The following is a 54,452-nucleotide window of genomic DNA, read 5'->3' on the forward strand; positions in this document are numbered from 1 at the left end:
CAAAAGAAAATTGGTTAAACACAAAAACAAGTATAATTGAAGCTATCAATACCCAAATTAGCAGTTTTAATGAAGCCGCTGTTCCTTTTTCGGATACAGTTAATAAGCTAAAAGATAAAATTGAAAGTAATGCAACTGTAATGCAGTTTAAGTCTTAAAAGTGACCACTTTGAGATACCAGATAGTGCGTCTGGCGACGCCTCTAGATCTGGAACTACTTTTCTCGAACAGGCGGTTACTGTTGAGAGTAGCAATACTGATATAAATTTAATTTGCTATTTAATCAAAGTATGTAGTTTTTAGATGGCCAATAACTTCTTTTTGCAACGATTCTATGGATTATATTGGATATTGAAGGAGTAGTGATTCTGATCTTTCAAGGTCAAGTGGGATTTTGTTACATACCAACTTAAAGGTGTTTGATGAGGAATCACTCATCAAACACCTTAGAGAATTTTATAGGAATATTTTTTTCGTTGATATATTTTCACAAAATGTTTTGTCATGTTCAACATACAAAAGCGTGGGCTTAAATTCAAGTATTAATCTTTCTAATTGTATGCGGGACAACACGTCAACGAAGTTAAGCGGTTCATCCCAAATATGAATATGTGCTTTTTCGCAAAGGCTTTTCGCAATTAAAACCTTCTTTTTTTGACCTGCACTGAAAACAGAAATATCTTTTTCAAACTGTATGTGTGAAAAATCCAATTTTCGCAAAATTGATTTAAACAAGCTTTCATCAATACTACATTGTTTTGCATATTCGGATAAATTACCGCGAAGCATAGAGGTATCTTGTGAAATATATGAGATTTTAAGTTCAGGTGCAATATATATCGCTCCTGTATGGGAGATATTTTCTCTGCATATTAATTTTAGAATTGTTGATTTGCCTGAACCGTTTTTACCACATACAGAAATAATATCACCTGCATTAATGGAAAAAGAAATATGTTCAAATACTGTATTTTCCTCATAATAGGCCGAAACATTATCAAATGAAATCAACTTATTGTTGTGATGTTCCAATTGCTCTATTTTTAAATTTTCTGCGGTTTCAATGTTTTTTAATAGTTTTTGTTTTTCATTAATGTTATTTTTCATACGCTTTTGAATGGATTTGGCTCGTTTCATGGATTTGGCTGCTTTGTGTCCAATGTATCCTCTGTCACAGGGGCCATCTCCAAATTTACTAGCTTCTGTTTTATCAGCCCATAACCGTTTTTCCTTTGCGGCTTTATTTAATCTTGTTATTTCAATTTTTAAGTTCTCATTTTGTGCGATTTCATATGAATCTTGCAACTGTTTGTTTTGGTACCAAGAAGAAAAGTTTCCTTTTTGTATTTCAATATTATTTTTGTTGATTGAAAGGATGTGATCTATGCAAACGTCTAAAAAATCTCTATCATGGGAAACTAGGATAAATCCTTTCTTGTGGCTGAGATACTTGCTTACAATTTGCCTGCCTTCAACATCCAGATGATTTGTAGGTTCATCAATCAGCAAAAATGTATTCTCTTTTAAAAATAAAACAGCAAGCAGAATTTTGGTTTGTTCCCCACTGGACAGAGTATTAAATGGACGATATAATACCTTGTCAGAAATATTTAGATAGTTTAACTCTCTTAATAATTCCCATAGTAAATAATTTGGGTAAATATTTTCCACGACATCTATTGTAAATTGAGTCATATTCACAACTGGGTACGGAAAATATGCCATATCTATAGATTTTGAAATTGTACCTCGATATTCATATTTTCCAAGTAATAGGTTTAAAAACGTAGTTTTTCCTCTACCATTTCTTCCTGTAAAACCAAGTTTCCAATCAGTATCTATTTGAAAACTGACATTTTCAAAAACGGGATCGTAACTTCCATCATATGAAAAAGTTAAGTTTGAAATATTTATTTGTGACATTTATTGTCCTCCTTAAAAAATATAGACTGCAAGAAAGTTAATTCTTACAGCCTAAATAAAACAAGACAATATTATAAAATATGTCAGTCCATATAAGAGCCTTAAAAAATCATATAACTTTCTTGCAATTTAGCACAACAAAACAATGGTAAACCATTATAAATGTTATAATGCCTAAATTATTAGCAAGAAAAGTTAATCATTTTTTCAACTCCAATCTTTAAATTTTCTTATATTTTACTACTATTTCAATAAAATTACAAGACGAAATTTTTTATATTTAAGTTTATAAATTTTGCACGGCAGTTTTTATGTTGTTTGCCATGAAGTAATGTTTATTTATTATGAATATAGAAAAGGAGTTCAGCCAATGAACCATCTAGTGCAAACTGAAAGTCTGATGAACCTGTTGTCAGTATAACTGGACTGTCAGAAACTCCATGAAGAAATCCAAACGATATACTATGAAAGCAAAAAACGTTATGGAGCACCTAAAATTCAAAAGGTGCTGATTTCTAATGGACGCTTTGTCAGTTTAAAACGTGTACAAAGACACATGTCAGTTCTTGGCCTGCATTCTATTGTAATAAAGAAATACCGTCATTATCCTAGCAATCAGCAGGTTATTGAACGGAAAAATATATTAAAACAAGACTTTACAACCACTGGTATCAATCAAAAGTGGTGTACGGATATCACATATATCCATACATTAAAGGATGATTGGACTTCTTTGGCCTCAGTCATGGATTTCTATAGTAAAAAAATAATCGGTTGGGCATATGGAACTTCTATGACTGCTGAGCTGGCATTGAGAGCAGTTGAGAATGCCTGCCTGAATGCATCAAATCCAACAGGAATTATTCATCACAGTGATCTTGGTACTCAATATACAAGTGATCTGTTTGAAAAGTATCTTCTCAAGCATGGAATCCGGCATTCGTTTAGCCGGAAGGGGTGTCCCTACGACAATGCTTGTATAGAATCATTTCATGCATCACTTAAGAAAGAAGAAGTCCATCAAAAAACATATATTGATTCAAAAGATGCATTTACTGCAATCTTTGAATATATAGAATCCTGGTACAATCGTAAAATGATGTAGTTGATGTATCACTAAAGCAACTGTTCCCATAAAATGTTCTCTAAAATAGAGGTTGTTATTTACAAAGCGGCAATTGCTAATACGTAACTTACAACTGTAAAAGTACTCCCTTTTCTGATTATAGTTTGGAAAAACCACAGACGGTTGAAGTGAGTTTTTATTGGCCCATTCGCAATCTGTAAATACGAAAACAAACCCGAATTTTGTTTGAAACATTGAATGCAAATAAGTTAATTAGAAGTTAAAGGCAGGCAAATTTAAAAATAATAAAAATTATATTGTACAAATTACAAACGTATAAAGCTATTGTCTAGCCTTAGTGTAAAACATATATTTTGATATTTGCAAAGAACGTCGCCGCTTTTTTAAGAAGGTATTTTCTTTTCTGTTTCTGAAAGCTCTTTTCGTAGGTGTTTTACTTTCATTATAAGAAGCGTTTTTAAATGGATTGTGGAATTTGTTTGGCATCGTTGTGATGCTGTTGTGTAACCAATATGTAATTGTACCTTGCCTGAGATGATATTCTTCGGTAAGGCTTTTTTTCGTCCAAATTTTTTCTAGATAGAGGGGGAGACTTTTTTCTTTGAGTTCGGGTGCATAGTGATTGTTTGATACTAGTAGCATCTCTTTGTTTTAGTGATATTTTACTAAACTATACCTAAAGACTTACATACAAATTCAAAAAGTAAAAATTCGTTGGATTTTTTTACAATATCACCCAAATGGGTGAAGACAAAAGAAGAATTATAGGTTATTTTAGGGTAAAAGGGCTCTTTTTTAGTAGGTTATAGGATATATTAGATTTTAAAATTTAATTTATTTTTGATCTACATTTAAATTAAGTAGACACAAAAGTGAGTAGCTGCAAAAAGGAGGTGTCAACTCTTCTCTACAGGTAAAACCTGAAACCTGGTATTACGAGGACATTGACCATGGCTTTGTTCACCTTATTGGCATACTGCTGATGATTGACGCATCCGTTAACCCCGCTCATAGCATGGCTAGTAGTTTTGCTAGTGGTGAAGAGTTGTATCAGACATCTGTTTAGTTGTAGGTATTATGCTTGGATATGGTGTTGGACAAATCTAGCTTTGTAAAACAGCGGTGTAGCACGAACAAAAAAAGGGAATAATAATAATTGAAATAGGGGGTAGAGAAATGAAATCATTGAAACGAAAATTAGCACAAATATTAGCTTTGGTTCTTGTTTTTTCCATGGGAGCTGTTCCTATTATAGCTAATGCGGCCACGACCATTTCAGAAGACTTCGAAGGAAGTTCCAATTTATTGACAGAGATATCTTATGGCACTTATGGTGAAGCAGGCAATTTGACGGAAACTGAATATTATGACTCAACATATGAGAATGTCTGGAAAATGTATTTGGATGGGAACACCAGCGACACTTACAATAGGGTAACATGCGCAACAGGAGAGACCACAGAGTATGTATTCGACAGCGACAAGGTGGAGTTGTCGGCAGATATATTTGTCAGCGGAAGTGACGGCGGAACAGCCAGCAGCGATTCAAGATATGCTGGGCTTGTAGCCATTATCAGCGGCGAAAAAATACGACTAGAATTTAACTATGATGATGGAAAAATATATTTTGGTAAAGCATCCTCGCCGGGGTTGGACGAACTATGTGCATTTTCGGTTGATACATGGTATAACGTACGAATGGTTTTGGACACAACGGAAGAAACATGTGATGTATACATAGATGGTACCCTAGAAGGAGATGATCTCGATAAATTAATAAGTAACAGTAATACTACTCCGTTGCTTACTCTTTCATTAAATGACAACACAGACAATAGCAGTGATTTAAAATCGACATGTTATGTGGATAATATCCAAATTACTGATGCAATCTATACAGTTGACTTCGATTCCCAGAACGGTAGTAGCGTAGATGATATTACAGATGTGGAATACAATACAACGATTACCCAGCCAGACGAACCGACTTATAGTGGACATATCTTTGATGGTTGGTATAAAGACGCAGCGTGCACAACCGAATGGGATTTTGATAACGATACAGTAACAGAGAGCACTACACTCTATGCCAAGTGGACGTCATCGGATTTTTGGATAGACTGTCGTATGGACAGTTTCAGCGATGAGGATACAACAGAGAAAACCATTATAATTACTAGCGCAGAGGAATTAGCACTCCTTGCTTATAATGTTAATGATGGAATGGATTATAGTGGTTACACCATTACACTTGCAGAAGATATTGATCTTTCTGGTTATTATTGGACGCCGATTGGGGAAATTAATCATCCCTTCTCTGGTACCTTCAACGGTGCGGGGTATTCCATATCTGGTATAACGGTTGAAACTACAGACCAGATGGTTGCAGGGCTATTCGGATATGTTAATACCGGAACGATCACAGATGTTACTGTGGAAGGCGCTGTTACGGCAGTGATGGACGAAGCAGCAACTCCGCTGTATGTAGGCGGTCTTGCTGGGTACACAGTAGATACAAATATATCCGGCTGTGAATCTTCCATTAATATGACGGCAACACAGAATGGTAATGCGAACTTAAAGGTTGGAAGCCTTGTGGGTTGGTTTGTTGCCGAAAATAACGTCAGCCTAGAAGATTCCTGCGCAACGGGAGATGTTAATGCTTACCAGAAAAATGGCAATGCCTCTGGTTCCATCGATGCAGGCGGTCTGGTGGGTACGTTTAGAGGCAGGAATGGAGGTTTTGCGACTCTTATAAATGCTTACTCAACGGGTTCTGTTAACGCTGAAAATCTATCTTCTACGACGAATGATAAATACCCTATTAATATTGGCGGCTTAATAGGAAAGCTTTATTCTGCAGAAGCAGATAATTGTTATACAACAGGTGATGTTACAAGCTGGTGCGAGGCAAACGTGCAACGCTGTGGGGGATTAGTCGGATATATTCTGGATAATTCTTCTGTATCAAATGCCTATGCCTCGGGTGCAATCATGCCGCTTAGTGCAATGAGTAATAACGAAGCCACATATGCTGGTGATTTTACCGGATATTTAGAGAGCAGCAATATCACTAATGGATATTTTCTTTATAGTTCGTCTTATGGCTCTATTGGAGATAAAGATGCTGCAGCCGCTGTTGCAAGTCTTACCGGATTAACAGCAGAGCAGCTCGCAAACGATCAAGTGGTAACCTCAACATATACCACTGGAACCAGCAATTATACTGATATAGATGTACTGATTTTGGACGCTCTCAACACTGAGGCATCCGCTAATGGTTGGGAAGCATGGATAGACAGCGGAAATAATCCCGTGTTTGGAGTATTTACGGTTATGTTCGATTCTCAGGGGGGTAGTTCTGTAGCCAAAATTACGGATGTAACCTATGGCTCAACGATTACTGCACCCAATAATCCCACACGTTCTGGTTATAGCTTCGCAGGGTGGTATACTGATACGAACTATACCACTGAGTGGGACTTTACCGCCAATGCTGTAACAAGTGCTATGACGCTTTTTGCCAAATGGAGTAGGAATTCCAGCGGTGGCAGTAGCGGTGGTAGTAGCACCTATTCCGTTACATTAACTAAGGTAGATAAAGATTCAAGCACTACCTATTTGGAGGGTGCGACATTTAAGCTCTATAAGGGTAGTGGAACAGCTATTGGTACCTATACCACCGATGATGATGGCAAAATTAAAGTTAATCGCCTTTCTAATGGAAACTATTATTTTGTGGAGACGGAGGCGCCTTCCGGTTACAAGCTGGACACTAGGAAGCATTCATTTACAATCAGCAATGCTAGTGAATCATTGACGGTTACCAACAGTAAAAATGGTAGCAATACGGGTGCTGAAGATGAAGAGGCTAGTGCCGATACGCCCTCTGTGCTTAATAGCACAGATCACTTTAAATATGTGGCTGGCTATCCAGATGGTACGGTGCGCCCCAATGGTAACGTAACTCGTGCTGAAGTCACCGCAATGTTCTACAGGCTACTGACAGCTTCTCGTAGAGATGAAATTTTTACCAGCAGTAATAGTTTTAGTGATGTAACTCAGGATTTGTGGTATAACAAGGCTGTGTCCTCCATGGCTTCAGGAGGATATATCAGCGGCTATCCAGAAGGTTCCTTTGGCGGCAACAAAGTCATTACCCGTGCTGAATTTGTTGCCATTGCTGCCAGATTTATGGGAGCACAGTCGCAAACGGTCAGCTTCACTGATGTTGCTACAACACACTGGGCATATCAGCATATATCGACTGCTTCGTACTACGGTTGGATTAGTGGCTATTCCGACGGAACATTTCGTCCGAATCAGCCAATTACAAGGGCGGAAGCCATGACGATTATCAACCGTATGCTCTATCGTGGAGTAGAGGCAGATGGTGTTATGCCAGGTTTTAAGGAATGGTCGGACAATGACAGCTCAGAATGGTATTACTATGAAGTAATCGAGGCTACGAACGACCATGAGTACACGGGAACCCGGCCATCGGAGCAGTGGTTAAGCCTAACTTCTGATTATTTCTACGATAGTGCAAAATACGAAAGACCATAAAAATAATCAAGTACAGATTTATACAATATTGCAGGAGGGCGGCAACAGAAATGCCGCTCTCCTTGCATAGATAGCATGTGGAGAAGGTAGAGACAAAGCATGATGAACATTGATTTATAGGCGTGGACAAAATCCACGTTTTTGTTATGCGTTCTATGAAGATAGCCTTAATAGATTAATCGAGGAGTTGAGCAAGCGCTGTTTCAATTAAGGCTTTTGTCAGTGGCATTTTTGTATCGAACTCTACTGAGTCCATATAACAATATTCCATAAACGCTTCGGCAAAAAATTCTTTGTTTGATTTCGCACAGTAATCTCTGCCTGTGATGTTCTTTAAAATGTATGTTTCTTTGTTTACACAGTTATCCATAGCTAGGGTATTTGAAATGCCAGTTTTGAAGTCTAAGTAATGACCGAATTCATGGTTTATTGGATTGTATCCTTGAAGATTTATATAACGAGAACACATTCCAATAGTGTGATCATTGTAAATTGTTAATCCAATGGCATATGAATATGAACTACCTGCCACTTTATCCATATTCCCTTTGACAAGCACAAGTTTCCAATTATCTTTAATAAATGATTCCAAAACTGATTCTGGCAACGATTTTAATTGATATACTGCGGGGGAACTATATAGTTGGGTGTTATTGTCTAAGTAAATTAAATCAATATCCTGCAACACCTGAGGAATGGGAAATATTGGATCTGAGTTTACAACTAAAATTTGATACAACATCTTACAAAAGTCAGCTCTTGTTATTGGTCCGTTGGGATAAATGTTTTCTGTTGAGGAAGGTGTAATATAGCCGGCTGAAATGGAAGCAAATAATTTATCCTGATATTTGGTGTCAATATTATTCCAATCTGTGTAAGAAATATCATAACAGTTGCTTGAATAGGGTAGTGTCCATTGCTTAATGCTGCCTAAAATATTTGCAACTGCAAATAACTGAATAGGCGAATATATTGAGTCTGTGTTATAAGTCCGCTCCTTCATAAAGCCTTGATTGTTAATATAGTTCAGACATTTTTCTTGTGAAAACCCATCTTTAAAGTCTTCCTTAAAAAAAGCCTTACAAACCATAACGGAAAATTCTCCGTTTGTCAATGGTTCGTTTGGATTAAGTATTCCATCATCACAGCTGCTAATTATATTATTATCAACCAAATACATAATTGCTTGGTAATCAGGAAGTACAATATTTGAAGTTTCCTGAGAGAAAGCAACACTATTGTTGACCTCCAATAAAATAAGTAATATTGCCATGCATTTAATAAATATTGTTTTCATAATAATTCCTTTCTTTTTGAATGTGTAATTTTGAATGTTACCAAGTTATGGGTAGATAATTAATGGTGTTTCGTTCGTTGGGATATTTATCCACTCGTTAATTCGGCAAAATTCGACAAAAAATAAAGTTTTTTACAAAAAAATAAGTAGATTTTCTTATTTTTTCTTGATTTTTTCGTGTTTTTATTAAAAAAAGTGGTTTTTCTATAATGTATACAAAAGGTTGGATACAAATGCTCAGTAATAAGTGAAAATAAAATTATGATTTAGTGAGAAGTTAGAAATCTTACGATGAAGAAGGTGCGCTGAAATGCAACTAGGTTGCGTTGTAGGAGAATTTTAATCAAAATGTGGCTGCGTTAATTTTTTACAGACTTAATAAAATGCAAGGAAACTTATAAAGATTGTAATAAAAGATACGGTGATTTCTTTTGCCCTTTAGCCTCACCAAAACGGGTTAGATTGAGTTCTTAAGTTAATAAAATAGTTTTAAACCACTTGGGCATAATTGCTGGAGATAAGTTTTTCTCACCCGTTTGGGTGATGTGAAATTTATATTTAGGACAATTATTGTAGTAAATTAAAAAAAATGAAAAATCACCCAAATGGGCGAAGACAAAAATTAGAAATTGAGATACTTTAGTATTAAATAATTTTTGTCGGAATTTAAATAGTATTAGCGAATTTAAGAAGGGGGTAAAGAAATGGTAAGTATAATTGACATCTATAAATATTTTCGTGATTTTGACATTAAACGATCTAATAATGGGTTTAAGTTTCTAATGTCAGCAGTTCAATTGGGGGTCGAAGATGTTGATAGCTATAGTAGACTGTCCGATTTGTATAAGGATGTTGCTAAGCTACATTCAACTGAAGCATGTAACGTGGAACGGGCAATAAGATATGCTGTTTCAGAACAAAATATGCCAGTAAAAGAGTTTATTATGAAAGCAATCTATGACTTGCTGATTATGGACAAAGAACGTTCATGGGATAAGCTTATAGAGAAAAATTATATAATAGAAGAAAATGAAGAAAAAAATATAGAAAGTAAAGCAGAGTCAGGTAATGAAAAAAATGAAAATTTAATTCGTTTGACGCACGTATGGTCTGAAATAAGATAAGTAGAAAAGTTAAGTTCTATATATAAGGAGGAAAAAATGATTGAACTATTCCCAATGATAATACCAATTATAAGAAGTATTGTATTTGCAGTTGTAGTTTTTGTTGTTGGAATGCTTATTATTGGTTGGATCAATAAAGTAGTTAGCAAATTTGTAGAGAAAAAAGGTTTAGATGCAACTTTAAAACCTTTTGTTAAAACGTTAATTAGGGTTTTACTTAAAATTATATTAGCTATTTCAATTATAAGTATCTTAGGAATAGATACAGCTTCATTTGTTGCAATTTTTGCTGCTGCAGGTTTTGCGATTGGATTGGCTTTTCAGGGTTCTTTATCAAATTTTGCAGGTGGTGTTCTTTTAATTGCTATAAGACCATTTAAAGTAGGAGATTTTATAGAGGTCAGTGGTTACATTGGTAATGTAGAAGCGATTCAGATTCTTTATACCAATATTGTAACCTTAGACAATAAGGTGATACGCATTCCTAACGGTAGTCTCTCGGATGCCTGTATTACGAACTATTCTGAAAAAGATACACGTCGTGTGGATTTTCAGTTTAGTGCAAGTTATGAGGCGGATTTTGAAAAGGTTATCCGCTCTTTATCTGATGTCGTGGATAAACATCCGTTGGCACTCAAAGCGCCAACTCCATTTGTTAGGTTGTCGGAGCATGGTGAAAGTGCCATGATTTATACAGTAAGAGTATGGGTTAAAGCAAAAGACTATTGGACTGTATATTTTGACATAATAGAAACTGTAAAAAAACGTTTTGATGAAGAGAATCTTTCGATTCCATATCACCAAATGGATATACATATTCATAACAAAGTAGTTACCTAATGAAAATGCTTATTGAGGAATGATTGTAAAGAATCACTTATCCGTTATTAATTACGCAAGATTATTATCTTGATTTCAAAAAAAGTTATAAAGAGATTTGACTATGTAATCTTATAAGAGCGGAAGCGTGGCAGCAACAGTATAGATTGCTGAGAGGAATATTCATTTGATAAAAGCAACTGGGATTTTAATAATTGATATAAAAATATAAGGATTTTTTCCGTCAATCATTTTTTTGATTGGCGGTTTTTTATTGCATTTGGTTTTTAATATTATAAATGTTATTGAATAATTTTGATAGAAAAAAATAATTATTGCAATATTTTGTAAATTATTGTATAATTTAGCAATAATATGGTAATTATCCCTATATTTATTTAGCTTGTTGAATTTGTATAAATAATGTTGGTTAAAATAAATGTGAATATTAGTTATTTTTTAGTGAATAAACACATAAAGGCCAAAGGTCGAATAAGTGTTAATTTTAATTGTTTATTAGTAAATTTTAATATAAAAAGCTATGAGGAGGAGAAAAGCAGATGTGATTTCGAAAGGAGAGTGGATTTTATAATGAAAAAAAGTAATGACAGTTTATTTGGTCGAGAAGAAGAAATAAAATTATTAAAAGAAATGATTATTAAGAGTACTAAAGGCAAACCCTGTTTGGCTTTTGTAAGTGGTTTATCGGGTAGTGGAAAAACTGCTTTAGTAAAATACGCTGTAAATACCATGAAAAAGGAAAAAGATATTTTTATTTATAGTAAATTTAATGAGCACAGCGCAAATATACCGTATGATCCTTTTATTCAGTTAGCAAGAGGATTAATTCAATATATGCTTTCAGTTCCAAAGATTGAAAAAGAAATAAATAAAAAAAAATTGGTAAAGATTATAGGACAAAATTCTCAGGCTTTGTTTTCTTTGATACCTGAGTTGGAATATATTTTTGATAATAAGGTTAAGGCAGGTAATATTGACGCCCAAAGATATAAAGGATATTTTGAATCAGTTTTTCAGAAAATTGTGAAAGAAATGGCGTTGAAAAATCATCCTATTATAATGTTTATTGATGATTTACAATGGGCGGATGAATCATCATTGAAATTAATTGAATATATTTGTGAGAATTTGAACAAGGAATGCTTTTTTTTGATATGTGCTTTCAGAGAATGTGATAAAATAAAAATACTCTCTGATAAGATAAGAAAAAATAATTCTAATTATTGCTTTGAGCAGATTTCTGTTACAAATTTTACATATTTGCAGACATATGAATATATTTCAAATTATTATGCAAAAATTGCAGATATCAATGATATTACCAATATTCTTTTCAAAAACACATTAGGCAATCCTTTTTATTTAAACCAGATAAAGTTGTATATAGAAAATAACCACATAATGTATAGTAATTATGAGGAGTTTCTAATTTCTAAGGATGTCATCGACATTATTATTGAAAAAATAATTGATTTACCTGATGAAACTAAAAAATGCTTAAATTATGCTGCAGTAATTGGAAATACTTTTTCTTTAGAATTATTGGCACAAGTTATGAATATTTCAAATCAAAATATTTTGCTATTGTTGGATAAGGCTTTTTTGGCTGGGATTATTATCCCAACAAAATCTTATAATGTTTTTGAATTTACCCATGATAAATTTAGAGAAACTCTTTTGCAAATGAGTGATGAGGTGAAACAATTATATTTAATAATAGGACGCAAGTCATTCCTTTATTATAAAGATAAATTAAATGATAGCATATTAATAAACATTTTGTATTATTTTGTCCAAGCGTTAGAATTAATTGAATGTGATGAAGAAAAAATTGAATTGAGCAGATATTTTTCTTTAGGTGCGAATATGCTCTTGAAAGCTTCAGCCTATATGGATGCATTATATTATTTTAAAATTGCAATAGAGTTAATTGAGGATAAAAGTTCAAATAACTGTTATTTGATATTGTTCGACGCTTATTTGGGATATGCAAATGCATTGTTTTTAGATGAGCAATATCAACAGGCAGAGGTAGCTTTTGAAACGGCATTGTCATATGCACAAAACAAAATTGACTGTGTGAAAGTATTAAAGAGTAAGGTGATGCTTTATTATTCTATTGGTGAAAACGAAAAAGCAATTAGGGTTGGAATAGAGGCTTTGGCCAAATTAGAAGTACGTATTCCTATAGAGCCATCTAAGAATAGAATCTTATTGGAAGTAATGAAATCTAAATTGTTTTTTAAAGATTTTCTTATAGAAAAAGATATAAATGAAATTTCTATTGAAAAAGAAATTCTCCTTGATTTATTAGTTGCATTAGTTGTTTCATCTACAATAGTAAACCCAAGGCTTTATTACATTTTGATAGCACGCATTACAGTTTTATCCATTAGATATGGTGACTTTGAATATGCTTCACTTGGCTTAAATGGATATGCCCTTATTTCCGGTGTTTTTTTAAATGACTATGAACAAGTTAAAAAGTTGAAACAAAAATCACAAGAAATACTTACCAAAATTGGTAGAAATAAGTTTGATTATTTAATCAATTTTATAAATGCAGGTTTTATAAATTATTGGGTAGATGATTGGCAAAATAATTTAGTTTGCTTTGATCGTGCGTATAATGCAGGAATGGAAATTGGTGAAAATTTATTTGCCGCTAATATTTTACCATTAAAGATTATTTTTTTATTCAATACGGGTTTGAATTTTGACAAACTAATCACAGAATCAAACAAAGCATACGAGCAGGCTATGAATATAAAAGCTATTAAAAATGCATACTTTATTTCATGTATGACAAAAGTTTTTCGTGCAATTAAGATACAACAAATTGAATATTTGGAAGAAGAAGAACTTGTTAGGCATTTTCAAAAAGAATATATAATGATGTATTTTCTTGCAAAAATGCAAATTTATTTTTTAAATGAAAAATATGACGAAGCACTGGAATTGGTTTTGGAAACGAACAAAAGAGAAGATGTGGTATTAATATTTTCTCATCATGTTGAATATTTATTCTATCAATCCCTTTTAATTACTTTATCGGATAATTGTAACGGGATGAAATATAAAGTGATTTTACATAATAATCTGAAAAAACTACAAAAATTATTTGAGAGTTGCCCTTTCAATTTTGCACACAAATTTTATTTAGTATCAGCAGAGATAATGCGCATAAAGGAAAAGTATGAGGAAGCTACTGATTTATATAAAAAAGCAATTAGTTCAGCTGCAGAGAGCGGTTTTATCCAGAATGAAGCAATTGCTTCGGAACTTGCAGGGAAATATTTTTATTCAGTTGGAGATTGGAAGCTGGCAGAAACATGCATAAATAACGCTTACTTGAAATATATGCAATGGGGCGCTGATGGAAAATTAAAAGCCTTAGAACAAAAATATCCGTATTTGGCTATGCAAAAAAGAAGTATGAATGTTTATAAATTAGAAATAAAAAAGAATAATTTGTACGATAGGGCTGCCGAAGCATTTAGAATTATAGTTGCAGAAAATGATTTCTACACTCTTTTCAATCGTCTTATGGATATTATATTTGATATTGCATCTGTGTGCAGAAGCTGTTTGCTTTTAGAGAAAAATGATGAATTACATGTTTTTTTAATGAAAAACAATAGGGATTCTTCTGCGGATTTTAACAAGTCTATACTTTATGAGCATAAGAATCTCCCAAAAAAAATGATTTATTATACTTTCAATACAAATGAAACTGTTAAAATTAAGTATTATCAAGAAAAAGGGATTTTTGTAAATGATTCATATATAAATGATAATCCAATGAAATCATTTTTTTGTTTTCCTCTGAGTATTCAAGATGTTTTGCTAGGCGTACTCTATCTTGAAAAAAACTCGGACTCAGAGGAGTGTTCTACTGAATGTATTGAAACAATCAAAACTTTATTATGTCATACACTATTGCTTGAGAAACTACATCATTCTATAAAATCCGTTGAGAACAAAAAAGTTGCTAATTACGTGGCAGTCGAGGAATTGACTGCAAGGGAAAAAGAGATACTTAGTTTTATAGCTTTAGGAAAGGCAAATAAAGAAATTGCTAATGAACTTGACTTATCAGTAAATACAATAAAAACCCATGTTTTAAGTATTTATGGCAAGTTAAATGTAAACAGAAGATCTCAAGCAGCTTTAATTGCCAAGGATTTAAATATAATCTAGGGAAAAGCTAATCAAAGTAAAATCGAGATTTGAAACAAAAGGGAATATTAGTTGTGAAATAAAATTCATAAAAACCTCAAAGAGAAATTATTGGAGAATATGGAAAAATGCTGTAACTGTATAATTTGCCAGTAGGGGATGGAATGGCTTAGGGCATGATACGACAGAACGATTATCTGAAATCAAGGCGGAGACGTTGGTATTTAATGGAATGTATGATGGTTCCATGCCTGTCAGCGTACAGGAAATTATGGTAAAAAACATTCCGAATTGTCGTGCTGAAGTGGTGGAACATGGACACGGTTCTTGGTTCTTTGATTCAAAGTTATGGGATATTGTAATTGAGTTTTTGAAAAAAGAATAAAGACAAAGCTTACCCCAATTACTTCTCTACCTCGATTTACCGATGATTTTTGGTAACAAAATGGAAACATCATTGGTAAACCGATGCATTGCAGGCTGAAAGACTTAGATTTTGACAGCGATAAGGATAAAGTTGATACCTATATGTATGATTCGGTAGAAAAGTGCACTTGTGTGAAGATAAATCATGAAATACCTCGTGCATGTATTAAAGAAAATTTTTTGTCCGTTGTAGATTTTATACTGTTAATATACAGAAATGGTAAAATATGAAAAGTGTGTACATGGAGATTCTAATAAAATTCTCGAGCAGTTAGATAAAGATATTTAAAAAGTGAGTTGAGCATAGAATTGCTTGATAAAAGTAATTACGAGTATGAAAATGTTAAAATGGACGTTAGCGTATATGATAAATATTTTACGATAAGTAGCAGTTGAGCAAGTTTAAACGTTACCGTTATTGACAGTGGAAGGCAAGTTTTTATATCTGCCATCAACATGATAATTACAATGAAGTTTATAGAGAGTTTTTCGTTAAAAAACTTTAGGAGGAATAGGGTTGCATAAATCAAGTAATAAAGAGGAAGCAAAGGTTTTCCTTGAAAATAAAAAGAAGATTCTTATTGATTTGGGCGTTTTTATTATGATTGTGGTAGCTATTTTCTTTATTTTTTTGGATGCGAAGAAGAATACATTTGAAAGGGACAAGCAAATAATTTTAGAAAGACATTTGAGTGAAAAGGATTATTTGGTTTACGGGGCAAATATCTGCTCCCCTCCATTAAGATTTCTTGATGAAGACGGGGTATATAAGGGTGTGGTTGTTGATTATATTTCCCTACTTTCCTTAGAATTGGGAGTAGAGATAAAAACGGAACCCTATGAATGGGAAGAAGCATTATGGAAGCTAAAAGAGGGAGAAACTGATTTTTGCGATATGTTTGTAAATGAGGAGCGAGCAAAAGATTATGTTTTTACAGAACCGATATATAATTTAAGAACGGTTTTGGCTGTAAAGGAAAAATCAAAATTCTCTTTTAAAGATATCAATGAAATGAAAATTGCAACTGAAAAAGGGGATTATGCAAATTACTATATCGAAAAAAACTTTCCAGAAGCGGATTTGATTTTTGTAGATAATGTTGGCGCTGGGATGGATTTACTTTTGCAAGGGCAGGTAGATGCAGTGATAGGAGATGAGCCTATCGTTTCTTACTATATTGGGAAAAAGAGTGCACAAATTAGGATGATAAACACTGCGCTGTATGAAGAACCTGTTGTATTGGGTATGCCTAGAGAAAATGCAGATTTATTACCAATTGTAAATCATGCCATTAAAGAGGTAAATAAGAAAGGGCAGTTAGAAAAGATACAGCAAAAGTGGTTTGGCATTTCAACCCCCTTAAAAGATGCAAACGGTGCAAAGAAATATATTCGATTGGGAATCATCAGCGTCGGTGCATTGCTAATATTGGTGGGTACGATTGCTGCAAATAACCATTCGTTGAAAAAACAAGTTCGTATTCGCACCAGGGAACTGGAGGCAAGTAGAAATGAACTGCAGTTGATTTTTGACAGTATCCCCGAATATATTTTTATGGTTGACCAGTTTGGGAACATTGTAAATGCAAACAAAGGCATATTAGAATATATCGGTTTAGACCGAGGCCTTTGTTTTGGGCAATATTGTGATATCATTTTGCATAAGTTTTCATTGGGATATGTTGATATAGTTTCTGAAGAGGAAGTTGCGCGGCATGAAAAAATACTTGTTAAAACAGGGAAAAGAATCTATGAGGTAAAAACCTATTCACTTACAGAGTTTGAAAGGGGAACTTTGATTACCCTGAGGGATATAACATTGGATGAGGTGAATAAGAAGCAATTGCTTCAGTCATCAAAAATGTTAGCTATTGGGCAGTTAGCCGCTGGGATGGCACATCAAATTAGGAATCCCCTTTCGATTATTCGAATGCATACATATATGCTTAGAGAAAATCAGAATATGGGTGAAACGGGTAAAAAATCTTTGAAATATATCGATGAAAATGTGCAAAAGGCAGGATGTATCATTGATAATGTTATGAATTTCTGGCGTGTGTCTGGAAATCAAATTGAAACCATTAACCTGTCAAAAAATTTGGGTGATATTATTTCTTTGCATGAAAACTTGCTAAAGAAAAAAGAGATTGAAGTAGAGATAGATTGTAATAGTGAGCTTTGGTTCCGTTGTAACGAGGAGGCGTTAAAACATATTTTAGTTAACTTAGTTTCAAATGCCATAGATGCCATGGAGCATCTTGGTAGGTTAACACTATTGGGTGAGAAGGTAGAAGATGGCGTGTTAATTCAATGTATAGATTCTGGATGTGGCATTGCAGAAGAGAATATGGAAAATTTATTTAATCCATTTTTTACGACAAAAGAGTTGGGTAAGGGTACCGGGCTCGGGCTATTTGTTGTGTATTCTGAGGTGGAAAAACTGTCGGGAAGTATTAAGGTTGAGAGCAAGATAGGGGAAGGTACTTGTTTTACCATCAAACTTCCGCTGGGAGAGGAGAATTTTGATGTCTGATTTATTTAAAATATTGGTGGTGGATGATGAGGCGGATGCAAGAGAGAGCATGCAAATGCTGTTGAACAGCGTTGGATACCAAGTTAAAACAGCGCAGAGTGTTGCACAAGCCTTAAATATTTTAGAGATGGAATATTACCCCCTTGTAATTACGGATATTATGATGCCTGGACTGAATGGCATTGAGCTTCTAAATAAAATAAAGGAATCCTACAAAGAAAACATAGAAGTCATTATGGTTACAGGGTATGGAAGTATTGAAACGGCGGTGCAAACTATAAAGTTGGGGGCCTTTAGCTATTTAATGAAGGGCTCAAAACCTGAAGAACTTTTGTTGGATATTAAAAAGGCTAAAAGCTTGATCGAGCTGAAAGCTGAACAATATCAAAATATAAAACAAAGAAATAAGAAATTTCATCTAACCAGCAAAAACTCAAAAATGCAAGAAGTTTGGGAGCTGGTTAACCGTGTTGCAGATTCTAATGCAAATGTATTAATTACGGGGGAAACGGGTGTTGGCAAGGAGATTGTTGCCGAAGAAATTCATCTGAGAAGCAGGCGCTCCAACAAGCTGTTCATTCCTCTAAATTGCCAAAACTACCCAGACAAATTGATTGAGTCTGAGTTGTTTGGGCATGAGAAGGGTGCGTTTACTGGCGCTGTAACAAAAAGAGTTGGGAAAATTGAGGCAGGCAATGGCGGTACAATTTTTCTTGATGAAATTGGAGAAATGAGTTTAGCCACCCAGGTAACCTTATTGCGGGTTTTGGAGGCAAAGCAGATTGAAAGGATTGGATCAAACAGATTGATTGATGTTGATTTTCGTCTTGTGAGTGCAACCAATAGAAATTTGCATCAAAGGGTTAAAGAAGGACTTTTTCGGGAGGACTTCCTGTATCGTATTAATACCATAGAGATTAAAATTCCGCCATTACGAGAAAGAAAAGAGGATATTCCAAGTCTAATAGATTTTTTTATACGAAAATATGTGGGTGATACAGGAAAGCATATCCAAAGAATAGACAAGGATACAGAAAAGTTTTTGATGGAATACGACTACTATGGCAATATTCGTGAAATGAAAAACATGATAGAGCGGATGGTTCTTCTCTCTAGGGATGGTATCCTTAGATTATCCGAGACCTTGGATGTGAGTGGGCCCCAAACAAGGAATGCAAGAGTTCCGCTTTTGCCCTATAAGGAGGCAAAGCAAAATTTTGAAAGACAGTATATATCCGCAATACTAGAATCTTGTGATAACAATATTTCTAGGGCTGCGGAAAAAATGAAGATGAGCAGGCGCCAGTTGTTTAATAAGATTCAAGAGTATAAAATCGAAACAAAATAAGCGTTGTGCATAATTTTGCTAGGAAAAAAATTTCCATATGGTTATTTTTTTCCTAGTTTCTTTTATATTTGAGAAAAGGAAACCTTGTAAAATCAAGGTTTCCTTTTTTTAAAATATTTGGCACGACTTTTGCTTCATTAATATAACGTAATCTTATTTCAAATATTTATTACAGGAGGAGAGAATATGGATTTAAACGAAAAGAAACTTGAGTTTTACGGAGGGACCTGGATATCATTTTTACCATTTATTGTGTTTTTGTCTCTAATTGTATTGACAACCTTTATATGGGGATCTATTTCCGACGGCGCTCTGTGGATTCCTGCTTTTGCAGCCATCCTTTTGCCCTTTTTTCTGGCAAAGGATAAGGCACAGTATGCTAATGTGGTTATAGAGGGTATGGCAAGTAAGGAGGCAATTATCCCTGTTGTATGTTGGATTTTTGCAGGTGTGTTCTCCAGAGTGTTACGTATGTCAGGCTTAGCAGATGGTGTTGCTGGAGTGGCAGCAGGGTTCGGTGTGGGTAGTATTGCTTTTGCAGTAATCACCTTTATCTCTTCTGCAATTCTTGCAACTGCTTCAGGGACTGGCTTCGGCACAATTGCAGCTGGCATGGGTGTTTTGTATCCAGCAGGTGTTGCTTTAGGTGGAAATCCTGCTTTATTGGCTGGGGCAATTATTTCCGGTGCAGCTTTTGGTGATAATTTAGCACCTGTCTCTGATACAACAATTTGTTCGGCAACCTCACAGGGAGTAGATGTACCCGGTGTTGTTCGTTCTCGTTTGAAATATGCCCTAACGGCAGGTGTTTTAACAATTGCATGTATTATTATTTATGGCATGGTTACTGGCTCAACAGAGGGTTCTGTCATTGAATATGCATATAATGCTAAAACATTATCTATGTTTATTCCTGTTGTAGCAACGATTTTTATTGCTATTAAAACAGGCGATATTATCATTGCAACAACCGTTGGTACTGTGATTGGTATCGTAGTTGGCTGTGGTTTTGGGTTGTTTGACTTTATTCAAATTGATGTGACCAACCCAAAAGTTCCAGCAATCATTTCTGTTTATGGTGAGGGGTTAGACCGTACAGTAGGCGGTGTGATTTACACTGGTATTAACAGTATGTTGCAGGTTTGTATTTTGGCTTTATTGCTCTTTGGCTCCATTAATATTATGCGTCGTGGTCGTGGCGATATCATGCTGTTAGATTCTTTAGGTAAAATAGCAAAAACACCTTTTAGTGCAGAATTAACCATTTCTTTAATGGTAGTTGTTCTATCTGGATTAATGGGCTTGAATGCTCCTGCAATTTTAGCAGTTGGTGCATCTTTTGCTAAGCCTTTATCTCGCAAGCACGGTATCAGCCCTTACCGTACTGCAAACTTAATGGATGCTCAATCTAATACATTGGTTTATTGTTTACCATGGACACCGGCAATGATTTATACTTTAGGGTTTGCCGCTGATGGCGCTGCACCTCTGACAGCATTACAGATTATGCCTTGTGTATTCTACTGCTATATAATGCTGGTGGTAATGATTGTCACAATGTTTTTAGGTATTGGGCGTAAAGACTATATGGATAAATTGCCTGATGAGATACAGGCAGAGTATGAAGTAGCACAGAGTTTATAAAAAGGGAGTGTAGAAATGATATCAGCAAAAAAAGGTGATTGGGTACAAGTTGAAAACATTGTTTTACCAGCAGGTCACAGAGCACCTCAGGTACCTGAGGACACCCAAAAGTGTGACTTAAAAATGTGGGTAAAAGGTGAAGCACTGCAGGATGCAAAAGAGGATGAAGAACTTGAGGTGAAAACCACTACAGGAAGAATTGTAAAGGGTAGATTGGTTGAGGTAAATTCCAGATATGTTCATGACTATGGTGAATTCCAGCCAGAACTTCTGAAAATTGAACATCAGTTAAAAGAAATTTTGTTTGGAGGTGAAAAATAATGGCTAAGGATATGTCTTATGAGGCTTTAAATGCAAGAAAAAATGAAATCATGAAAGCAGCTATGCAAATTAGCTATGAAGATTTTGAACTAGCAGGAATTGGTTTTAATTATGAAAAAATGATGGATGAGGTTGGTTATTCCATCGAAGAGATGCGCAAGATGCAGTTGGAAAACGCAGTAGGAAATACCCCTTTATTAGAAATGCGCAATCTGACAGCTCTGGCAAGAAAATACGCACCTGCAGGTAAGGGTGCCCGAATTCTTGTGAAGGATGAAGCTTGCAATGCCTCAGGCAGTTTTAAAGCAAGAAGAGCAGCAATAGCAGTTCAGCAGGCAAAGAAGCTTGGTTACAAAGGTGTGATTGCTGCAACAAGTGGAAACTACGGAGCTGCTGTTGCTGCGCAAGCGGCGATGAATGGATTAAAGTGCATTGTTGTGCAAGAATGCTATGATAATGATAAAATTGGACAGCCTGAAATTTTGGAAAAACAGCGTATTTGTGAGGCATATGGCGCAGAAGTGGTTCAGCTTACCGTCGGGCCTGAATTGTTTACAACATTCCTTGGGCTATTGGAAGAAACCGGATATTTTAATGCTTCATTATATACACCTTTTGGCATTGCGGGAGTAGAAACACTGGGTTATGAATTAGCAGAACAATGCAGACAGCGTTATGGAAAAGATCCAGATGTCGTTGTTTGTACCAATGCAGGCGGTGGTAATTTAACAGGTACAGCCAGAGGGTTAATCAAAGCAGACGCAACAAAAACACAGGTGGTTGGTGCCAGCATTGACTTAAAGGGCTTACATATGGCTTCAAATGGAGATTTCAACAAAAAATCTTGCACCACAGGTCATACTGGTTTTGCAATTCCTTTTGTAACATGGCCTGACCGTTCCGATTGCCCTAGAAATGCAGCCAGAACGCTACGATATATGGATCGTTATGTAATTGTGAAGCAAGGTGAAGTATTTTATATTACGCAGGCATTGGCGGTTTTGGAAGGCTACGAAAGAGGACCTGCGGGAAATACATCTTTGACTGCAGCGTTTGTGTTGGCACAGGAAATGAATGAAGATGAAATCATTATCGTTCAAGAGACAGAGTATACAGGTGCTGGCAAACATACTATGCCTCAGTTAACTTTTGCAAAACAAAATGGAGTTGATGTTCTGTTTGGGGATCCTGATAACGAAATACCTGGTAAAACCTTAGTATTCCCTGAAGACCCTGGAATGATTAAGGCAAGAGAATATGACTTATCTAAGGCAAAAAAGTCATATATTCATAATTGTGTGAAAAACTATGACATGGCTACTGCTTCTGAAGAAGATATAAACTATATTATGGATGAAATTAAGGAGAGCAGAGAGTTTGTGCTTGCTGAATTAAAGGGAGCTGGAATTACAATATAAAAACTTTGCAACAGATTTTACCTAAAGTAAGGAATAAAGTTGTATTAGCTTTATGGCAATGCTGTACATTAAGAAAAAATCAAATTCCCAAAAACATTTTTAGAATAAAATAAATGGTTCTTTAAATTCAATTCAGGGCTACTAAAGCTTTTTCTTATTCTTTTAATATTGACGAAACCCCTTCCCAAGTCCCCCCCTCGAATGATATCGAGGGGGGCTATTAAATTAGGACTTTAGTAAGGAAAGACTGCGAAGCAGGCTTTAACAACCGCCCGCTCTGCGGGTGAGATTAAAGCTTAAGCGAAAAGCACATCCTTGATGTAAAATAGAAGTGCTCAAGCCAATAAATGTTATAGAAGAAAGGATGATGCTTTATGGCAAACAGTTTAGCACACACAAAATGGTTATGCATGTATCACATGGTTTTTACACCGAAATATAGACGAGACAATATATTATGAATTACGGGAAGACATACAGAAAATAATAAAGGATTTGAAAGACGTAGAAATTTTAGAAGGACATATGATGCCAGATCATGTTCATTTGCTAGTAGAGATACCACCTAAAAGACAGGTGCACCTTGTAGGACAGAAAGAACAGCAAAATATAATAGACTATTGAGAATTGAAAATTATTTATAATGTATGGTTGTTATTGGAATCTTTTAATTAGGTAGAATCATAATCGGGAAGTAATCTTTTCTGATTTGTCCGAAAAGGAAATTAATCAGATTTATACAAATGAAAAATACTTTGACACCAAGTGGATTTTTAATGTTTTAGGTCTTGAAGTGATTGTTGCAGATGATGTGTTCTACTATTCAGTACCGAAGAACAAGTACGTTGCGACAGCTAAAAAATTTTATGGAAGGAGATATCTATGAGCAATAAGACAAGAATTAGTCATATGCTATGAGAAAGCTTATGTAACAAATCTTCGCTGATTGAATTGTAAAAAAAATGAAATAGTATATTGGGGATTTTTATGTTACTCTTAAATAAATTGCATGTTTCTTTTTTGGAATTTAAGGAATATTTTGGTTATAAGATTAGCAAAAAAACGTTCTTGTATACAATTTGATTTAGATTTAAGGAATACTGTAGGAAGGAAAAGGAGAAAAACTTATGAATTCATTAAGCGAATCACTGATTTCTATTAAAGATCTCAGAATGAATTTTGGAGATAAGCAGGTTTTAAAAGGAATTAATCTGGAGATACAAGGTGGACAAATAATTGGTTACATAGGCCCGAATGGGGCTGGAAAAAGCACGACTGTGAAAATTTTATTAGGAATTTTAGACAGATTTCAAGGTCAAGTAAAAGTGTTTGGAGAAGATATATCATCGGGAAGTGTCAAATATAAGAAAAAAATCGGCTACGTTCCTGAAGCAGCAGAGATGTATGATACGCTTACTGTGCAGGAATATCTTACTTTTATTGGAGAAATATATGGGTTGGATTTTGAAATCGTAGACAGTAAGGCCAAAAGGCTAATGGAGCTGTTTGGTATAGGCGGGTTTTATAACAATAGGATATCTTCGTTCTCGAAAGGGATGAAACAAAAGGTTCTTATTATCGCAAGCCTTCTTCACAACCCTGACATTTTATTTTTTGATGAACCCTTAAGCGGGCTGGATGCAAATAGTGTAATGATTTTTAAAGAAATTATTGCAGAGCTTGCAGCACAAGGGAAAACGATTTTTTATTCATCACATATATTAGAAGTTGTTGAAAAGATTAGTGATAGAATCATTCTTATTAATGATGGTCAAATTGTAGCAGACGGTACGTTTTTAGAACTGCAGAAAAAAAGCAGTGAAGGCTCACTTGAAGAAATATTTAATCAGCTGACAGGCTTTAATCAATATAAGGAAATCGCTAATGAATTTATTTCAGTTCTAAAAGAGGGGTAAAAATGAAAGAATTTACTATTTTAAAATTTTTAGATAAAATTAAGTTTATTTTCAAATTTGCTGGAATTGATTATCCGTTATTGAGAAAAATTCTGCAAATTAAATTTGTTATGGATGAACGAAGAGTGCCCACAATCATGATGAATGGAAAAAATCATAATGAATCCAATTCTTTTAAATCAGGATTACTGATTTACGCATTAATGGGTATTTTTATTGGGATTTTTATGTTGCCTCCATTTCCATTGTTTTTAAAAATGAATATTATAATAGGTATGCTTATGTTTATGATTATGACAACTATGATTTCGGATTTTTCTTCGGTGCTTCTTGATATTGATGATAAAAACATACTTTTGCCAAGACCGATAGATGCCAAAACATTAAGTGCTGCAAAATTAATTCATATCGTTGTTTATCTTTTTAGCATAACATTGGCCATAACAGCGGGAGCGCTCATTATAGGCTTATTTCGTTATGGATTTTTGTTTTTTCTTGTTTTGCTTTTTGAAATTATACTGATCTGCGGATTTGTAATTTTGTTTACATCACTTTTCTACTATGTAATTCTTACTGTTTTTAGCGGCGAAAAGTTAAAAGATATCATTAACTATTTCCAAATTATCTTGACAATTTTCATGACAATTATGTATCAGTTTATAGGACGAATATTTAATTTTACCGATCTGAATATAAGCATACCCCTACATTGGTGGCATATATTGCTACCCTCAGCATGGTTTTCGGCTCCTTTTAGTATTTTTATTGAGCATGACTATAATAGCCATTATGTTTTACTTAGTGTTGTTGGAGTCATTGTGCCAATCATAGCTATAACGCTATATGTTATTGTTGTTGCACCTCGGTTTGAAAGGAATCTTCAGAAACTTAACAGTGACAGCTCAAAGAGAACGACAATGGAAAAAGCATCCCTGCGACGAACGGTATCTGATATTATTTGTCATAATCCAGTTGAGAAAGCCTTTTTTAGATTTACGTTGCAAATGTTAGACAATGAAAGAAAATTGAAACTTAGGATATATCCTAATATGGCTTTGGCGGTTATATTTCCGTTTATTTTCTTGCTTAGCTTGTTTGGTGGTATGGAGTCTTTTTCGGATACATATGCGGAAATATCGCAAGGAAGGTACTATCTTTATTTGTACATCTCAGTTGCTTTACTTGCTGCAATGTTTCAGTTGATTAGTTTAAGCCAAAATTACAAAGGCGCATGGATTTATAAGGTGCTCCCGGTTGACAATCCGGCGGTGGTATTAAGGGGTGCGTTGAAAGGTTTTTTGTATAAATACATTGTGCCAATTTTTTTGCTTATTAGCTTGCTTTTCATTAGCATTTTCGGATTGAAAATTTTACCGGACTTGGCTTTGATTTTTCTTAACATGTTGATATTAATGCTTGCCATTTTTCACTTTTCAAAGAAAGAATTGCCTTTCTATAAAGAGTTTCAATATGCCCAGAATGGTAGCAGTACGGCTATAATATTTCTTATGTTTGCGTTATGCGGTGTAACTGCGGGTATTCACTTTTTAGCATTAAAGTTTTCCCCCTTTGGTTTAGCGTTAAACATTGGAATGTCTTTGATAATTGTAATACTTTTATGGCATTTTAGCTTTAATATTTCGTGGAAAGACATAGAGGATACTGAATAAAGGATGGGAAAGCAAAGTTATAAACGAAATATATTAATATAAGAGTTATTGGGTATGAACGCAAATTTTTGATTTTTTTACGTACATATCCTTTTTTGTTATGATTTCGTTACGCATGAAAAAGTAAAAAAATGGTAAGGTTTGTTAAAAAAATTGGGAGACCAAACGGCTGTCTAAGTAAAATTTCAAAGTGAAAATGAAAGAAGGGAATAGCTGTATTTTGTGTATCTCATGGTAGTAGACGACGGAATCATCTCTATACTTTGGAGTCACTTTTTCAACACTTACGGAGCTAGATTATGAGATTCAACAAATGTTTGAAAATCAACAACTTGTTTCTGAAATTTTTGATGCAACCAATATTTTGGTTTATATATCTTGTGATCATGATACATCAATGCAAGTTATTAATAAAATCGCATCTCAATTAAGCAACATGTTAAATCGGAAGTACAGATGAAAATAGGGTATGGAATAAGTGATGGTGGAGAAACGATACAGGTCTATATAGTGGGAAGCAGCAATACAAAATGATAGATATTGCCGTAAAGTTTTTTAGATATGGAAGGTATGAAAAATTATGGGGAAATTAAATTATAATGATGATATACCTTATTTGGAAAATCAGTTATTTAGTAGATGGAAAGAGCAACGAAATTATGAATATTTTGTAAAGGATGGAGTTTTTAATCCCCAGATATGGAAAAAACAAAAGATTAAGATTACATTTGTATTAAAGGAAGCAAATTGGATGAATGAAAATGTTGATATGAAAGAATGGATTTTATCCGAATCAAGTGCCACATATTGGAAAACATGGAACAATGTTTCAAGATGGACGAAGGGAATTTTAGAAGGTGGAGAGTACCCCGTTCATGTTTCTAAAAAAGACAAAACGGATTGGCTTAGCAGAATTAGCTTTATAAATCTAAAAAAGGTCGGTGGAAATAGTAAGGCCAATAATAAGGAAATACGTCAATATGCAATAAGGGACGCCAAATACCTTTTAGAGCAACTCACAATATATTGTCCGGATATTATTATTTGCTGTGGTCGTGGGACGGGAAAAAATGCTGACTTATTATATGAGGAAATACTGGATAAAAATACCTTGTCACAATGGCAGATACCAATAAATGGATTTAATTATTTTTATACTCACTTTCCTGGAAAAGAAAATAGAACACCGGTTATTTCGTTTTATCATCCTCAAAGAATAGCAAGCCATGCAACTTTTGAAAAATGGTATGAAGATATATGTTTTATAGCAGAAAAATTGATGTGTTGATGGCTTATGACTTAGAAGTCAATTTTTATTATACAAAGATGCGTAGTGGGCGATCCCTTTGTTTGTCGAGGGTTTTTAGTGAATGTATAATAAAGGAAATCATTTCGGGGAGTGTTTTGCAATGAGGAAACAAGAATTATTTAAAGTGGAACAGTATGCGGATATGGCACTTTATTATCTTGGATTACGACACATGTCTTTTGACATGTTACTAAATAAATGCAATCCATATGAAATTGTTCAGCAGTCAATTAAAAATTACTCCATTAATTTTATTGAAAAAAGATTTCTTTGAATTTGAAGCGTTTGATGGTATTGTTGTAAGTGATGAAAATGGCTGGGGTTTTTGATTGAACAAATTCTATCAAACTGTATAAAATATACAGCGAAAGGCACTATATCAATTGACTACATTGATTCAAATCATAATACGTATAGCAATGATAAACTGAATCATGCATTTGTGGTGACTTTTTTTAGATTCTGTATTTCGGATTCTGGAAGATAGGTTATAATTAATTGGGTAAAATCAATTTTATAAAAATAGACATGGTCTATAGTCGTTTAATAAAATAAAGCCATCACAGCCAAATCTCACAAAAGAGGCTATAGAACATGTCTGAAAAACATTATACAATTAAATCAGGAACTTATCCATAAATTAGGAATTCATCCATAACGAATTGAAAGATTTAGTGCGTAACTGCTTTGAGGAAACGCTTAACACTATGCTTGACCATGAGGCTGATGAACTCGTTAATGTTGAGAAATATGGACGTTCAGGTGAGCATAAAGGATATCGCTCTGGTTATTACAGCCATAATGCGCCCCCACCTTTTTGTATATTGTGACATGTTGTACCCTCATTGAATAGGTGGGAGTGGTTCAAAAAGTGTTATGTATTGTGGGGAAATAAAATCTGTTAGTTGGCCATCCATTTTTTGATAAAATGTTGTATTACTTCAGTGTCTAAGTTGCAATGGGAAGCGGGGGAAACGGCACCATTACTAACAATAGCCTTATTTTACAATTCTTTCTGCCTGATTTTTTGCTAAATCAGCAACATTCCTTTTCTACTTCAAAAGGACTTGCTTTTTCTTTTAATTTAAGTTTCTTCCTAAAACCAACTGAAATTCTATCGAAGAAAATGTATAGAAGTGGCACAACTACCAAAGTTAGGAAGGTAGATGTCGTCAAGCCACCTGCAATAACCAGACCCATTCCACGAAGAGTTTCACTGTTGGCACCGGTTGAGAAAATGATAGGGAACTGCCCTAGAATTGTCGTCAGTGCTGTCATAAGGATAGGGCGGATTCTGGTTGGGCAGGCTTTCAATACGGCTTCCGTCAGTTCCATCCCGTCACGGTTTCGTAAAATTGTGATATAGTCGATTAAAACGATACCATTGTTTACAACGATGCCTACAAGTACGAGACAGGCAATCAGTGCCATCATACTAATGGGTTCACCGGTAATGAAAAGAAGGAAAATTGCTCCGGTGAATGCCATGGGAACTGTAAACATGATAATAAACGGATTGATTAAAGATTCAAACTGAGCCGCCATGACCATATAAACAAGCGCAATGGCAAGAATGATAACCAACCCTATGGAAGAAAAGACCTGATTCATCATTTCATTCGTACCGCCCAGCTTAATCGTATATCCATCTGGCATGCTAAGCTGAGAAATTAGCTGTTGGACATCATCGTTGACACTTCCTGTATCTCTGCCAAATATGTCACAAGAAACTGTTACATATCTGCGCTGATCCGTTCTGCTGATGGAGGAGGGTACGTCTTCCATGGTAATATCTGCCAATGCTGACAAAGGCAATGTTGTTCTTGAGCCTGTAATAATTGACATATCTTGAATATTTGACAGGCTGGATGTATTTTCTTCCGGGAAGGTAATACGGATATCCATTTCTGTCCCATCTACTTTCAATGTGGTTGCCGTATATCCTGAAATCGTATTACTTACTTGACTTGCAATATCGGAACCTGTTAATCCATATTGTCTTGCTCTGTCTTTATCAATTTTTAACCCTACCTGGGTATCCTGTTGCTCTAGAGAGCTTGAAACCTGTCTTACACCTTCTATTTGTACCAGCTGAGTTGCAACTTGCTCGCTGATTTCAGACAGTTTATCTGTATTATCACCATAAATTTCTACAGAAACGCCGCCGCCCATCATGGAAGCCATATGACTACTTGCAGAAACAGTAATCTGAGCCCCTGCAATATTCTTTGTCATATTTCTTACTTCTTCTACGATTTCTTCAGTACTTTTTGTTCTATCATTTTTATCTACCAAGGTACAACTAATACTGCTTTCGTCACTACTGCCTCGCATAGAAGATCCACCTGAAATGGAAACATTTATGGATGACATTTCTGGTATTTGCTCTAACAATTCCTCCACTTGTAGAGAAAGTTCGTTAACAGCCTCTAATTTGCTTCCCTTGGGTGCTTCAACCGTAACGCTGAAAGTACCTTCATCAGAGGAGGGCATTAGTTCCATTCCTACACAAGGTATCATTCCCAGGGAAATCACAAAGACTAAAAGAACACAAAATAATGTTCGTTTTTTGTGCCAAACAGCCCACTTTAAAAATTTTGCATAAACATTATCCAGCTTTTTCACACCTTTATCAAAGGCATTTAGCAGTGTATTGATAAAATTTAGCTGCTTTGGCGCTTTATTTCGATGAATATTATTTACATAGTTTCCTGCCAACATAGGAACTACAGTCATAGAAGTTACTAGGGACATTGTCAGAGAAAATACGATTGCCAACGCTAAATCTTTCATCATTTGAATCAACATTCCCGAAACAAAAATAAAGGGAATAAAGACTACGACTGTTGTCAATGTAGACGCAATAATGGAGGAACGAATTTCTCGTCCAGCTCTATAGGTACCTTTGATTTTTCCGTATCCTAAGGTTGATCTATAGCGATAGATATTTTCCAACATAACGACAGAATTATCTACCAGCATACCAACACCTACGGAAAGACCGCCCAGAGAAATCAGATTCAACGAAGTACCTGAAAAATACAGCAATACAAAGGTACCAATAATAGATATGGGCATAGAAACGGCAATAATGCCTGTTAACTCAATGTTTTTCAGAAAAACAAAGAGTACCACGATTGATAAAAATGCACCAACAAAAATATTTTTTACTACATTCATGATTGAGTTTTCAATGACACTACCGGACTCATCTACAATGCTGATTATAATATTAGGGTATTCTTTAGAAAGAGTTTCCACTTCTTTTTTAATGTTGTTAACAGTAGTAACTGTATTGCCATCGCTGCTTTTTGTAACAGAGATGGAAACACATGAATTACCGTTATAACGGCTAATAGAATTTACTTCCTTTTCAATTTCGTTGATATCTGCAATATCTTCAAGCTTTAATACGGTTCCATTTGCAATTTGAATGGGAGTTTTCCTAATATCGTCAATACTTTCCATCTGCAATTTGCTGCTGATTGTCATCTCTTTCTGACCATATTCAATAGAACCGGCAGACTGATCACTGTTTTCTTGTGTTAGCACCTGTCCAATGGATGACATAGTTAGCCCCAGCCCCTCCAAGCGCTCTGGAGAGATTTCAACTGTAATTTCTTTTTCGGTACCACCAACAACATCTACAGAGGCAACACCTGACTGTCTTTCCAGACAAGGCTGAACGGTATCTTCTGCGAAATCCTTCAATTCATCGGTAGTCATACCATCGGCAGCTACAACGAGGGTTGCAATAGGCATTGCATTCATATCCATTTTCATGATAGTGGGAGAACCACAATCATCAGGTAGGGAAGATTCTATTGAGCTCAGCTTTTCTTGCATATCAGTGATGGCCGTGTCCAGATCTGTACCATAATCAAATTCCACAGACACTCTGGAACTGCCTTCGGAGGAGGTAGATGAAATAGAATCAACATTTTCCACGTTGGCGAGCACACTTTCGATTTTTTTTGTGACTAGGCTTTCCACTTCTTCGGGGCCTGCGTCTTTATATGTAGTCATAATCATAACCATAGACATATCTGTTTCTGGTGTAAGCTCCATTTCCATTTTTGTGATGGAAACAAAGCCCAAAATTAAGACAATAAACATTACCATCATAATGGCCACAGGCCGTTTGATTGAAATTTTTGTAATATCCAAGCTATATCCACTCCTTTACTGGCGAACTTCGGATTCAGACTGGTTTTCCTGTTCTTCCGTGACGGTTTCAGCTTCATCGCCAGTGATATTTACTTGGCTGCCCTCTGAGAGAAAATCTTGTCCTTTTGTAACTACCGTATCACCAATAGATAGCCCATTTGTGATTTCTATGTAATCATTATTTTTTAAACCTGTTTCTACACCTATTTTATGCGCAATGTTACTTTCATCGATTGTAAAAACATACTGCTCTCCGTTCTTTTCCAGCACGGTATTCAAAGGAACAGAGATTACATTATCATTTTTTTCCACAACAAGTTCCACATTGGCAAACATACCGGGCTTTAATGTCCCGTCGGGATTGGGTAGCGCAGCTTCAACTAAATACAGACCGGTGGTGCTGTCTGCGGCAGTTGACACGCCTGTGACACTCGCTGTTATGGGGGTGTCAGATACGGCTGATACTGTTACATAAACAGTGGAACCTTGCCTAATCAGATTGATAACGTCTTCTGACACTTGGAAGGACACCTTCAGGTTATCCATATTCACCAGTGTCAATGCGGGGCTTTGCGTACTGGCAGTGCTGCCTTGTGCAATATCCAGGCTGCTTACAATACCGCTGATTTCTGCTTTTACTTTTGTATCGCTTAACTCTTTTTGGGCACTTTCTAAAGATGCAGATGCACTGTATTCTAGATTTTTTTCAGCAGTATCTAACTGGAGTTTTGCCTGATCAACATTTGATTGCGCATCATCCAATTCATTTTGAGAAGCCGCGCCAACGTTATATAGCTTTTGTGTTTGCTCCAATGTTTTTAACAAATCATCGTATTTTATTTTGTAGGAATCTATACTGGATTGTGCTGTATTGTACGAGCCTTGCGCCTGTTGAACTTGTATTTTTGCATTGGTATTATCGATTTCAAACAGGATTTGACCTGAGTGCACCTCATCACCTAGGCTTACGTACAAATTCTTCACTGTCCCTGACGTCTGAGGAATTATGGAAATTTCCTGTTCGGCTGATACTTTGGATGATATGCTGACATACCGTTCGATGGATTGAGGGGCTATTTCTTCCGTCTCCACAGCAATAGCTACTGTATTTTGGCCTGTTGCACCTACAGGCTTACTGGATCCACAGCCAGTACACAATAAGCCGGAGCAGATTGCCGCTGTTAAAACGTAGGTTGCTTTTTTCATGATTTCCTCCTTTTATTTCCTTGAATTTTGAAAGTGCATTAAAATAATATAAGAACTGCGCTTCTGTTCAAGGGCATTTCAATATTAAACTTTAGTGTAAGTCTATACAGATTACTTAAACTGAATATCAACCAAATATCAACTTAATATGAACTTTCCAATTAAATATTTATTAGAATTTTAATAATTAAATAAATTCTATTAATTTTATTTTTTGTTAATATTAAATTGATACTATTGTATTATAATGATAAATTATGGAGAAAGAGAGGGAATGAAAATGTTTGATGTTTTGGTAGTGGAAGACGATAAAGAATTGAGACATTTATTTTGCACAATTTTACGCAAAAATGGATATACGTGCTTAGAAGCAGAAAATGGAAATATTGCTTTAGACATTTTGCAGAATAATTATATTGATTTAATTATTTCTGATATTATGATGCCTGTTATGGATGGGTATTCTTTTATACAGGCAATACGCAATGCGAAATTTGATCAGCCCGTTTTGATGATAACAGCAAAGGACACCTTTTATGATATGGAAAAGGGATTTCATTCTGGAGCGGATGATTATATGGTAAAGCCTATCAATATTAATGAAATGCTGCTGAGGGCGGGCGCTTTGTTAAAAAGAGCACAGATTAACAATGAAAAAAAGATTTTACTGGGCAACACATTACTGGAATATGATTCTTTTACGATTTCCCATGAAGGGAAAGAAGAAACGCTTCCCCAGAAGGAATTTCTTCTTCTATTTAAATTGGCTTCGACATTGAACCGCATTTTTACTAGACAACAATTAATGGATGAAATATGGGGACTTGATACAGAAACAGATCCAAGAACCATTGATGTACATATTGGGAGGCTTCGGGAACGTTTTCGAGAAAATCCGGATTTTGAAATCATAACTGTACGGGGATTAGGATATAAGGCGGTGAAAAAAGTATGAAAAGACTGTATGAGTGGAAGTTGAGTGCATTATTTACTATTGCAGTTTTTATAACACAATCCATCAGCTCTATAATTTTTCCTACGTTTACTATCATTGCATTAAAAATGGGTTATATTACGAATCCCAAGCCGATTTTTATGCTTTATTTTATTACAATTACCAGTATTGTTACAGGGATATTTTTTTCTAAAGTTATCGGAAAGAGGATTTTAAAACCAATTACAGATTTAAGCGATGCTTCCTCTTTGGTTGCAAAAGGAGATTTCTATATTCAGTTACAGGAAATTGGATGTGGAAAAGAGATTCGCGAAATGATTCACAGTTTCAATATCATGACAAATGAACTGAAAAATATTGAGACATTGCGTAATGATTTTGTAGCCAATGTTTCCCATGAATTTAAAACACCTCTTTCTGTTATCAATGGTTATGCAACCCTCTTGCAAGATGAAACAATTTCCACAGAAGAACGTAATAATTATATTGATAAAATCATCTCAAATTCCAAACGACTTTCCAAGCTTACAGAAAATGTACTTTTGCTTTCAAAATTGGAGAACCAAGATATCTTATTGGATAAGACATACTTTTCCTTGGATGAGCAGATTCGTAACGATATTCTTTCGTTAGAACAACTATGGGAAGAAAAAAAACTTTCTCTGGACATTGAGTTGGAAAGTATCCGATTTTACGGGAATAAAAATATGCTTTCTTTAGTATGGTGTAATTTGCTTTCTAACGCCATTAAATTTACTCCTAACGGCGGAATTATTACGATAAAGCTCAATAATGAGGGGAGCAATATTTTGGTTTGTGTTGAAGATACTGGTATTGGAATAGCGGAAGAAACACGAAAACATATTTTTGAAAAGTTCTATTGCGGAGATAAATCTAGACATAGTGGAGGCAATGGTCTGGGGCTAACTTTAACAAAACGCATTGTTTGGTTGTGTGGTGGAACAATAGAAGTGCAAAGCGAAAAAGACAAAGGTACAAATTTTCTTGTAAGGTTGCCTTATGAAACCAAAACGCTCAGCGGTAATAGTGGAAATATGAAGTTTAGAAAGGAAAATATAGCCAAAGAAACGGACACATTTTTATAATTATTTTTCATAGACGACAGGAATTTATATAATCAAAGAGAAGGGAAAAAGAAGATGGAGTGTAGAAAATGAAAAACATATTTATGGAGCTATTTTAATATTTCTTGATTTAAATTTTATTTTTGATAACTCACATATTGACATAATACCAGATTTCCTAGGCTATATTGTTATAAATTCATTGATTAAGACAAAAAGTATGCGCATAAGGATTAAATAAAGAATAGAAATTAAATGATTAAAATATGATAAATCTTGCTTGTAAAAAAAGAATATCTTGTATGATTGGAATAATTTTTGGTAAGAGGTGAGAAAAGATTGTTTATTTTTAACAAAAATAAAGCAAGTAAATTTTGTCGAATTATGTAATACAATAAAGAAAATTGTAAAATAAAAAAGTTTTTTGAAATATGTTGACATAAAATTTACTTTATGTATAATGGAATTAAATAAAGGATTTGCATTGATAAAAGTACGTTATTTTAAAATTGAATATTTCATGATGTTTTTTTAAAGGCATAATTGTTGAAAGACAATGACGCAAAGCTATAGGGGCTAAGGTGATGTTATCGCTATGCCAGCCAGTTGCAGAAACTTTAAAAATTAAGGTGTTTTTTTGTGTACCGATTTTTAAGTGTGCTCCTATGGTTTATATATTGGAGGACACTTTTTTGTTTTTGGATAAGGGGAGATAAAATGAATATTCTTATGATTGTAATTTTTAGTATTTTTGGAATTTTTTTAGGAATTGCAATCAGACCAATATCAAAAGCAATGATTCGTTATAAAATCAGGCAAAAAATGTGTGAAAATCTGAATTGTGATATTAATAAAAAATTTCATGTCTTTGCTGCAATATTGAACGGTTTTTTGTGGGCTTATGCAGGAAGTAGAATTGAAAATTTTTTAATCGCTCTTTTAGTGGCTATCCTTTTTACCGTTGCTATTATTATTTCGGTTATAGATATAAAAATAAGGTTGATTCCAAATGAACTAGTGTTACTAATACTTTTTTTGGGAGTTGTTTTTCAAGTATTGTGTTTTGGTTGGCAAGCACAAATTCATGCTTTGTTGTGTATGGTGACAGTTGGTTTTATTTTTATCATTACTGCTAAGTTTGTTGGCTTTGAACAGGTTGGTGCTGGTGATATTAAATTGGCGGCTACAATAGGATTAATACTTGGTTATCCAAACATAATGATAGCCGTAATGGGAATGTGTGTAACGTTACTTGTATTTTGCGTTGGAGGACTGCTAATTAAAAAATTAGTGAAAAACAGTACATTTCCATTTGCTCCGTTTATAATGTTCGGTACAATTTTTACTTACGTAAGTATTATTTAAATTTAATGATACTGTGTATCGTTAAAATAAACAAAAAAATGAAAAGAAACAATGCTGGGAAAAACCTTAGAGAAAGGAGAAAGATATTTTTATCTTCTGTGGTAATTACTGGGTTAATTTAATTAAAAAGGAGGAAGTATTATGGAAAAATTATTTGCATGGTTAGAAAAAGAAGAAAGTGGTCAGGGTATGGTGGAATACGGTTTAATTATTGCTGCCATCGCAGTAGTTGCTATTGTTACATTGACTCCTTTGGGCGGATTAGTTGCGGGTATGTTTACAACGATTGGTGCTAGTCTGACGTAATTCATCTTCCAAATGAAAAAGCTTTATTTTGGGAAATGTTAGGTAAGATTCCGATGGGTTAGGTCTGGCAGTTGATTTGTTCCGACAATACATAGTGGTTGGAGAGGTGGTGAGACAGTTGCATCTTAAAAATGAAAAAGGGCAGGCGATGGTAGAGTTTGCATTGGTATTGCCTATTCTTTTACTCGTTTTTTGTGGGATTTGTGAATTTGGAAATATATTTTCAAATCAAATTCTTATAAACAATGCCTGCAGAGAAGTAGCTAGGTATGCAGCTGTCCATTATCTAGAAGATGGCTTAACTTCGGTTGAAACGCAAGCTACAACAATAATGGGGAATTATTCAAGTGATTTTAGTGTGGAAATTACAACGCCGGAATCGGAACAAATTAAAGTTGATATTACGATGAAAGTAGGATTAATTACGCCGTTCTTTGAGTTTTTAAACGATGGGAACGGCTGTATTGATTTACATGCAGAATGTACGATGAGAATGGAATAAAAAGCTGAATTAGGCTTGGGAGGCAAAATATTGAAAAAAGTAAAAATATTTGCGTTATTTGCGGCAGTATTGACTTCGGTGTTAATGTTTGTTTTTTTAAAATCTATTGTTCATAATGATGAAGCCCATAAAACAGATGTTATTGTTGCAACACAAACAATCCCCATGGAAACGCCTATTACGCAATCCATGTTTACGTTAACTCAATTGCCTGATGAGGCTATATTAGATGGTGTGATTACGGATTCGGCTGCAATATTAGGGAAAGTTGCAAAAAGTGAAATTGTTGCGGGTGAGCAAATTATCCACTCAAAACTTTTAACAGCGGGTGATGTGAATAGTGGTACATTGGGTTATTCCTTAGAACCCGGAATGAGGGCTGTTACAATGGCTGTAGACGGAATTTCAGGCATTGGATATATGATTGAACCTGGGAATCGTGTCGATATTATTGCTCAATATAGTCAAAATGATACTGCTTTTACAAAATTGATTGTTCAAAATGTCGTTGTTTTGGCAACAGATTCTAATTTATCAAACAATGAAAATACCATGAGTAAAGATGAATCCTATTCAACGATTACACTCCAAGCTACTCCTGAACAGGTTATGGAAATTCGGTTTTATGAATATACAGGTCGTCTTTCTGCTATCTTAAGATCGCCATTGGATGACAAAATTATAAATTTGCCGATCAAGCAATTTTAAACAAGGGACGTTACTGAAAAGTCACTTATAATGATTGCGAAAAAAGGGGTACGAGAAATGAAAATTAACACTATGATTATCAGCAAATTTGAAAACAAAATAGATGAAATAAAACAACTGATTACCGACGAAGAACTTGTTGTTGTTGGCGTGGCAACGGGTGGTTCACAAACGTTAGATAAAATTGAAAATATATCACCTGATGTAGTGATTATGTTTCTTGATACCCAAGGTGGAGACGTGCTAAGTTTGACCGAACGTATTATTTTGCATAAACCGAGAACGCATGTCATTTTATTAGTAGAAAGTATGGAAGTAGATATTTTACAAAAAGCAAATAAAGCAGGTGCTCATAATGTTATTGAATTCCCAGAGTCCTCCAAAGAATTTGCAGAATATATAAAATCTGTCCATCATAATGAAACGATACGTATAAACTCTTTAGACGAAAATCAAAATATCGCATGGATGTCAAAGGTTGTTACAGTTTTCGGGGCTAAGGGTGGCTTAGGTAAAACAACCATTGCAACAAATCTTGCTGTTAAGTTGGCAGAGCAAAGGAAAAAAGTTGCACTCATTGATTTGGATTTGCAATTTGGAGATATTCATGTGTTTTTGGATATAGAACCGGCAGATACCATATCTGAATTGGTTCAGCAAGTGTATACTTTCAATATTGATTCGGTAAGAAGTTATATGACTGTACATTCCAGTGGTGTTCATGTGTTATGTGCACCGAAAAGCCCTGAGTATGCTGAATTAGTTTCGGCTGAAAAAGTGCAAAGTTTACTTAGTATTTTGCGTACTTATTACGATTATGTGATTATAGATACGCCGCCTTATTTTAATGATGTAACAATTACTGCAATCGAGGCATCTTCCACGATTCTTTTTGTCACAGGTCTTGATATTTCCATTTTGAAAAATTCTAAATTAAGCCTTTCTCTTATGGACTCTTTACAACAAAGAGATAAAGTTAGACTTATTGTGAATCGTGCTGTAGATATTAGTTCCATTACTGTTGCGGATGTTCAAAAAATAATCGGATGTCCCATATGGGCAAAAATACCTAGTGATTACATGGTAGCAGTTACTGCGCTCAACCGAGGAATTCCTTTTGTGATTAGTTCGGCAGGAAGCAAGCTTAGTCAGTCAATAAATAAAGTTGCCAATGCTTTATTGTCGGGGGCGGACGATATTGGAATGGAATTTGCCAATGACAAAAAGGCACATAAAAGACGAAGGCCCTTTGGTTTTCTTAGAAAAAAGAAGGAGTTTATTTAAAGGAGGGGGAAAACAGTGGGCTTACTTGAAAAACTAGAAAAACAAAAAATAAAACAGGATAATATTGAAGTTTCTATTGAAAATGAGCCAAAAGGTACAAAAAGTAATCCTGCCCCTTTTGTAGATGCATATTATGAATTAAAAGAAAAAGTGCATGCTGGTATTATTGAACTGATTAATCATGAAGTTGCCAACGGAAATGATGTTACTGAAAATCAAGAACAATATTTATTAAAATCCATAGAAGGTTTGATTAATGCAAATAGTGCAGGAATTTCAAGGGTAGAGCGACTGCGAATTCAAAAGGAAATTTATAATAATGTTGTTGGACTCGGTCCTTTGGAACCTCTTTTGGAGGACCCGGATATCAGTGAAATCATGGTTAACGGTCCATATAACGTATATGTTGAGCGTCGAGGGAAACTTGAACTTAGTTCTACCGTTTTCAAGGATAACGAACAATTGTTAAATATTATTACCCGTATTGTTTCTTCTGTGGGCAGACGTATTGATGAAGCAAGTCCGATGGTAGATGCAAGGCTTTTAGACGGTTCTCGTGTGAACGCAGTCATTCCGCCTATTGTGCTGAACGGTCCTACTTTGACAATCCGTAAGTTTTCTAAAAATGCGTTGCAAGCAAGTGATTTAGTAAAAAAATCTTCAATATCACCAATGATGGTTTCATTTTTAGAATCCTGTGTAAGAGGGAAGTTAAACGTTATTGTTTCAGGGGGAACGGGTAGTGGTAAAACTACATTACTAAATATTTTATCCGGGTATATCCCTGATACTGAAAGAATCGTTACAATTGAGGATGCGGCAGAACTTCAGCTCAGACAGAATCATGTAGTAACCATGGAAAGTCGTGCTGCAAACTTGGAAGGTGTCGGTCAAATTACCATCAGAGAGCTAGTTCGTAATGCATTGCGTATGCGTCCAGACCGAATTGTTGTTGGTGAAGTAAGATCCGGTGAGACGTTGGACATGCTTCAGGCTATGAATACAGGACATGACGGATCTTTGACAACAGCCCATGCCAATTCCCCCAGAGATTTAATGTCCAGATTGGAAACTATGGTTCTTATGTCAGGGATGGAATTGCCCATTAAAGCAATTAGAGAACAGGTGTCATCGGCTTTAGACCTTGTTGTTCAGCAAGCAAGGCTAAGAGATGGTTCACGTAAGGTGATTAACATCTCTGAGGTAGTAGGTATGGAAGGGGATACGATCACGTTGCAGGATCTCTTTATTTTTAAACAAAGAGGGTTGGATTCGGCAGGAAATATCATAGGAGATTTTGTTTCAACGGGAATACGTCCCACATTTTTGGAAAAATTGACATCGAACGGCGTTCTTGTTAGGGATGATTGGTTTAAGAGGTGAGATTTAAAATATGTTGCTATACATAATTATATTTATGACGGCTGTTACGATATATTTATTCACACTTTCCTTTACGAAACCTTCCGAAAAGGAAGTCGTCGAAGATAGAATGAAAAAATATCTTGATACGGAAAGTATTTCAGATGTACAAGAAAAGTTTTTTGCTGAAAATCGTGAAATGGTAAAAAAGAAAAAAAATAAAAAATTTAAAATAGAAAGTAATGAATTAAGAGACTATTTGTTGATGTCCGGTATTAAGCTTAGAGCTTCTGAATTTATTTATATTTGGCTGGCATCCACCTTTGTACCTATATTAGTGACCTTCTTTTTTAGAACAAGTTTTATTACGTCTATCGCCGTTGCAATCATAGGCTTTTGTATCCCACCATTTTTTGTTCGAAAAGCATGGAAAAAACGGCAATTGGAGTTTAATAAACAACTTGGGGAAGCGTTGGTAATTATGAGCAATTGTATTAAAGCCGGTTTTTCATTTTTACAAGCCATGGAAAGTATTGCCGAAGATATGCAACCTCCTATTTCTACAGAGTTTTCCAGAACAATTAGAGAAATGCGTTTTGGAGTTACTAAAAACGTTGCTCTAAATCATATGGTGGAGCGTGTGAAAAATAATGATTTAGGTTTGTTGGTTTCAGCGGTAATGACATCAGAGCAGGTGGGCGGAAATTTATCGGAAATTTTGGATACGATTTCTGATACCATCAAAGATAGAATTCGTATTAAACAGGAAGTACGTGTATTAACAGCACAGGGACGTATGTCAGGTATTGTAATCGGGTTACTTCCTGTTTTTATCATTTTACTGTTAATGATTTTAAATCCTGATTATTTTATATCATTTTTTGAAAGCTTCATTGGGAAAATTATGTTGGGCATTTCTGTTTTTATGGAGCTTATTGGATTTTTTATTATCAATAAAATAGTAGATATTAAATATTGAGGTAGATAATATGATTGGGTTCATTGCGATTCTTTTTGGAATATTTGTCTTTTGTTGCATGATTATTGTTTTTAGAGCTCGCGGAGATCAGTATGATGCAGTGCAAAGACGTCTTATAAAAATAAATAATTCTACTCATACAAATTTTCAACATGATGAGGCGTTAAGTCTGCCTTTTTTTAAGCGAATTATGAAATTGGGCATTAAGCCTTTTATGCTAAAAATCAGAAAAGGGTTGACCAAAAATCCAAATACGAAGTCTGTTTTTAATAAATTCAATAATGAAAAATTAAAAAAAAGTTTATATAAAGCGGGATTGCTATTAGAGGCCCATGAGTATCAAATGATTCGAATTTTGATCATAGCAGGGTCAGGTGGAATTGGATATATTTTTGCTGTGTTATCAAATCAAAATTTAAAAAATCATCTTCTATTTACTTTCGTAGGTTTTTATGTAGCTTTTGCAATATTGCGATTTCATCTTTCAAGTAAAATTAGTAAAAGAAATAAAGCGATGGAACAACAACTGCCGGAAGTTTTGGATCTTTTAAGTGTTAATGTTGAGGCAGGACTGGGATTTGAACAAGCGATATTTCATGTTACAGAAAATTTGAAAGGGCCTTTAGTGGATGAGCTTACGATCACCTACAGGGAAATGTCAATGGGTAGGACAAAACGAGACGCACTGGTGATTTTCGGAGAACGGTGCGATATTAATGAAGTAAAGACCTTTGTGGGTTCCATTGTTCAAGCAAGCGAACTTGGAATATCTATAAAAAATGTATTAAGGGCACAGGCGGCCGCCATGCGACAAAGCAGACGTAATAAAATTCAGGAAAAGGCACAAAAGATTTCTATAAAAATTTTGATGCCTATGGTACTGTTTATTTTTCCGGTTATTTTTATCATTTTAATGGGACCGGCTGTTGTTAAAATTTTTGAACAGTTTGGGTGATGCGTATGTTAGTGTATTGCAATAATATTGTTTTGGCAGATAAAGTTCGCATTGCAAATAATTTTTTCAGCCGTTTTGTTGGGCTTATGGGGAGGAAAAAACTTGATTCCGGAGAGGGATTGTTTCTTTTAGGTACGCCTTCCATACATTGTTTTTTTATGAAAATTACGATTGATGCAATCTATCTTTCAAAGGATATGAAAGTTTTAGGTGTTGAAACATTGAGACCGTGGCGTATGGGAAAATATATGAAAAAAACTGCTCACGTTCTTGAACTTAAAGAAGGAACAGCTTTAAATGTAAGAGTTGGAGATAGGATAGTTTTAGAAATATGTTCTTAGGAGGGGGAGGGTGCAATGTCAGAGAATAAGAAAGACCTTGATGTAGTGGAAACATTAAGATTAAAAACAGAAGAAATTGATATGGATCAATATTTGAAAACGAGACTTGGTGGATATACAAAAAAGTCTGTTTTGGAATATCTGAGTATTTTGCGGAAGCAACAGCAAGTAACGGCAGATACTTTTTACAACAACTTGCAGACAGCTTATGACGAAAAAGAGGAATTAACCAAGATTAATAATGCGCTTCAGTATGAAATCAATAAAATTCAAATGGAGTACAAAAATCTTAGTGAATCTATGACGGAAATGAAATTTGAAGATTCGGATTTTACTCCACAGGATATGATTGCATTGAAAAATGCAAATGCTGTCTTAGCGGAAAATGTCAAAAAAGTTGATTTTGAAAAAAAATCTTTGGGAAACGAAATAAAACGTTTAGAAAATTGTGCGGCTGATTTAAAAACACAATTAAAACAATCAAAAAGTGAAGTTATGGCGGCAAAGGAAATTGTTTCTACCAAAAAGCAAGAATCAAAAGAACTTCGAGATAAAATGATTGAACTCACCATTCATATAGAGAGTAAAGAAGAAGAAATTAAACATTTAAAAGCGTCACAGGAAGAAGGGCAAATTGTTAAATTAAGAACAGCTATAGAAGCTTTAACAAATCAGATTATGACACAAACGGAAGTGAATGCTAGTCTTAATTCCCAAATAAAAACACAAATAAAATCCATTGATATTTTATCAGAAGAAACAGAATTACAAAAACAATTGATAGATGATTTGAAAAGAACAGTTGAAGATTTTGAACATAAAAATAAAAAATTGTTATATGCAAATACAGTTTTTACAAAACAACTTGAAGAGGTTCATACACAATCCATAAAATTGATTAAAGAAAAATCCTTTGTTACAGTAGAAAAAATTGATTATCAAAGAAAATTGAATGAAGCGAATTCTAAAATAGCTATGCTAGAGATGAACTTAAATAAAAAAGCGACAATTGGAGAAATGAAGGAATTGCAAGAGATGGAAGAAGCATAAAAAATACAGGGGAGCTAGTATGATGAAAAAGGATAAACTTTTTGAGTTGTCAAACGAAAGAGGTTCTTTATCTATTATTGTTGCTGTGGGTATCACCATTTTTATGGCTTTTTGTGCAGTAGTTATTGATGTTGGCAGAATTTCTTTAGAAAAACAAAGATTACAGAATGCATTGGATGCGGCTGTCCTTGCAGGAGCACAAGAATTGCCTGATAGTACAGTAGGGGCGCAAGAAGCTGCAATCACATATTTTGAAGAAAACGGCTATAATGAAACGGATATACAGCAAGTTGAGTTTTTAAATTCAAATAAAAAAATAAGAATTACAGCTGTTCAACCTGTGGAATATACTTTTGCAAAAATGTTTCAAGATAGTGATAATACAACGGTAACGGTAAGTGCGGCTTCACAAGTGAGCACTGTTTTTGATCCTTTTAAATATGCACTTTTCTCCGGCAGTGGCATGGATTTACTACAGTTTAAAGGAACAAATACAGTTGTTGGTAACGTCCATTCCAATGAAAGTATTAAAAATGAAGCCGAAATTACAGGTGTGGCTACTGCCGTTAACACGATTGATGTAAAAGTACATGCGTCAGAAGGTACAATAGAAGGCTATTCTTATATAAATATGCCGGATTTTACAGAGGTCACAAATTTGTCAGCTACAATTTCTCAAACTACATTGGTGAATATTTTCGGAGCAACCTATACATCAAACAAAAACCAATATACGATGTCAGATACACAGTTAAATAATTTGCTGGGGGCATACCCGTCTGTACTTATTGATGGAAATTTGGTTATTAACGGAAGTGGGATCAATGCTACCGGAGCAATTTTTACAACTGGAGGCATGGAATTTAACGGTAGTGATGTTAATATGAATGCATCTGACTCTGTATGTTTTTACTCCATAAACGGTGACATAACATTTAATGGTGGTAAAGGTGATGTGGCAGGAATTTTATATGCACCAAACGGTACAATAACTTTGAACGGTAATAGCGGTATTTTTTACGGAAGTATTGTTGGGAATCAGATTTCTTGTAATGGTGGAATTAATATTACATATAACGGTCAAATAGGCGAAAGTATACCGCCTACCGAAATTAGATTGGTTGAGTAATTGGATAATTTTGGATAACAACTTAAGTGGATTCGTAGTCAAAGTAGTTCACAACCTTCTTTTTGGATTAATTTTATCAAAAGGAAGGTTGTTTTTTTATAAATTGCATCCTTACCGCACTGTCAGTATTGGTTTCTTTTCATTACGGATCTCATCATTCTTGCATGCCCTTTTTCAATCTGATCTTTGCCAATCCCCAGCTTAAGCATAGGTTTTACAAAGAACGGTAATCTTATGATGGGTTGGTTTGCTTTTTTCTCAGTGGGCTTGCTGATCTTTTTCTGGATAGCCAGTTCTCTTCCAGCCTGCACATATGCCTGAAAGATGCTATCTGCTATGGCGTGATTGCTTGCTTGGGATGCTGCTACGCCCAACATTCCGGCAGATTTTCGAATTAACGTGCCAACCAACTCTGCATCTGCAAATTTGGAATAGGTCTTAAAGTAGGAAACGATGTTCTTGGGCATTTTCGTTTCAAGATTGTCATAAACAACAAGTGGAACAAAAGGTTTCTGCATCAGCGCCTGATCTACATGGTGAAAAAACATTCTGCTTTTCGTGAAATGAAATTCTCCTACTTTTGCAGTACTATAAGACCGTTCCAAAAGAGTTTTTAATAAGCTGGACATCCCCAGTACGTAAACAGGTGTGGCAAAAATAATTAAATCCGCTTCTCTCATTTTACGAAAGACAAAATTTGCATCATCCTTTTCATCAAATGTACAATTCAGCAAATGCTCAGGTGTTTGACATAACTGACAATCGATGCAGTGATTAATTTGGAGTTCTGCAAGATGAATCGTTTCACACTCTGCACCTTTTTCCATTGCGCCTTTAAATAATTTGTCAATTAAAAATGCAGAGACTCCTTTTGGACCTCTAAAGCTAGAATTGATTGCTAAAATTTTCATTTTGATATTCCTCCTCCGAGCATCAGCAAAGCCAATAAATTAGTACGATTGTCCTAAATTGAGTTTAGCACACTTGTACTAGAATGTCAAATGTGGTATGATAAAATTATTTCAAGATAGGAGGCACAGAATGACTGCGAAGGATGAGATTTTAATAAAAGCCATTGAACTATTTAACCAGTACGGTTATGAATCGGTTACTATGCGTGATATTGCAAACGCTATGCATAAAAGTGTTGGTAATATCACTTACCATTATCCGAAAAAGTCTGATTTAATGAGTGCTATTGGCAACTTAATTTATCAGGATTTTCATTCACTGCAGTGGCAATCCAAACTTGATATTCACGGATTTCATGAGAAATTGATGGAAATGATACAGTTTCAAAGGCGATTTGCTTTCTACTTTTCAAATATAATTGCACTGCGAAAATATCAGTCCGATACAGGGGACACCTCAGACCGCCAATTAGCAGTTAGGGAAAAACTGATTGCATATTATACCGAAGTAATACGGAATTTTGAAGCAGAAGGAATTTTTGAAACCTTACCCGAAAAGGAATCGAGCAGGTATCTGGCAGAAGGTATTGTGTTGATCATCCTGTCATGGAAATATCCGGGCATACCGGAGCCTGTAGCAAGATACAAGGAACTGTTAAAGATCATTTGGACGGTGATATACCCTAATTTAACGCAAAAAGGAATCATGCAATTCCGCCAAGAAGGAGAAAAACATGAAGCAGGATATGATAAGGCATAAGAAAGCAGCATTTTTTTTGATAATGATCGCCTTTATTATAGTCGGAATTTATATCTCTTACCGTTTTAATATAATACCCCATAAAAAATACAGCAATAATGATTTTAATATACAGCAGTATGTAAGTGAAATAGACAGAGATTCTGATGGAATTGATGACCAAACCGATATTTTAAAGGGCGTTCGTCATTATATCTCTACAAATCCCAAATATAAAAGCAAATATTACGAGACCGGATATCCTGATGATGAATATGGGGTTTGTACCGATGTTGTAGCGTTTGGATTGCGGAGTGCGGGATATGACTTGATGGAACTTGTGAATGAAGATATACTAAACCACAGGGATTTATATAATATAGAAACGGTTAACAAAAATATTGATTTTAGAAGGGTGCAAAATTTAAAGGTGTATTTCGCAAACAACTCAATTTCACTGACAACAGACATATCAGATATTGAACAGTGGCAGGGCGGAGATATTGTTGTGTTTAAAAAGCATATTGGAATTGTATCAGAAAGCAGAAACAAAAAAAGGCATACCCTTTGTAATTCATCATGCAAACCCTTATCAGATTGATTATGAAGAAGATATTCTAGAAACGCGTAATGATATTGTTGGACATTACAGAATCAGTTGAAGTTTGAGGTTATGGGCATACCCCAAAGGGAATTTAATTTTTTAGTATGTTTGAATATGAATGCGCTGTGGATTATTTATAATTTTTAATGGGAGAGTAGAAAATGAAAAAAACGAAATTCTTATATATTGTGATTGCAATACTTTTTGTAATGCAAATGAATTCTACGGTAAAAATTCGCAATTTAAAAGCAGAGGTACAGCGGACAAAAAATAGCATATCTAATATGGAAGAACGATTGAATGGAGATATAAGATCAATTTATTCCAATGTTGACAAAAAACTTGCCGAACAAGCAAGCATTGTTTCTTTCTGTAATTATGAAGTTGGCGAATTTAATTTTGAATCACGAAAAGTACCTATAACTTTTAGAGTACAGCCTAAAACACTTACCAAAACAACTGAAGTTTCACTAAGATTTGATCAAGACATGGTTTTAATGGAACGAGGAGATACTGCATTTGTACTTACAAAAGAGTTTCCAATGTCAGATGAAATATTGCCAACGATTATAGTAGAGAATGATGGTATTCAGCAGTTCGAAAATAACGATTATCTTAATGTATATGATATGAAAGACAAGGTTTTTCCCTCACTGTATCCTCGATTTCATGGAGAAAGTGGATATAATCATGAAGAGCCATATCGCTATTATTTGCAAGGCGAAATTGATCTGAAATTTAATTCGGATACTCAAAATCGCTTTCGTAATATAAAATACATTGTAACAATAGACGATGAAGTTATAAAGACTTACGAAAATGATTCTTTCAATTCCGAAACGATTGAAGTTGATGATACATTTGAACTGAAAGAAGGTCAAATACTCATAGGAAAGGTGGTAGTAACCAGCGATCTAAACTACACACAGGAATATATCATTACGCAATATGTGGGAGGAGAAAAAAAGCCGCCATTAGGTTACAAGGAGAATGAAAAAATCATTGCTCCCGATGGCACTGTGATTTATGAATTTAATGAAAATGAGTTTTAGCAGACTGGTTTGTGTAAAAGCAAATGATAACTTGATTTTATAGGCATACTCTGTAACAAATCTAATGTTTAAATAGTTAATGGATACTAAAGATTATTTATATACTGCGTAAAGGAGAAGTGAAATGATTTTCAAAGAAATTGGCGATAAAAAATATCCTACAATCATTTTTTTACATGGCGGAGGGTTGTCGGACTGGTCTTGGAAAGTAATCGTTGATAAATTCAGTGATAAATATAATGTAGTTACTCCGATTATCGATGGGCATGGAGAAGATGGTGGTGAGAAATTCATTAGCATTGATGATTCTGCTTCGAAGCTGATAGATTATATTGAAAAAGAAAAAAGTGGAAAAGTATTTGCTATTGGCGGATTATCGATTGGGGCACAAATACTTTGTGAAGTATTGTCACAAAGACCACACATTACAGATTACGCTATTATTGAAAGTGCATTGGTTGTTCCCATAAAAGGGATAACAGCCCTGACCGTGCCTACTTACCAGCTGTGCTATGGGTTACTAAAAAAACGTTGGTTTGCAAAAATGCAAGCACAAACACTTTGCGTGCCAGATGAATTATTTGAAACATACTATCGTGATAGCTTGAACATTACCAAACAATCTCTTATTAATATTACTTTAAGTAACGGAAATTATCTGCTTAAAAACGCCATTGCCAATACGACAGCAAAAGTCTTAATTATTGTTGGAGAAAAAGAAATTGGCGTGATGAAAAAATCTGCTAAACTTTTGCATACTACATTAAAGGAAAGCTCTTTATATATTGCTCCGAAATTGAAACATGGTGAATTGAGTTTAGTTTATCCGAATCAATATATTGAAAAATTGGAAACACTAATCTCAAATGGGCATGCGCATTATGCTTAGTAAATTAATTCTGCATTATGTTTATTAGTGTACATTAACGGGTTTAGATTATATATATTTTTGAAGGAGAATTGTAGTGAAAAAGATTAACTGGAAAATATTAAACTCCGCATTTTGGATAGAAGTTATTTTATCCTATGTTTTACCTTTTAGAGTGGTTGATAACTTCCAATATAATGTTGGTTTTCCTATACCATTTATTTTAGTTTATGATACAAAAATTAACGTAAATCCTCTCATGTCAATGTATCTCAATCCGTTAGGACTATTTCTCAACGGAATCATCATATATTTGATTATTTTAGTTGCTGTAAATGCATACTACAAATTCAAATGTTGCCGGACAAAATGAGCATACCTCATAGCAAATCCAATTTTTTATTATGTTTAATATTATTATTTATACATATACAAGTTGTACTAGTCAAATCGGCGAGAAGTATCATTAAATTAGGAGGGGAATTATGGAGTGGATTTTTAAAGCAATTGTAACTTTATTTATAGTTATATCAATTACTAAAATGTGGATGAAATTCGCTAAGTGTATAGGTGAAAAATTCAAAATTAGTACCTGTATTTTTAAATTATGGAAAAAGATTACGGGATAAGCGTTTAAATAAATTGAAACAATTAAAAAAGTTTTACCATTAGGAAATGAAAAAAGAAAGAAACAAGATTAAATGAATATTATTAGCATCTATTATGGGTATAATCCGTAGAAAATCAATGTCCCATTAATTTTATTTTATAAATAATTTCTTCTAATAATACAAAGGTCTAAAAACGTATTTTATCTGCACAAAAGCAACGAAAGTGAGCAAACCTTATGAATAAAATTTCTCGTATCTACATTGAAATCACGAATGTGTGTAATCTGTCTTGCAGTTTTTGCATTGGTAACGTTCGTGTACCACGGTTTATGAGTACTGACGAGTTTTCACATGTCATTCAGCAAGCAAAGCCCTATACAAATCATATTTATCTGCACGTATTGGGAGAGCCACTATTGCATCCACAATTGGAAGAAGTTTTAACAGTGGCCCATCGCTTCGGCATGAATGTAAATATTACCACAAACGGTACCCTGCTTGGGAAAACACAGAAAGTACTGCTGAATGCACCTGCCTTGCGAAAAGTAAGCGTATCATTGCACAGCATGGAGCCTGGTAGCCCATATTGTAAGGAGGAGTACCTACGAGATGTGGCATCGTTTGTTACAGTTGCAACGGAAAAAGGAATTTATTGTGAGCTGCGAATGTGGAATCTGGGTGCAAATGACATCGATAATGAAGCTGTTTTTACCCTTTTGTGCCGCTTTTTAGGATTGGACAATGGGGCACAAGAAGCGGCACGAAATAAAATCTGTGAAAGCGGAAACACCACACTGGCACCACGACTTTTCCTTGGAAAGGCTGCTCGTTTTACGTGGCCGAGCATGGATGAACCGCCTACGGAGCAGCCTATATTCTGTCATGGACTGCGTAGCCAGATGGCAGTATTGTGTGATGGCACAGTAGTACCTTGCTGTCTGGATAGCCGGGGTGATATTGCATTGGGAAATATTTTTCAAACACCCCTTGCTCAAATTCTGTCTGGTGAACGTGCGCAGGCACTTTATAAAGGTTTTTCGGTACGCCAACCCAGCGAGGAGCTTTGTCGGCGATGTGGGTATGCAAAACGCTTTTAAGGATACGTCACTAAGGCAGGATTTTGCCACAAAAAGCAGACTTACCAAGTGTTCACATGCGTAATGTGCAAATAGCGAATGCTTACATATTGATAAGTACTCAGTGGGCGATTGTCGGCATCAAACGTGTGTGCTGCAACGAGGATATTAGAGGGGGAGGGTGATCCTCCAACGGAGACAATCGTAGGCGAATGGCTAAATACCATTCCATCGAAAGAAAGCTGCACAATATCCCCCGGCTCTACCAGTGAAAGATTTACTTCTACCCCAACAGGGCCAATTCCCTGATTTTTCACAAGGAAATTATGCAGGAATTCAACACCAGTCCATGCTGGCGCACGGTTGTTCAAGCTGTAATAATACCAGCCGAAGGTCGGTTTAGGATTCATAACTTCTGAACCCGCATACAACACCTGTGAGGCAAAATTTGTGCAGTCTCCTCCTAGCCTATCAAAATTGTAGTATTTTGGATTACGCCCATATGCCCATCTGTGGGCATATGATACAGCGCTGTCCCGATTATATGATATTTTTCTCATGGGCTCCACCTCTTTGCTATTGTATGTAGGCGACAGTGGGAGTGTGAAACTGCTTTACAAGTGACACAACGGGATACAAGGTTTTGATATATTTAAAAATAGTTTTAGTTCAATAATTTTTTTGACAAAGTCTTTTAATGTTTTTTCAATAGAGAAATTAGAAAGAGTACCATCCATTTACAAAGGGGATTATCTTGCCGGCAATGACTATTTGAGGGCGTTATCTGAAAGTGCTTTCCATCGGCAACAGTATGAATCCGCTGCATTTACTTTGGCTAGCCATTTTGTTTCTCTTAATAGATATAACGATGGAAAAATTTTACTCATTAAATTAATTTGGAACATTTGTTGGAAATTGAACTCAACGCGAAACCTTAAGATTTTATTCAAAATCTTTATAAAATCATTTTGGATAAACAAGTGGATGTTGAAAGGGCATTCAATAATAATGACAAATGCAGATATATCATGTGAAGGTACATTGATAAGGATTTATGTTGTTCGATCAGTTATATTTTATTATTTGAAAATATAAATTTTGCAAAATGCTGGAAGAATTTGTATGGATGTGTATAATTGTAGTATGCCTAGAAAGTATAATGGAAAGAGATGAAAGTTTTCCAAGGAGGAAATTACATGGAACAATCCTATTTTGCATTAATAATAATCGTGGGATTATTAGCAATTAGCGAAATATCAACATTAAAGAAAAATATGAAAAAGCAAGAGGAACGCATAAATCAGTTGGCTAAATTAACAGGGCATGAATATTTATCTTCTAACTGGATTTCTGATGAGCTGTATGAAACGGTGCGTCTCCTTAAGCAGTCGGGGAAAAAAGTGGAAGCTGTCAAAAAAATTAGAGAACATACTCAAATGACATTAGTAGAAGCCAAACAATATGTTGATGATCTAAATTAGTACAAAAAATCACTAAAGAGTATATAAAATAAGAAATGAAGGGATACAACAGATGTCTTATATAGAGGAAAATGCTTACGAAGCAATGCAGAATATTTTTTCGACTATTTCTAATGAAGAAAAGTGTTTTTTTGAGGGATATTTTGCGGCGGACATGGTGAAGGTGAATAAAAAAGATTGTGTATATCCCTGTTTTTTTGGTTTTAATAGTACATCTATAACTATTGTTAAAATAAATTTAGAGTTGGAAAAAGAAAATGCTAATTTTATACCAACTTCTCGTATTAAAGATATTAGGATAAAAAAAATGTTTTTGTCCAAAAGCTTTCATCTGATAATTGAATGCGATGACAATTCTTCGTTTACTCTTGCAGTGCCATATACACTTAAATATATCTATATGCAGAGTGAAAATGTAGAAAAGTTTTTAAAACGATACCAAGATCATTGAGCATGAAGTAAATTCACTTTCCATTCAATTTTTTAAGGAGATAAGCCCAGAGGATTAGCTTTTGGCGTTGTGTACAAAAAAAATAAAATGGAATTTTGCTTTCAGGTATAATAATATTTAGAAATACGGAAAATAGGGGGTTCCCAATATAGAAAATTATTCCTATGATTAGCGATTTATGAGGAGAAATCATTATATGAAAAAAATTGTATTATTATCATAGTATTATTTAGCTTATTTTTTGTTGGATGTATATAAATAGGAATGAAAGTTTACCCACTGAAGAAGCTTTGGGTGAGGAAAATACAACGATGCATTTAGATAATGATGCGACAGCCCAGACAGAAGGTATAATTAAAGACGAAAGAGATGATGTTTTACAAGATCTATCGTCATTTATACCTGAGGGGTGGGAAATCATAAAAAAAAGTAATGGCGAATTAGCCATAGCAGAAGGAGATTTAAATAACGATGATATTATCAATAAAGCTTTTGTCACTGAACAAAATAATCAATCCGAATATGCTTCTCCAAGAAATTTAATAATAGTTTGGGGTAATAAAGATAATACTTATAAACAATCAATAAGGGTGGAAAAGGACTTCCAATATATTTGAGTTATAAACGGTTTTTATGAAAAAACGTTATACAATTTTTAGAAGGAATTAAAAAAATTAAACTAAGTAGGTGGATAAAATGTTGCTTATATTTTTAATAATTTGTATTAATATTGTTTATGTTTCAATTAATACACTAAGGACAATCCTGGTAATAAAAGGTCAGCGCCTATTGGCTTCCATATTGTCTGTATTTGAAGTTGGGGTATATTTATATGGACTTACTATTGTATTAAACAATCTTAATAGCCCCATTAAAATTATTGCTTACTGTATTGGTTATGGGTTGGGGGTTTATATTGGAAGTTTGATTGAACAACGTCTTGCCCTCGGATATGTACAGGTACAAATTATTGTTGATTCTGTTGCCAATGAGCTTCCGAATTTTTTGCGTAAAAAAGGATTTGGGGTAACCTCATGGACTGCAGAAGGGAGAAGTGGCTTACGCCTTGTCCTTCAGGTGCTGGCGAAGCGGAGCAATGAAAAAGAACTGATTAAGCTTGTAAATGAAATTGCCCCCAACGCTTTCGTTATTTCATACGAACCCAAACATTTTATTGGAGGATTTTGGACGAAGAACATTCGGAATTTTTAGACGTCCGTTTGCTTGTTTGCTATTGCCGGGTATCATGTTTATATACGGAAAGGGGAAAAGAAATGGCAAAATTTGAAAAGTGTGTACATGGGGATTTAAAAAAATTGTAGAGCAATTAGATGAAGACATTTTCAAGAGCGGAGTAAGTGTAAGTTTGGTTGATAAAAGTAATTACGCGGATGAAAATATCAAAATGGCCGTTAGAGTATATGATAAATATTTCATGAGAAATAGTAGTAGAGCGAGCTTAAATGTGACCATTATTGATAGTGGAAGGGAAATATTCATTTCTGCTATTGGTGCAGGAGGTGGCAATGGTGCCTTTTTTAATTTTAGCTGGGGTGCGGAAGGAGAATTAACGGAAGTTGTTGCGAATAGTATCAAAAAAATGGGTCTATAATTCCCTGCACCAAGGATTTGGAAGCTTACCTGAGAAACGGTTTACATAATCG

45 protein-coding genes, 3 pseudogenes and 1 riboswitch are annotated in these 54,452 nt (G+C 34.7%); of the genes and pseudogenes, 42 read left to right on the forward strand and 6 right to left on the reverse strand.

The features are described 5' to 3' along the window. Positions 1-456: 456 nt before the first annotated feature. Positions 457-1,923: a ribosomal protection-like ABC-F family protein gene (abc-f, locus tag P9Q65_RS07510; RefSeq protein WP_304508766.1), complete on the reverse strand. Its 1,467-nt coding sequence runs from the start codon at positions 1,921-1,923 to the stop codon at positions 457-459. A gap of 421 nt (positions 1,924-2,344) precedes the next feature. Between abc-f and P9Q65_RS07515 the strand changes: the two genes are divergently transcribed. Then, the gene (locus tag P9Q65_RS07515; protein WP_304508811.1) at positions 2,345-3,028 is read left to right on the forward strand and encodes an IS3 family transposase; all 684 of its coding nucleotides are present in this window, start codon (positions 2,345-2,347) and stop codon (positions 3,026-3,028) included. Positions 3,029-4,186: 1,158 nt separating this feature from the next. Further along, positions 4,187-7,576 carry an InlB B-repeat-containing protein gene (locus tag P9Q65_RS07520; protein WP_304508767.1) on the forward strand — a complete coding sequence of 1,130 codons (3,390 nt, stop codon included), beginning with the start codon at positions 4,187-4,189 and terminating at the stop codon, positions 7,574-7,576. A 175-nt stretch (positions 7,577-7,751) separates the two neighbouring features. Here the strand turns inward: P9Q65_RS07520 and P9Q65_RS07525 are convergent, their stop codons facing one another. Further along, positions 7,752-8,873, reverse strand: a complete 1,122-nt coding sequence (locus P9Q65_RS07525) for an S-layer homology domain-containing protein (RefSeq protein ID WP_304508768.1) — start codon at positions 8,871-8,873, stop codon at positions 7,752-7,754. 704 nt (positions 8,874-9,577) lie between these two features. On the opposite strand from P9Q65_RS07525, the gene P9Q65_RS07530 reads away from it, so the two are divergent. The 16 genes and pseudogenes from P9Q65_RS07530 to P9Q65_RS13435 all read left to right on the forward strand — a co-directional run. Beyond that, positions 9,578-9,997, forward strand: a complete 420-nt coding sequence (locus P9Q65_RS07530) for a sporulation initiation factor Spo0A C-terminal domain-containing protein (protein ID WP_304508769.1) — start codon at positions 9,578-9,580, stop codon at positions 9,995-9,997. Positions 9,998-10,033: 36 nt separating this feature from the next. Further along, on the forward strand, positions 10,034-10,837 hold the full coding sequence (locus tag P9Q65_RS07535) for a mechanosensitive ion channel family protein (RefSeq protein ID WP_304508770.1): 804 nt from the start codon (positions 10,034-10,036) through the stop codon (positions 10,835-10,837). A 570-nt stretch (positions 10,838-11,407) separates the two neighbouring features. Then, the gene (locus tag P9Q65_RS07540; RefSeq protein ID WP_304508771.1) at positions 11,408-15,037 is read left to right on the forward strand and encodes a helix-turn-helix transcriptional regulator; all 3,630 of its coding nucleotides are present in this window, start codon (positions 11,408-11,410) and stop codon (positions 15,035-15,037) included. A gap of 196 nt (positions 15,038-15,233) precedes the next feature. Next, a complete protein-coding gene (locus tag P9Q65_RS07545) occupies positions 15,234-15,401 on the forward strand; it encodes a hypothetical protein (RefSeq protein ID WP_304508772.1) in 168 nt (55 codons plus the stop codon). A gap of 338 nt (positions 15,402-15,739) precedes the next feature. Next, complete coding sequence (locus P9Q65_RS13425) at positions 15,740-15,838, forward strand: hypothetical protein (protein ID WP_442870841.1); 99 nt, start codon at positions 15,740-15,742, stop codon at positions 15,836-15,838. 121 nt (positions 15,839-15,959) lie between these two features. Then, entirely contained in the window at positions 15,960-17,975 is a 2,016-nt protein-coding gene (locus tag P9Q65_RS07550; protein WP_304508773.1) for a transporter substrate-binding domain-containing protein, read from the forward strand. Next, positions 17,968-19,323, forward strand: coding sequence for a sigma-54-dependent transcriptional regulator (locus tag P9Q65_RS07555; protein WP_304508774.1), 1,356 nt, complete (start codon positions 17,968-17,970; stop codon positions 19,321-19,323). Before P9Q65_RS07550 ends, P9Q65_RS07555 begins: the two co-directional genes overlap by 8 nt. A gap of 186 nt (positions 19,324-19,509) precedes the next feature. Continuing rightward, positions 19,510-20,967, forward strand: coding sequence for a Na+/H+ antiporter NhaC family protein (locus P9Q65_RS07560; protein ID WP_304508775.1), 1,458 nt, complete (start codon positions 19,510-19,512; stop codon positions 20,965-20,967). 15 nt (positions 20,968-20,982) lie between these two features. Then, positions 20,983-21,288 carry a 2-amino-4-oxopentanoate thiolase subunit OrtA gene (gene ortA, locus P9Q65_RS07565; protein WP_330695292.1) on the forward strand — a complete coding sequence of 102 codons (306 nt, stop codon included), beginning with the start codon at positions 20,983-20,985 and terminating at the stop codon, positions 21,286-21,288. Further along, positions 21,288-22,706 (forward strand): 2-amino-4-oxopentanoate thiolase subunit OrtB, encoded by a 1,419-nt coding sequence (gene ortB / locus P9Q65_RS07570; protein WP_304508777.1) that lies wholly within the window; start codon positions 21,288-21,290, stop codon positions 22,704-22,706. The genes ortA and ortB overlap by 1 nt, the downstream gene beginning before the upstream one ends. Positions 22,707-23,080: 374 nt before the next feature. Then, a pseudogene (gene tnpA / locus P9Q65_RS07575) lies at positions 23,081-23,285 on the forward strand (IS200/IS605 family transposase); the annotation flags it as partial. After that, positions 23,276-23,350 (forward strand): annotated as a pseudogene (locus tag P9Q65_RS13430) (hypothetical protein); the annotation flags it as partial. The pseudogenes tnpA and P9Q65_RS13430, both read left to right, overlap by 10 nt. Positions 23,351-23,833: 483 nt before the next feature. After that, positions 23,834-24,622 carry an ABC transporter ATP-binding protein gene (locus P9Q65_RS07585; protein WP_304508778.1) on the forward strand — a complete coding sequence of 263 codons (789 nt, stop codon included), beginning with the start codon at positions 23,834-23,836 and terminating at the stop codon, positions 24,620-24,622. A gap of 2 nt (positions 24,623-24,624) precedes the next feature. Continuing rightward, positions 24,625-26,292 carry an ABC transporter permease gene (locus P9Q65_RS07590; RefSeq protein ID WP_304508780.1) on the forward strand — a complete coding sequence of 556 codons (1,668 nt, stop codon included), beginning with the start codon at positions 24,625-24,627 and terminating at the stop codon, positions 26,290-26,292. Positions 26,293-26,872: 580 nt separating this feature from the next. After that, positions 26,873-27,580, forward strand: coding sequence for a hypothetical protein (locus tag P9Q65_RS07595; protein ID WP_304508782.1), 708 nt, complete (start codon positions 26,873-26,875; stop codon positions 27,578-27,580). A 619-nt stretch (positions 27,581-28,199) separates the two neighbouring features. Continuing rightward, positions 28,200-28,404, forward strand: a pseudogene (locus tag P9Q65_RS13435) (transposase); the annotation flags it as partial. Positions 28,405-28,636: 232 nt separating this feature from the next. Here the strand turns inward: P9Q65_RS13435 and P9Q65_RS07605 are convergent. Beyond that, positions 28,637-31,768, reverse strand: coding sequence for an efflux RND transporter permease subunit (locus P9Q65_RS07605; RefSeq protein WP_304508783.1), 3,132 nt, complete (start codon positions 31,766-31,768; stop codon positions 28,637-28,639). Positions 31,769-31,783: 15 nt separating this feature from the next. Then, on the reverse strand, positions 31,784-32,974 hold the full coding sequence (locus tag P9Q65_RS07610) for an efflux RND transporter periplasmic adaptor subunit (protein WP_304508784.1): 1,191 nt from the start codon (positions 32,972-32,974) through the stop codon (positions 31,784-31,786). A gap of 280 nt (positions 32,975-33,254) precedes the next feature. On the opposite strand from P9Q65_RS07610, the gene P9Q65_RS07615 reads away from it, so the two are divergent. The 13 genes from P9Q65_RS07615 to P9Q65_RS07675 all read left to right on the forward strand — a co-directional run bounded on the left by P9Q65_RS07615 (position 33,255) and on the right by P9Q65_RS07675 (position 44,995). After that, on the forward strand, positions 33,255-33,929 hold the full coding sequence (locus tag P9Q65_RS07615; RefSeq protein WP_304508814.1) for a response regulator transcription factor: 675 nt from the start codon (positions 33,255-33,257) through the stop codon (positions 33,927-33,929). Then, complete coding sequence (locus P9Q65_RS07620; RefSeq protein WP_304508785.1) at positions 33,926-35,035, forward strand: HAMP domain-containing sensor histidine kinase; 1,110 nt, start codon at positions 33,926-33,928, stop codon at positions 35,033-35,035. Before P9Q65_RS07615 ends, P9Q65_RS07620 begins: the two co-directional genes overlap by 4 nt. Positions 35,036-35,540: 505 nt before the next feature. Further along, positions 35,541-35,628: riboswitch (cyclic di-GMP riboswitch) on the forward strand. 103 nt (positions 35,629-35,731) lie between these two features. Next, on the forward strand, positions 35,732-36,379 hold the full coding sequence (locus tag P9Q65_RS07625; protein WP_304508787.1) for a prepilin peptidase: 648 nt from the start codon (positions 35,732-35,734) through the stop codon (positions 36,377-36,379). 141 nt (positions 36,380-36,520) lie between these two features. Further along, positions 36,521-36,685: a Flp family type IVb pilin gene (locus tag P9Q65_RS07630; protein WP_304508788.1), complete on the forward strand. Its 165-nt coding sequence runs from the start codon at positions 36,521-36,523 to the stop codon at positions 36,683-36,685. 118 nt (positions 36,686-36,803) lie between these two features. After that, on the forward strand, positions 36,804-37,187 hold the full coding sequence (locus P9Q65_RS07635; protein WP_330695295.1) for a TadE/TadG family type IV pilus assembly protein: 384 nt from the start codon (positions 36,804-36,806) through the stop codon (positions 37,185-37,187). 30 nt (positions 37,188-37,217) lie between these two features. Further along, positions 37,218-37,895, forward strand: coding sequence for a Flp pilus assembly protein CpaB (cpaB, locus tag P9Q65_RS07640; RefSeq protein ID WP_304508790.1), 678 nt, complete (start codon positions 37,218-37,220; stop codon positions 37,893-37,895). Positions 37,896-37,952: 57 nt separating this feature from the next. Further along, a complete protein-coding gene (locus P9Q65_RS07645) occupies positions 37,953-39,179 on the forward strand; it encodes an AAA family ATPase (RefSeq protein ID WP_304508791.1) in 1,227 nt (408 codons plus the stop codon). Positions 39,180-39,194: 15 nt separating this feature from the next. After that, positions 39,195-40,562 (forward strand): CpaF family protein, encoded by a 1,368-nt coding sequence (locus P9Q65_RS07650; protein ID WP_304508792.1) that lies wholly within the window; start codon positions 39,195-39,197, stop codon positions 40,560-40,562. Between the two features lie 10 nt (positions 40,563-40,572). Continuing rightward, positions 40,573-41,520 carry a type II secretion system F family protein gene (locus P9Q65_RS07655; RefSeq protein ID WP_304508793.1) on the forward strand — a complete coding sequence of 316 codons (948 nt, stop codon included), beginning with the start codon at positions 40,573-40,575 and terminating at the stop codon, positions 41,518-41,520. 10 nt (positions 41,521-41,530) lie between these two features. Further along, positions 41,531-42,475 carry a type II secretion system F family protein gene (locus P9Q65_RS07660; RefSeq protein WP_304508794.1) on the forward strand — a complete coding sequence of 315 codons (945 nt, stop codon included), beginning with the start codon at positions 41,531-41,533 and terminating at the stop codon, positions 42,473-42,475. 5 nt (positions 42,476-42,480) lie between these two features. Further along, positions 42,481-42,816 carry a DUF192 domain-containing protein gene (locus tag P9Q65_RS07665; RefSeq protein WP_304508795.1) on the forward strand — a complete coding sequence of 112 codons (336 nt, stop codon included), beginning with the start codon at positions 42,481-42,483 and terminating at the stop codon, positions 42,814-42,816. A 15-nt stretch (positions 42,817-42,831) separates the two neighbouring features. Next, entirely contained in the window at positions 42,832-43,866 is a 1,035-nt protein-coding gene (locus P9Q65_RS07670) for a hypothetical protein (RefSeq protein WP_304508796.1), read from the forward strand. A 19-nt stretch (positions 43,867-43,885) separates the two neighbouring features. Next, positions 43,886-44,995: a TadE/TadG family type IV pilus assembly protein gene (locus P9Q65_RS07675; RefSeq protein ID WP_304508797.1), complete on the forward strand. Its 1,110-nt coding sequence runs from the start codon at positions 43,886-43,888 to the stop codon at positions 44,993-44,995. A gap of 122 nt (positions 44,996-45,117) precedes the next feature. Here the strand turns inward: P9Q65_RS07675 and P9Q65_RS07680 are convergent, their stop codons facing one another. Beyond that, complete coding sequence (locus P9Q65_RS07680) at positions 45,118-45,906, reverse strand: flavodoxin family protein (protein WP_304508798.1); 789 nt, start codon at positions 45,904-45,906, stop codon at positions 45,118-45,120. Between the two features lie 130 nt (positions 45,907-46,036). Between P9Q65_RS07680 and P9Q65_RS07685 the strand changes: the two genes are divergently transcribed. The 6 genes from P9Q65_RS07685 (at position 46,037) to P9Q65_RS07710 (ending at position 50,877) form a co-directional block, all read left to right on the forward strand. Next, the gene (locus tag P9Q65_RS07685) at positions 46,037-46,666 is read left to right on the forward strand and encodes a TetR/AcrR family transcriptional regulator (RefSeq protein WP_304508799.1); all 630 of its coding nucleotides are present in this window, start codon (positions 46,037-46,039) and stop codon (positions 46,664-46,666) included. Beyond that, positions 46,641-47,246: a DUF1287 domain-containing protein gene (locus tag P9Q65_RS07690; protein ID WP_330695298.1), complete on the forward strand. Its 606-nt coding sequence runs from the start codon at positions 46,641-46,643 to the stop codon at positions 47,244-47,246. The genes P9Q65_RS07685 and P9Q65_RS07690 overlap by 26 nt, the downstream gene beginning before the upstream one ends. A gap of 164 nt (positions 47,247-47,410) precedes the next feature. Further along, on the forward strand, positions 47,411-48,301 hold the full coding sequence (locus P9Q65_RS07695) for a hypothetical protein (RefSeq protein WP_304508800.1): 891 nt from the start codon (positions 47,411-47,413) through the stop codon (positions 48,299-48,301). A gap of 124 nt (positions 48,302-48,425) precedes the next feature. After that, entirely contained in the window at positions 48,426-49,190 is a 765-nt protein-coding gene (locus tag P9Q65_RS07700; RefSeq protein ID WP_304508801.1) for an alpha/beta fold hydrolase, read from the forward strand. Positions 49,191-49,654: 464 nt separating this feature from the next. Further along, the gene (locus tag P9Q65_RS07705; RefSeq protein ID WP_304508803.1) at positions 49,655-49,798 is read left to right on the forward strand and encodes a hypothetical protein; all 144 of its coding nucleotides are present in this window, start codon (positions 49,655-49,657) and stop codon (positions 49,796-49,798) included. A 218-nt stretch (positions 49,799-50,016) separates the two neighbouring features. Then, positions 50,017-50,877 (forward strand): radical SAM/SPASM domain-containing protein, encoded by an 861-nt coding sequence (locus P9Q65_RS07710; RefSeq protein ID WP_304508804.1) that lies wholly within the window; start codon positions 50,017-50,019, stop codon positions 50,875-50,877. A 41-nt stretch (positions 50,878-50,918) separates the two neighbouring features. On the opposite strand, the gene P9Q65_RS07715 is transcribed toward P9Q65_RS07710, so the two are convergent. Then, positions 50,919-51,416, reverse strand: coding sequence for an amidase domain-containing protein (locus P9Q65_RS07715; RefSeq protein WP_304508805.1), 498 nt, complete (start codon positions 51,414-51,416; stop codon positions 50,919-50,921). Positions 51,417-52,052: 636 nt separating this feature from the next. Here P9Q65_RS07715 and P9Q65_RS07720 point away from each other — a divergent pair. From P9Q65_RS07720 to P9Q65_RS07740, 5 genes are all read left to right on the forward strand, one after another. Next, the gene (locus tag P9Q65_RS07720) at positions 52,053-52,337 is read left to right on the forward strand and encodes a hypothetical protein (protein ID WP_304508806.1); all 285 of its coding nucleotides are present in this window, start codon (positions 52,053-52,055) and stop codon (positions 52,335-52,337) included. 52 nt (positions 52,338-52,389) lie between these two features. Next, on the forward strand, positions 52,390-52,788 hold the full coding sequence (locus tag P9Q65_RS07725) for a hypothetical protein (protein ID WP_304508807.1): 399 nt from the start codon (positions 52,390-52,392) through the stop codon (positions 52,786-52,788). Positions 52,789-53,099: 311 nt separating this feature from the next. Next, positions 53,100-53,405, forward strand: coding sequence for a hypothetical protein (locus P9Q65_RS07730; protein WP_304508808.1), 306 nt, complete (start codon positions 53,100-53,102; stop codon positions 53,403-53,405). A 79-nt stretch (positions 53,406-53,484) separates the two neighbouring features. Beyond that, entirely contained in the window at positions 53,485-54,000 is a 516-nt protein-coding gene (locus tag P9Q65_RS07735; RefSeq protein WP_330695299.1) for a DUF2179 domain-containing protein, read from the forward strand. A 79-nt stretch (positions 54,001-54,079) separates the two neighbouring features. Further along, complete coding sequence (locus P9Q65_RS07740) at positions 54,080-54,400, forward strand: DUF6054 family protein (RefSeq protein WP_304508810.1); 321 nt, start codon at positions 54,080-54,082, stop codon at positions 54,398-54,400. The last annotated feature ends 52 nt before the right edge of the window (positions 54,401-54,452 follow it).

Origin of the sequence: Anaerotignum sp. (genome assembly GCF_030625865.1) — a bacterium.
GTDB lineage: Bacteria > Bacillota > Clostridia > Lachnospirales > Anaerotignaceae > Chakrabartyella.

Bases quoted from the DNA above. Each gene is read 5' to 3' on its own strand.
- abc-f (WP_304508766.1), bottom strand. From the start codon at position 1,923: ATGTCACAAATAAATATTTCAAACTTAACTTTTTCATATGATGGAAGT.
- P9Q65_RS07520 (WP_304508767.1), top strand. From the start codon at position 4,187: ATGAAATCATTGAAACGAAAATTAGCACAAATATTAGCTTTGGTTCTT.
- P9Q65_RS07525 (WP_304508768.1), bottom strand. From the start codon at position 8,873: ATGAAAACAATATTTATTAAATGCATGGCAATATTACTTATTTTATTG.
- P9Q65_RS07530 (WP_304508769.1), top strand. From the start codon at position 9,578: ATGGTAAGTATAATTGACATCTATAAATATTTTCGTGATTTTGACATT.
- P9Q65_RS07535 (WP_304508770.1), top strand. From the start codon at position 10,034: ATGATTGAACTATTCCCAATGATAATACCAATTATAAGAAGTATTGTA.
- P9Q65_RS07540 (WP_304508771.1), top strand. From the start codon at position 11,408: ATGAAAAAAAGTAATGACAGTTTATTTGGTCGAGAAGAAGAAATAAAA.
- P9Q65_RS07555 (WP_304508774.1), top strand. From the start codon at position 17,968: ATGTCTGATTTATTTAAAATATTGGTGGTGGATGATGAGGCGGATGCA.
- P9Q65_RS07560 (WP_304508775.1), top strand. From the start codon at position 19,510: ATGGATTTAAACGAAAAGAAACTTGAGTTTTACGGAGGGACCTGGATA.
- ortA (WP_330695292.1), top strand. From the start codon at position 20,983: ATGATATCAGCAAAAAAAGGTGATTGGGTACAAGTTGAAAACATTGTT.
- ortB (WP_304508777.1), top strand. From the start codon at position 21,288: ATGGCTAAGGATATGTCTTATGAGGCTTTAAATGCAAGAAAAAATGAA.
- P9Q65_RS07585 (WP_304508778.1), top strand. From the start codon at position 23,834: ATGAATTCATTAAGCGAATCACTGATTTCTATTAAAGATCTCAGAATG.
- P9Q65_RS07590 (WP_304508780.1), top strand. From the start codon at position 24,625: ATGAAAGAATTTACTATTTTAAAATTTTTAGATAAAATTAAGTTTATT.
- P9Q65_RS07595 (WP_304508782.1), top strand. From the start codon at position 26,873: ATGGGGAAATTAAATTATAATGATGATATACCTTATTTGGAAAATCAG.
- P9Q65_RS07610 (WP_304508784.1), bottom strand. From the start codon at position 32,974: ATGAAAAAAGCAACCTACGTTTTAACAGCGGCAATCTGCTCCGGCTTA.
- P9Q65_RS07615 (WP_304508814.1), top strand. From the start codon at position 33,255: ATGTTTGATGTTTTGGTAGTGGAAGACGATAAAGAATTGAGACATTTA.
- P9Q65_RS07620 (WP_304508785.1), top strand. From the start codon at position 33,926: ATGAAAAGACTGTATGAGTGGAAGTTGAGTGCATTATTTACTATTGCA.
- P9Q65_RS07625 (WP_304508787.1), top strand. From the start codon at position 35,732: ATGAATATTCTTATGATTGTAATTTTTAGTATTTTTGGAATTTTTTTA.
- P9Q65_RS07630 (WP_304508788.1), top strand. From the start codon at position 36,521: ATGGAAAAATTATTTGCATGGTTAGAAAAAGAAGAAAGTGGTCAGGGT.
- P9Q65_RS07645 (WP_304508791.1), top strand. From the start codon at position 37,953: ATGAAAATTAACACTATGATTATCAGCAAATTTGAAAACAAAATAGAT.
- P9Q65_RS07655 (WP_304508793.1), top strand. From the start codon at position 40,573: ATGTTGCTATACATAATTATATTTATGACGGCTGTTACGATATATTTA.
- P9Q65_RS07660 (WP_304508794.1), top strand. From the start codon at position 41,531: ATGATTGGGTTCATTGCGATTCTTTTTGGAATATTTGTCTTTTGTTGC.
- P9Q65_RS07665 (WP_304508795.1), top strand. From the start codon at position 42,481: ATGTTAGTGTATTGCAATAATATTGTTTTGGCAGATAAAGTTCGCATT.
- P9Q65_RS07670 (WP_304508796.1), top strand. From the start codon at position 42,832: ATGTCAGAGAATAAGAAAGACCTTGATGTAGTGGAAACATTAAGATTA.
- P9Q65_RS07675 (WP_304508797.1), top strand. From the start codon at position 43,886: ATGATGAAAAAGGATAAACTTTTTGAGTTGTCAAACGAAAGAGGTTCT.
- P9Q65_RS07680 (WP_304508798.1), bottom strand. From the start codon at position 45,906: ATGAAAATTTTAGCAATCAATTCTAGCTTTAGAGGTCCAAAAGGAGTC.
- P9Q65_RS07685 (WP_304508799.1), top strand. From the start codon at position 46,037: ATGACTGCGAAGGATGAGATTTTAATAAAAGCCATTGAACTATTTAAC.
- P9Q65_RS07690 (WP_330695298.1), top strand. From the start codon at position 46,641: ATGAAGCAGGATATGATAAGGCATAAGAAAGCAGCATTTTTTTTGATA.
- P9Q65_RS07695 (WP_304508800.1), top strand. From the start codon at position 47,411: ATGAAAAAAACGAAATTCTTATATATTGTGATTGCAATACTTTTTGTA.
- P9Q65_RS07700 (WP_304508801.1), top strand. From the start codon at position 48,426: ATGATTTTCAAAGAAATTGGCGATAAAAAATATCCTACAATCATTTTT.
- P9Q65_RS07705 (WP_304508803.1), top strand. From the start codon at position 49,655: ATGGAGTGGATTTTTAAAGCAATTGTAACTTTATTTATAGTTATATCA.
- P9Q65_RS07710 (WP_304508804.1), top strand. From the start codon at position 50,017: ATGAATAAAATTTCTCGTATCTACATTGAAATCACGAATGTGTGTAAT.
- P9Q65_RS07715 (WP_304508805.1), bottom strand. From the start codon at position 51,416: ATGAGAAAAATATCATATAATCGGGACAGCGCTGTATCATATGCCCAC.
- P9Q65_RS07720 (WP_304508806.1), top strand. From the start codon at position 52,053: ATGGAACAATCCTATTTTGCATTAATAATAATCGTGGGATTATTAGCA.
- P9Q65_RS07725 (WP_304508807.1), top strand. From the start codon at position 52,390: ATGTCTTATATAGAGGAAAATGCTTACGAAGCAATGCAGAATATTTTT.
- P9Q65_RS07730 (WP_304508808.1), top strand. From the start codon at position 53,100: ATGCATTTAGATAATGATGCGACAGCCCAGACAGAAGGTATAATTAAA.
- P9Q65_RS07735 (WP_330695299.1), top strand. From the start codon at position 53,485: ATGTTGCTTATATTTTTAATAATTTGTATTAATATTGTTTATGTTTCA.